The organism is Actinoplanes couchii (genome assembly GCF_016862075.1).
GTDB lineage: Bacteria > Actinomycetota > Actinomycetes > Mycobacteriales > Micromonosporaceae > Actinoplanes > Actinoplanes couchii.
In genome coordinates this window covers 1-49486 of the sequence record NZ_BOMG01000124.1, presented here as the reverse complement: position 1 = coordinate 49486, position 49486 = coordinate 1, and the positions used below count along the sequence as shown (strand labels likewise).

The 49486-nt window shown below is 70.9% G+C and carries 37 protein-coding genes and 1 pseudogene; 32 read left to right on the top strand and 6 right to left on the bottom strand.

Going from position 1 to position 49486, the window contains the following annotated elements:
• Positions 1–182: 182 nt before the first annotated feature.
• Positions 183–869 (top strand): hypothetical protein, encoded by a 687-nt coding sequence (locus Aco03nite_RS48420; RefSeq protein ID WP_203809213.1) that lies wholly within the window; start codon positions 183–185, stop codon positions 867–869.
• 152 nt (positions 870–1021) lie between these two features.
• Here Aco03nite_RS48420 and Aco03nite_RS48415 read toward each other — a convergent pair whose 3' ends face one another.
• Positions 1022–1705, bottom strand: coding sequence for a hypothetical protein (locus Aco03nite_RS48415; protein ID WP_203809211.1), 684 nt, complete (start codon positions 1703–1705; stop codon positions 1022–1024).
• Between the two features lie 128 nt (positions 1706–1833).
• Between Aco03nite_RS48415 and Aco03nite_RS48410 the strand changes: the two genes are divergently transcribed.
• Genes Aco03nite_RS48410 through Aco03nite_RS48400 form a run of 3 tightly spaced genes read left to right on the top strand, consistent with a single transcriptional unit; the run spans position 1834 to position 6145 of the window.
• Complete coding sequence (locus Aco03nite_RS48410; RefSeq protein ID WP_203809209.1) at positions 1834–4473, top strand: valine--tRNA ligase; 2640 nt, start codon at positions 1834–1836, stop codon at positions 4471–4473.
• Complete coding sequence (locus Aco03nite_RS48405) at positions 4470–5798, top strand: bifunctional folylpolyglutamate synthase/dihydrofolate synthase (protein ID WP_203809207.1); 1329 nt, start codon at positions 4470–4472, stop codon at positions 5796–5798. Before Aco03nite_RS48410 ends, Aco03nite_RS48405 begins: the two co-directional genes overlap by 4 nt.
• On the top strand, positions 5795–6145 hold the full coding sequence (locus tag Aco03nite_RS48400) for a DUF4233 domain-containing protein (RefSeq protein ID WP_203809205.1): 351 nt from the start codon (positions 5795–5797) through the stop codon (positions 6143–6145). The genes Aco03nite_RS48405 and Aco03nite_RS48400 overlap by 4 nt, the downstream gene beginning before the upstream one ends.
• A gap of 91 nt (positions 6146–6236) precedes the next feature.
• On the opposite strand, the gene Aco03nite_RS48395 is transcribed toward Aco03nite_RS48400, so the two are convergent.
• Positions 6237–6827 carry a VOC family protein gene (locus tag Aco03nite_RS48395; RefSeq protein WP_203809203.1) on the bottom strand — a complete coding sequence of 197 codons (591 nt, stop codon included), beginning with the start codon at positions 6825–6827 and terminating at the stop codon, positions 6237–6239.
• A gap of 135 nt (positions 6828–6962) precedes the next feature.
• Here Aco03nite_RS48395 and Aco03nite_RS48390 point away from each other — a divergent pair, with 135 nt between their 5' ends.
• From Aco03nite_RS48390 to Aco03nite_RS48365, 6 genes are all read left to right on the top strand, one after another.
• The gene (locus Aco03nite_RS48390; RefSeq protein ID WP_203809201.1) at positions 6963–7241 is read left to right on the top strand and encodes a hypothetical protein; all 279 of its coding nucleotides are present in this window, start codon (positions 6963–6965) and stop codon (positions 7239–7241) included.
• A 3276-nt stretch (positions 7242–10517) separates the two neighbouring features.
• Positions 10518–10844, top strand: a complete 327-nt coding sequence (locus Aco03nite_RS48385; RefSeq protein ID WP_203809199.1) for a hypothetical protein — start codon at positions 10518–10520, stop codon at positions 10842–10844.
• Positions 10845–11016: 172 nt separating this feature from the next.
• Positions 11017–11364 carry a hypothetical protein gene (locus tag Aco03nite_RS48380; protein WP_203809197.1) on the top strand — a complete coding sequence of 116 codons (348 nt, stop codon included), beginning with the start codon at positions 11017–11019 and terminating at the stop codon, positions 11362–11364.
• 398 nt (positions 11365–11762) lie between these two features.
• Positions 11763–12179: a nucleoside-diphosphate kinase gene (gene ndk / locus Aco03nite_RS48375; RefSeq protein ID WP_203809195.1), complete on the top strand. Its 417-nt coding sequence runs from the start codon at positions 11763–11765 to the stop codon at positions 12177–12179.
• A 360-nt stretch (positions 12180–12539) separates the two neighbouring features.
• Entirely contained in the window at positions 12540–15656 is a 3117-nt protein-coding gene (ileS, locus tag Aco03nite_RS48370) for an isoleucine--tRNA ligase (RefSeq protein WP_203809193.1), read from the top strand.
• A 126-nt stretch (positions 15657–15782) separates the two neighbouring features.
• Positions 15783–16457, top strand: a complete 675-nt coding sequence (locus Aco03nite_RS48365) for a lysophospholipid acyltransferase family protein (protein ID WP_203809191.1) — start codon at positions 15783–15785, stop codon at positions 16455–16457.
• A gap of 108 nt (positions 16458–16565) precedes the next feature.
• On the opposite strand, the gene Aco03nite_RS48360 is transcribed toward Aco03nite_RS48365, so the two are convergent.
• Entirely contained in the window at positions 16566–18116 is a 1551-nt protein-coding gene (locus tag Aco03nite_RS48360) for a hypothetical protein (RefSeq protein ID WP_203809189.1), read from the bottom strand.
• 316 nt (positions 18117–18432) lie between these two features.
• Here Aco03nite_RS48360 and Aco03nite_RS48355 point away from each other — a divergent pair, with 316 nt between their 5' ends.
• From Aco03nite_RS48355 to Aco03nite_RS48305, 11 genes are all read left to right on the top strand, one after another.
• On the top strand, positions 18433–19206 hold the full coding sequence (locus tag Aco03nite_RS48355) for an alpha/beta fold hydrolase (RefSeq protein WP_307837688.1): 774 nt from the start codon (positions 18433–18435) through the stop codon (positions 19204–19206).
• A gap of 29 nt (positions 19207–19235) precedes the next feature.
• Positions 19236–21743, top strand: a complete 2508-nt coding sequence (locus Aco03nite_RS48350; RefSeq protein WP_239146046.1) for a SpoIIE family protein phosphatase — start codon at positions 19236–19238, stop codon at positions 21741–21743.
• Positions 21736–22080, top strand: a complete 345-nt coding sequence (locus Aco03nite_RS48345) for an STAS domain-containing protein (protein ID WP_203809185.1) — start codon at positions 21736–21738, stop codon at positions 22078–22080. Before Aco03nite_RS48350 ends, Aco03nite_RS48345 begins: the two co-directional genes overlap by 8 nt.
• A gap of 31 nt (positions 22081–22111) precedes the next feature.
• Positions 22112–24055 carry a TIGR03960 family B12-binding radical SAM protein gene (locus Aco03nite_RS48340; protein ID WP_203809183.1) on the top strand — a complete coding sequence of 648 codons (1944 nt, stop codon included), beginning with the start codon at positions 22112–22114 and terminating at the stop codon, positions 24053–24055.
• Between the two features lie 66 nt (positions 24056–24121).
• Positions 24122–24856: a TIGR03936 family radical SAM-associated protein gene (locus Aco03nite_RS48335; protein ID WP_203809217.1), complete on the top strand. Its 735-nt coding sequence runs from the start codon at positions 24122–24124 to the stop codon at positions 24854–24856.
• 208 nt (positions 24857–25064) lie between these two features.
• On the top strand, positions 25065–28601 hold the full coding sequence (locus Aco03nite_RS48330) for an Rne/Rng family ribonuclease (RefSeq protein WP_203809181.1): 3537 nt from the start codon (positions 25065–25067) through the stop codon (positions 28599–28601).
• A gap of 108 nt (positions 28602–28709) precedes the next feature.
• Complete coding sequence (locus tag Aco03nite_RS48325; RefSeq protein ID WP_203809179.1) at positions 28710–29240, top strand: hypothetical protein; 531 nt, start codon at positions 28710–28712, stop codon at positions 29238–29240.
• A gap of 160 nt (positions 29241–29400) precedes the next feature.
• On the top strand, positions 29401–29715 hold the full coding sequence (gene rplU / locus Aco03nite_RS48320; RefSeq protein WP_092547387.1) for a 50S ribosomal protein L21: 315 nt from the start codon (positions 29401–29403) through the stop codon (positions 29713–29715).
• A 7-nt stretch (positions 29716–29722) separates the two neighbouring features.
• Positions 29723–29977: a 50S ribosomal protein L27 gene (gene rpmA, locus Aco03nite_RS48315; RefSeq protein WP_203809177.1), complete on the top strand. Its 255-nt coding sequence runs from the start codon at positions 29723–29725 to the stop codon at positions 29975–29977.
• 126 nt (positions 29978–30103) lie between these two features.
• On the top strand, positions 30104–31600 hold the full coding sequence (gene obgE / locus Aco03nite_RS48310) for a GTPase ObgE (protein ID WP_203809175.1): 1497 nt from the start codon (positions 30104–30106) through the stop codon (positions 31598–31600).
• Positions 31601–31657: 57 nt separating this feature from the next.
• Positions 31658–32092, top strand: a complete 435-nt coding sequence (locus tag Aco03nite_RS48305) for a GNAT family N-acetyltransferase (RefSeq protein ID WP_203809173.1) — start codon at positions 31658–31660, stop codon at positions 32090–32092.
• On the opposite strand, the gene trpS is transcribed toward Aco03nite_RS48305, so the two are convergent.
• Positions 32081–33046, bottom strand: a complete 966-nt coding sequence (gene trpS / locus Aco03nite_RS48300) for a tryptophan--tRNA ligase (RefSeq protein WP_203809171.1) — start codon at positions 33044–33046, stop codon at positions 32081–32083. The two genes, Aco03nite_RS48305 and trpS, sit on opposite strands and share 12 nt — an antisense overlap.
• 220 nt (positions 33047–33266) lie before the next feature.
• On the opposite strand from trpS, the gene pepN reads away from it, so the two are divergent.
• Genes pepN through Aco03nite_RS48265 form a run of 7 tightly spaced genes read left to right on the top strand, consistent with a single transcriptional unit; the run spans position 33267 to position 40264 of the window.
• Positions 33267–35762, top strand: a complete 2496-nt coding sequence (gene pepN / locus Aco03nite_RS48295; protein ID WP_203809169.1) for an aminopeptidase N — start codon at positions 33267–33269, stop codon at positions 35760–35762.
• 59 nt (positions 35763–35821) lie between these two features.
• Positions 35822–37324 carry a hybrid sensor histidine kinase/response regulator gene (locus Aco03nite_RS48290; RefSeq protein WP_203809167.1) on the top strand — a complete coding sequence of 501 codons (1503 nt, stop codon included), beginning with the start codon at positions 35822–35824 and terminating at the stop codon, positions 37322–37324.
• Positions 37325–37338: 14 nt separating this feature from the next.
• Positions 37339–37944, top strand: a complete 606-nt coding sequence (gene nadD, locus Aco03nite_RS48285; RefSeq protein ID WP_275415993.1) for a nicotinate-nucleotide adenylyltransferase — start codon at positions 37339–37341, stop codon at positions 37942–37944.
• A 40-nt stretch (positions 37945–37984) separates the two neighbouring features.
• On the top strand, positions 37985–38380 hold the full coding sequence (gene rsfS / locus Aco03nite_RS48280) for a ribosome silencing factor (RefSeq protein ID WP_203809165.1): 396 nt from the start codon (positions 37985–37987) through the stop codon (positions 38378–38380).
• Positions 38377–38976: a histidine phosphatase family protein gene (locus Aco03nite_RS48275; RefSeq protein ID WP_203809163.1), complete on the top strand. Its 600-nt coding sequence runs from the start codon at positions 38377–38379 to the stop codon at positions 38974–38976. Before rsfS ends, Aco03nite_RS48275 begins: the two co-directional genes overlap by 4 nt.
• Before the next feature lie 35 nt (positions 38977–39011).
• Complete coding sequence (locus Aco03nite_RS48270; RefSeq protein ID WP_203809161.1) at positions 39012–39398, top strand: hypothetical protein; 387 nt, start codon at positions 39012–39014, stop codon at positions 39396–39398.
• 17 nt (positions 39399–39415) lie between these two features.
• Positions 39416–40264: a DegV family protein gene (locus Aco03nite_RS48265; protein WP_203809159.1), complete on the top strand. Its 849-nt coding sequence runs from the start codon at positions 39416–39418 to the stop codon at positions 40262–40264.
• On the opposite strand, the gene Aco03nite_RS48260 is transcribed toward Aco03nite_RS48265, so the two are convergent.
• Entirely contained in the window at positions 40249–41256 is a 1008-nt protein-coding gene (locus tag Aco03nite_RS48260; RefSeq protein ID WP_203809157.1) for a hypothetical protein, read from the bottom strand. The two genes, Aco03nite_RS48265 and Aco03nite_RS48260, sit on opposite strands and share 16 nt — an antisense overlap.
• Before the next feature lie 12 nt (positions 41257–41268).
• Complete coding sequence (locus Aco03nite_RS48255) at positions 41269–42033, bottom strand: putative protein N(5)-glutamine methyltransferase (protein WP_203809155.1); 765 nt, start codon at positions 42031–42033, stop codon at positions 41269–41271.
• Positions 42034–42662: 629 nt separating this feature from the next.
• Between Aco03nite_RS48255 and Aco03nite_RS48250 the strand changes: the two genes are divergently transcribed.
• The 4 genes and pseudogenes from Aco03nite_RS48250 to Aco03nite_RS48235 form a co-directional block, all read left to right on the top strand.
• Complete coding sequence (locus Aco03nite_RS48250) at positions 42663–43544, top strand: ComEA family DNA-binding protein (RefSeq protein ID WP_239146045.1); 882 nt, start codon at positions 42663–42665, stop codon at positions 43542–43544.
• A gap of 563 nt (positions 43545–44107) precedes the next feature.
• Positions 44108–46132, top strand: coding sequence for a ComEC/Rec2 family competence protein (locus Aco03nite_RS48245; protein WP_239146047.1), 2025 nt, complete (start codon positions 44108–44110; stop codon positions 46130–46132).
• A gap of 260 nt (positions 46133–46392) precedes the next feature.
• On the top strand, positions 46393–47376 hold the full coding sequence (gene holA, locus Aco03nite_RS48240) for a DNA polymerase III subunit delta (protein ID WP_203809149.1): 984 nt from the start codon (positions 46393–46395) through the stop codon (positions 47374–47376).
• A pseudogene (locus Aco03nite_RS48235) lies at positions 47373–47588 on the top strand (hypothetical protein); the annotation flags it as partial. The gene holA and the pseudogene Aco03nite_RS48235, both read left to right, overlap by 4 nt.
• Positions 47589–49486: the final 1898 nt, after the last annotated feature.

Below are 49486 nucleotides of genomic sequence, written 5' to 3'. Positions count from 1 at the left end.
ACCGGGTGGGCCTTTCTGCATTTCCGGGATATGTGCCGGCCGTCTGGCTGCATGAACTGGCGGTGGATGCAAGGTTAATCGCAGTGTCGTTACTTTTCCGTTATTCATGGTCGCGAACCGAGGGCCGTGGGGACGCATCGCACCTTGTGACAGGGACGAAGCGTGGAGCGGGGGAGATCGGAATGCGACGCAAGATGGCGCTGGTGGCGGGGATCGTCGGGCTGATGGTGGCCGGCGGTTGCAGCAGCGGGCCGGAACGGGTGAATGGAGCGGCCAAACCGGCCGGAGCAGTCGAGAGCACGACCGCGGCGCCGAGTCCCACGCCCTCGGTGGTAACAACTTCGCCGTCGGCTCGGGCGGGACTGGGGGAGTCGGCTGAGCCGTCGACGTCCGAGTCCAGCACGCCCAAGGCCTCGAAGTCGTCGGGTTCGGGTGGCGGGAAGCTGGTTCTCGGGCCGAACGGGCTCGGGGCGCTCAAGCTCGGCATGTCGATGAGTGCGGCCCTGAAGACGGGACTGCTCGTCGGGGACGGGGAGCCCACCACCCAGGGATGCAACACCGACTACCAGCCGAAGGCCGCCGGTAGTGCACGGGCGCCGGTGTTCTTCAACCAGGGGGACGGGCTGGGCCTGGTCTCGTTCACCGCCTATCCGGGGGTGGCCACGCCGGAGGGGATCAAGCTGGGCAGTTCGGCGGCCGCGGTGGGGCGGGCCTACCCGTCCGCCAAGAACATGACCGGGCCGGAGGCCGACGGGCGCTGGTATGCGCCGGTGCCGGGTAACAGTGAGGCCCGGTACAACATCACGCTCACCGGTGGCAAGGTCACCCACTTCAACCTGCAGTTGAATCGTCAGGGCTGCTACGAGTAGATCGTGCTGAACACTGTGAAGGCCACGGAATCCGGACGGGAACCGTGGCCTTCTTGCGTTTGCGGGATTACTCCGCCTCAGGAATCGAGGGCCGCCAGCGGCGAAGCCGGGGACATGGTGGTGCGGTTGTGGGAGGAGTAGGCATACCGAAATCAGGATCTGGTTTGAATTGCACTTCGTAGTTCGCGCATCAACGGGGCCGCTTCGGTTTCCGGGCGGTCGGCGAACATCGCCAGAGCCAGACTTCCGTGGTCGGCCCAGCCGCAGACCGAGAGGTCGCCGTCGGCGGATTTCACCACGCCGCATTTCATCGTGCCGCCGAAATCGCCGGCCTCGACCTCCTTGAGATCGGCCACCTTGCTCTGATCGTCGTTGACCAGGGTGAACGCCGAATCCAGGTCGCTCTCGGGAGACCACAAGAGCGTGGTGCCGCCGAAGAAGAGGACCGATTTGCCGTCGGTCGCCTTGTAGACCGCGCCGACCGCCTTGTCCATGGTGATCTCGGCGGACAGAGCGGTCTGCAGGTAGTCGGCGGTGGCGGTGGCCTCCTCGCTGTCGTCGAGGGTGAGCGCGCCGATCGCCGAGGGCGTGGACAGGGTGGTGTGGCGCTGCGAATTAACCTTCCACCCGAACCAACCGACCGTGCCGGCACCGGCCAGAGCCACCGCGAGCAGGGAACTCAGGACGATGGTGCGGGCCTTGCGGCTCTGCGGCGACGCGGCCGGAGCGGGATCGGAGTCGTCGGTGAGCCGGAACGCGGAGTTGCCGTCATCCGCGGTGATCTCGAACGGGACGTCACCGGTGGAAGAGGGTGTCTGCTGGCCGTGGTCCGACATCAGGTGAGCCTATCTCGCGGCGTTCGCGGGCATGGGGAGCGCTGTGGACAACGATCCGCGGGGTGAGTTATCCACAGGGAAGGAGGTGCGATTTTTGTGCGGCCACCGACGCTTCGTATTCTTGTCGAGTGACCGATGAGACCAAACCCCGTACCCCCGACAGCCGGCCCACCGGTGGCCTCTCCGCGCAGTACCAGCCGGGCGAGGTAGAGCAGCGGCGGTACGAGCGGTGGGTATCGGAGGGTTACTTCACCCCGGACCCGAAGAGTGACAAGCCGCCGTTCACGATCGTGATCCCGCCGCCGAACGTGACCGGCTCGCTGCACGTGGGGCACGCCCTCGACCACACCATCCAGGACGTCCTGGTCCGGCTCAAGCGGCTGCAGGGCTTCGAGGTGCTGTGGCTGCCGGGCATGGACCACGCCGGCATCGCCACCCAGAATGTGGTGGAGCGGCAGCTCGCCGTCCAGCAGCTGTCCCGGCACGACCTGGGCCGGGAGAAGTTCGTCGAGAAGGTCTGGGAGTGGAAGGCCGAGTCCGGCGGCGCGATCCTGGCGCAGATGAAGCGGCTCGGTGACTCCGTCGACTGGACGCGCGAGCGTTTCACCATGGACGAGGGCCTGTCCCGCGCGGTGCAGACGATCTTCAAGCGGCTGTACGACGACGGCCTGATCTACCGCGCGAACCGGATCATCAACTGGTGCCCGCGCTGCCTCACCGCGCTCAGCGACATCGAGGTCGAGCACACCGACGACGAGGGTGAGCTGGTCTCGATCCGGTACGGCGAGGGCGCGAACGCGATCGTCGTCGCCACCACGCGTGCCGAGACGATGCTCGGTGACACCGCGGTGGCCGTGCACCCCGACGACGAGCGCTATAAGCACCTGGTCGGCACCGAGGTGGAGCTGCCGCTGACCGGGCGGCGCATCCCGATCGTGGCGGACGAGCACGTCGACCCGTCGTTCGGCACCGGCGCGGTCAAGGTGACCCCGGCGCACGACCCGAACGACTTCGAGATCGGCCAGCGGCACAACCTGCCCAGTCTGGCCGTCATGGACGAGCGCGCGGTCATCACGGTGCCCGGCCCGTTCGAGGGCCTGGACCGTTACGAGGCCCGCCCGGCGATCGTCGCCGCCCTGCGTGAGGAGGGCCGGATCGTCGCCGAGAAGCGGCCTTACCTGCACTCGGTCGGCCACTGCTCGCGGTGCAAGACGACGGTGGAGCCGCGGCTGTCGCTGCAGTGGTTCGTCAACACCACGCCGCTCGCCAAGGCGGCCGGTGACGCGGTCCGTGACGGCCGGGTGAAGATCGAGCCGGCCGAGCTGTCGAAGCGGTATTTCGCCTGGGTCGACAACATGCACGACTGGTGCATCTCGCGGCAGCTGTGGTGGGGCCACCGGATCCCGGTCTGGTACGGGCCCGAGGGGCAGATCGTCTGTGTCGGCCCCGACGAGCAGCCGCCGACCGGTGAGGGCTGGCACCAGGACGAGGACGTCCTCGACACCTGGTTCTCCTCCGGGCTGTGGCCGTTCTCGACGCTGGGCTGGCCGGAGCAGACCGCCGAGCTGGAGAAGTTCTACCCGACCAGTGTGCTGGTGACCGGCTACGACATCCTGTTCTTCTGGGTCGCCCGGATGATGATGTTCGGGTTGTACGCGATGGACGGCAAGCAGCCGTTCGACGTGATCAACCTGCACGGCATGGTGCGTGACCAGTTCGGCAAGAAGATGTCGAAGTCGTTCGGCAACGTCGTCGACCCCCTCGACTGGATCGAGCGGTACGGCGCGGACGCCACCCGGTTCACGCTGGCCCGCGGCGCCAACCCCGGCTCCGACGTGCCGATCAGCGAGGAGTGGTGCCAGGGGTCGCGCAACTTCTGCAACAAGTTGTGGAACGCCACACGGTTCGCGATGATGAACGGCGCCACCGTGACCGGCGAGTTGCCCGCCTCCGCGGACCTGTCCGCCATCGACAAGTGGATCCTGTCCCGCCTGCAGCACGTGACAGCCGAGGTCGACGGCTACTTCGCGACGTACGAGTACGCCAAGGTCTGTGACGCGCTCTACCACTTCGCGTGGGACGACGTGTGTGACTGGTACCTGGAGCTGAGCAAGCCGGTGCTGGCCGGCTCGGACAGCGCGGCCGAGAACAGCCGCCGGGTCCTCGGGCACGTGCTCGACCAGCTGCTGCGCCTGCTGCACCCGGTCATCCCGTTCGTCACCGAGGAGCTGTGGATCGCCCTCACCGGCGGCGAGACCGTGATGAAGTCGTCCTGGCCGGTGGTCGACCAGGCGCTCATCGACGACGCCGCCGAGGAGGAGCTGGCCGCCCTGCAGAAGGTGGTCACCGAGGTCCGCCGGTTCCGTTCCGACCAGGGCCTCAAGCCGGGCCAGCGGGTGACCGCCGCGCTCACCGGCCTGGGCAACGTCGGCATCAGCGTGCACGAGCCGCTGATCCGGTCGCTGGCCCGGCTCGTCACGCCCGGCGCCGACTTCACCACCACCGCCACCCTCGCGGTGACCGGTGGCATCACCGTCGACCTGGACACCCGCGGCACCATCGACGTCGCGGCCGAACGGGCCCGGCTGGAGAAGGACAAGGCCGCCGCCGAGAAGGAGGCCACCCAGTGCCGGGCCAAGCTCGGTAACGAGTCCTTCGTCGGCAAGGCCCCGGAACAGGTGGTTGCGAAGATCAAGGACCGGCTGGCCGCCGCGGAAGCGGATCTGGTCCGGATCGCCGCCGCTCTCGACGCACTGCCGACAGCATGAGCAGCGAATACGAAGAGGTCGAGGCCGCGCTGAACAAGCGCGGTTTCACCCGCATGGTCTTCGACATGCAGAAGATCCGGGATCTGATGGACGTGCTCGGCACCCCGCAGCGGGCCTACCCGGCCGTCCACCTGACCGGGACCAACGGCAAGACCAGCACGGCCCGGATGATCGACTCACTGCTGCGGGCACACGGGCTGCACACCGGGCGGTACACCAGCCCGCACCTGGAGACGGTTCGGGAACGGATCAGCCTCGACGGTGAGCCGGTGTCCGAGGAGCAGATGGTCAGCACGTACAACGAGATCGCTCCGCTGGCCGATCTGATCGACGCGCGCAACGCCGAGCCGCTGACCTACTTCGACATGACGACGGCCATGGCGTACGCGGCATTCGCCGACGCGCCGGTGGACATCGCCGTCGTCGAGGTCGGGCTCGGCGGTGAGGAGGACGCCACCAACGTCATCGACGCCGGCGTCTGCGTGCTCACCCCGATCGGCCTCGACCACACCGAGTGGCTCGGCGACACCATCGAGGACATCGCCTGGCACAAGGTCGGCATCATCCACCAGGGCGCCACCGTGATCACCGCGCTGCAGGACGAGGACGCCATGCGGCCGATCCTGGAACGCTGCGCCGACATGGGCGCCACCCTGGCTCGTGAGGGCCGGGAGTTCGGGGTGGTCGAGCGGGTCCAGGCGGTCGGTGGGCAGGTGCTCACCCTGCAAGGCCTGGGCGGGGTGTACGACGAGGTCTTCCTGCCGCTGTTCGGTGCCCACCAGGCGCAGAACGCCGTACTCGCGCTCGCCGCCGTCGAGGCGTTCCTCGGCGCCGGGCCCGAGCGGAAACTGGAGATCGACCTGATCCGGGAAGGGTTCGCCGCGTCCGATTCGCCGGGCCGGCTGGAACGGGTCCGCAGCGCCCCGGCCATCCTGCTCGACGGCGCGCACAACCCGCACGGCATGGCCGCCACCGTCACCGCGCTGGAGGAGGAGTTCAGCTTCCGGCACCTGGTGGCCGTCATCTCGGTCCTCGGCGACAAGGACGTCACCGGGCTGCTCGACCTGCTCGAACCGGCCGTCGCCCGGATCGTCGTCACCCAGAACAGCTCGCCGCGGTCGATGCCCGCCGACGAGCTGGGCCAGCTTGCGATCGCGGTCTTCGGCGAGGACCGGGTCACCGTCAAGAACACCATGCCCGACGCCATCGCCGAGGCGGTCTACCTCGCCGAAGACGACGCGTCCGGTGAGCTGAGCGGGGTCGGGGTGCTGATCACCGGGTCGGTGGTGACCGTCGCCGACGCACGGAAGCTGCTCAAGCGATGACCGAGCAGAAACCTTCCGGGCTCAAGAACCCCGTTGCTGCGGTACGGGGTCTGGGCGCGGCCACTCTCGGGTTCGAAGTGATCGTGCTGCTGTTGATGATCGCGCCGTTGAAGATGCTCGCCGGGGCGGACAGCGGCACGCCGATCATCGCGGTTCTGGTGCTGGCCGTGGTGGCGGCGCTGCTCACCGGGATGATGAAGCGGGACTGGGCCTGGCATGCCGGCAGCGGTGTTCAGGTGTTGCTGCTCGCCGGTGGGTTTCTGCACTGGACGCTTGCCGCGGTCGGGGTGATCTTCGGGCTGGCGTGGGTTTATGCACTGCACGTTCGGCGGAGCATTCTCGGCTGAACTTTTGGCGGGGCTCTTCGGGGCTCCCGGAGCTTTTAGGTTTTCGGGGCTTCGGGGCTTTGGGGGCGGCTTTTACGGCCGCCCCCTTCTGCTATTGAATGGCCCGCCACTGGGTGATGGCGATGTTGTGGTTGTCCGGGTCTCGGAACGTCGCCGACCATAGTTCCAGGCGGTCGCCGCGGTTCACCGGGCGTGGGGAGTGGACGAACTTGACGCCCTTGTCGCGTAGCTCGGCGTGTACCGCCTCGATGTCGCCCACCTCCAGGTTCAGGTAGATCAGGCGGCCCGCTTCGGCTGTCAGGTTGTGCACCGTCCGCAACACCAGGCGGGTGTCGCCGGACGCCAGCACCGCACTGCCGTCGCCGTTGTCGATCTCGTGGAAACCGAGGATGTCACGGTAGAAGCGGGTCGACCGGTCCAGTTCGGTGACCAGGACGGTGATCCCTACGCCGTGGATCGCGCCGGCCGGGCCCGGGCGTGCGCTCGGGTAGGCGGTGATCACGTCGCCGGCGTGTTCGTCGGGCTCTCGGCGGCTGAAATCGCCCCACGGGCCGCTGCTCTGGGCTGGTTGCGGCTCGTCGACGTCTTCCAGGTGGGTGGTTGCGAAGGCCTCGGGGGAGACGGCGGCGCGGCCTACCGCTATGCCGAGGATGCCGTCGCGCAGTGCTGACGGCTGCGGCATTCTCGGGAGTTGCTCGGAGGCGGCCGGCTTTTCGGGCGCGGGGTCGTTCCGATCGCGGTCTTGGTCACGGTCCGGGGTTCGTGCCGGGGAGCTGATCGACTCGCTGGGGATCCGGCCCTGAGGCTGAGCCTCGGCTTGCTGCTGGTCTTGATGCCGGTCCTGGCTCTGGTACCGGTCTTCGTCCTGGCTCTGGTACCGGTCTTCGTCCTGGCTCTGGTACCGGTCTTCGTCCCGGTTCCGGTCCCGGTCTTTGTCCTGGTTCCGGTCCCGGTCTTTGTCCTGGTTCCGGACCTCGTCCCGGTTCCGGTCTTCGCCCGCGTCCTGGTTTTGGGGCTGGTCCTGGGCTTGGCCTTGGTTCTGGGCTTGGCCTTCCGCTGGGGCGGGGGCCGGCTGCCGGACGCTTACGAAAGGTAGATCGCCGCCGATCGGGAAGTCTCGGTCGAGCGGGATGTCGATCTGGTCCGGGCCCGGCTTGTCATCTTCGTCGGTGATCCATACCTGGTCCTTGGCCCGGGGGCGGTCGGTGATTCCTGCTTGGTCCTCGGCCCTGGGGCGATCGGTGATTCCTGCCTGGTCCTTCGCTCGGGGGCGGTCGGTGGGCTCGGGCCAGGGCTGATCGGCTCGCGGTGCGGTGGGTGACGGGGCGCTCGGGAACGGCCTGTCCGGTACCGGCGCGGCCGGCGGCTGGCCGACCGGCGTCGGGGTCGCCGACGGGGTGCGATCGGGTTGGGGCTCGGGCCGAACCGATGCGGGAGTCGGTTCCGGACGGGTCGTGGTGAAGGCACCCGGCGGGGAGCCCTGCGGGAAGCCGGTTGATGGCCGGGGTTCGCTCTCCGGCCGTGTTGTGCTCTCCCGGCGACCTTGCTCGTGCTGGCGCGGTTCGTTGTCCTGGAAGGCCGTGCCGCGCGGGGCCGTCCCACTGTCCTGGTAGGCCGTGCTGTGCTGGTCCGTCTCGCCGTCCTGGTAGGCCCTGCTGTGCTGGTCCGTCTCGCTGTTCCGGTCGGTTGTGCCGCGCGGGGCCGCCCCGCTGTCCCGGTGCGGCTCGCCACCCTGGTAGGTCGTGCTGTTCGGGTGGGTTCCCCCAAGCAGGCGCGACTCGCTTTCCTGGTGTGACTCGGTTTCCTGCTGTAGCTCGTCGCCCGGCTGCATGAAGAAGCGGGTGCGGCTGCCCAGCGGGCGGGCGTCCACGTTCGGCGGGACCGGAGCTGAGCCGTGGGCTGTGGGCGTGGTCCGCGCGGTGGGCGGAGACCAAGGGGACTCGGCGTGGGTTGCCGTAGGCCCGGTGGGTGATGGGACCGGGCCGCGGGTTGACGGTGACTCCGGCTGGGCGGTCGCCGAGGGCGGAACCGAACGCGTCGGCTCTGGCTGGGCGGCCTCCGAGGGCGGAACCGAACGCATCGGCTCAGCCTGGGCGGCCGCCGAGGGCGAGGGCTTGTGTCCGGGCTCGGCCCGCGAGGTTTCCGAGGGCGAGACCGAACGCATCGGCTCCGACTGGGAGGTCTCCGACTGGGGGGCGTCTGGGGGCGGGGGCTGGTGTGCTGGCTCGGCTTGCGTGGTTCCTGCGGCTGAGGCTCGGGTTGTTGGCTCCGGCTGGGTGGTGGCCTCTGCCGGTGGGGTCTGGGGGGACTGCTCCGGCTGCGTTGTGTCCCAGGGGGCGGACTGGCGCGTTGGGGTGGGGTCTGTGGTGTCCCGGGGCTGGGGCTGGCGTGGGGGCCGGGGAGCCAGACGTTCGGGGACCGGTGGGGCCCAGCGTTCGTCCTCTCGGGCCGGGCGTGGAGACGGGGCCGGGCGAGGGGACGGAGGTGAGGGCGGGGCGCTTCGAGCTGGGCGGGACCACGCCTGCTGGTCCCGAGTGTCTCGGGGATCCCGGGTGTCTTGGGAATTCCGGGTGTCTTGGGAATTCCGGGGGTCTCGGGGATCCCGGGCGTCCTGAGAACTCCGCGGGTCCTGGGGATCCCGGGGGTCTTGGGGATCCCGGGCGTCCTGAGAACTCCGGGGGTCTTGGGGATCCCGGGGGTCTTGAGGACCCCAGGGGCCTTGGGGGTTCCGGGCGTCCTGGGAATCCCGGAAGTCGCGGGACTGGGAGGACTGCAGGCGGGTGGAGCGGGTCGGCGGTGGGGGCGGCGGGGCCGCGTGGCTTGGCCTTGCCGTCGGTGGTGGGGGCGGGGTGGGCAAACTGGCCGGGCGGGCTACCGGGGCAGGGGGCGGGATCTCGCCGAACGGTCGGGGGGAACGGGCCGCGGGAGAAACCGGATCGGTCGGGCCGGTGGATCGGGGGCGGCGGAAGCCCTCGGACTGGGTGGTTTCTGCATCCTGGGTTCGGCGCGACGGATCGGCGTCGGTGGTCCGACGCGAAGTCGCTGCGGGGGACACCGGCCTGACGGACTCGGCGCGCGCACCGGAATCCGTGGCGCGGGTCTCCGGACGGTCCCGGCCTTCTCGGCCTTCCCTGGACTCTCGGCCTTCCCTGGACTCTCGGCCTTCCCTGGACTCCCGGAGTTCCCGGCCTTCCCTGCCCTCCCAGGACTCTCGGCCTTCCCTGCCATGCCGTTCTTCACGGTCTTCTCGGGTTTGCGAGGTGGAGGGGGCGGAACCCATCGGGATCACGATGTCTGGACCGATGGGCCTGGCGGGTTGCGTCTGGTCGCTGTGCTCACCGGGCCGCGAGGGTCCATTGGTTTCCGTGTGCTGCGCCGGGCCGTTGGTCTCTGTGTGCTGCGCCGGGCCGTCGGTCTCCAGGCGCTGCGCCGGGCCGTTGGTCTCTAGGCGCTGCGGCCGGGCGCTTGGCTCGGTGGGCTGGGACGGGTCGCTGGATTCGGTGCGCTGGGACTCGTCGGCGGTGGCGGACTGCCAGGACGTGTCGGTGAAATGGGCGCGGTGGGGGCCGGCTTTCGACTCGGTTCGCTGAGCCGGAGCCGGAGCCGGAGCGGATTGGGTGGATGTTGTGGACGTCGTTGCTGGTGGGTCGTCCAAGTCCAAGTCGATGGCTGTGTCGGCTTCGGACGGGGGGCGCTGGGTGGGTGGGGTTGTTGTCTGGGGCTTGGCCGTTGGCTCGGAGGTGGTCACCGTGCCGGCGCTGGCGGGGGAATGAGCTGTGGTGGGTTCGGAGGGGATACCGGCGGTGGCTGGGGAATGGGCTGTGGTGGGCTCGGGGGGCGTACCGGCGGAAGGGGTTTGGGTTGGGGTTGGGGCCGGCCTTTTTCGTGGGCTCGGGCGGGTGCCTGTCGGGCGGGGTTGGGGGCCGGACCAGGTTGCGCGCGCTGTTGCCTGGCCGGAAGGTGGGGAACCTGCGGACGAGGGTGGGGAATCGCTTGTTGTCGATGTGAACGGGGATTCTGACGGGACCGCGCTCCAGGCGTCCGGCGTGGCGGGGGGTGCGGAGCGGGTCGGGGTGATGCGTGGTTCGTCCGCTACCGGGCGGGAGCTGGCCACCGGATGGGGGTCGGCCACCGGATGGGGGTCGGCCACCGGGCGGGGGTCGGCCACCGGGTGGGGGTCTGCGAACGGGTGATCGTCCGGGTCTCGGGACGGCCTGGTGGAAGGTCCGGTGGCTCGGGACGGAGCTGACCAGGGCGGTTCGTCTTCGCCGGGTCGTTCGGGGAACAGGTCGTCGTCCGGATTTGACGTGCGTGTGGATCGGGCGGCGTGTGGTTCCTCGTTCAGGTTCGGCGTGGGGGTCGGCCGTGGCGGGTGCGGGGTGTCGTCCGGGTCCGGGATTCCGGCTGTCCGGGCGTGGTGGCGGTCGTCGTCCCGGGAGGAATCGGCGGCGAACAGGTCGTCTGCCAGGTCCGGGGTGCGCGTGGAGTCGGCTGCGTCCGGGTCGCGGCGGGTGAGGAGGTCGTCCTCGAAATCGCGGTCGGTGCGCCGGTCGTCCCGGGTGCCGGCCGGCCGCGCGGTGCGCGGGTCGTCGAGGTCGACTGCCGTGTGTGCTGTGTGCAGGTCCTCGTCGAGGCTGCCGGGCCTGCGAGTGGTGTGCAGGTCGTCGTCCAGGTCACGGGGCGGGTGGGGGGTGCGTAGGTCGTCGTCCAGGGGAGTGGGGGGCGGGTCGAAGCGGTGTGCGCTTCCGGCCCGGCGGGGGAGTGGGGGTGGCTCCTCCTCGGTGTCCACCACCTGGCCTTCGACTATGGTCCCGGCGGGGGTGTCCCGGACCACCACCGGCGTGGCCGTGCGGCGGGCGTAAGTGGTGGCGGTGCCGCCGCCTCTCGACGGGGACACGCCGTCGCCGTCGGCGTCCCAGTCGTGGCGGCCCTCCCACGGGGCCGGGTCGACCCGGCCCAGCAGCTCGTCGTCCAGGTCGCCGGCGTCGGAGCGGGTGGTGGGCTGCGGCGGCGGGGGCGGGTCCTCGCCCAGACGCCTCGCCGGAGCGTCCTTCCAACTGACCCGCACCCGGCGGGTGTCGTCGACGTCCACGGTGATCGGCACGGTGGTGCCGGGCAGCGGCCACTTCTCCACCGGCACCCGGGACTCGCGGACCATCGTCTCGAAGGCGCCCAGCCCGGGAGCGACCACCACCAGCTCGATGGTGGCACGGCCGTAGGCGCCGGCGGCCGGCGGTGGCGTGATCGAGTTGACCTCGGCGGTGCCGGCCACGGTGGCGCGGCCGCCGCGGCGTGACACGTTCATGAAGGCGACGCCCACGGACAGGCCGAGCACGGCCAAACCGAATATGGCGACCGGAAAACTCGCCATACCCAGTCCGAAAACGATCACGAAGCACGCCAGCGTAGCCATGATCGCCGACACCAGTTTGCGTGCCGGAGCGATGGGCCGGCCGGTCTGGTTCGCCACTGTGGACCTCCCGGTAGTCCCCGTCAGGTTATGGCCACGCGGTGTGTCCGCGAAAGTGCGCCGGTCCCGACATCGCTGCTCGCGCCGTTCGCGGTACCGATAGGCTGAACTCCGCGTGTCGACCTGACCTTGCAACGGAGGAACCACGTGTCCAGCACCACCGAGCGTTCGCTCGTCCTCATCAAGCCTGACGCGGTCCGCCGCGGACTGCTCGGCGAGATCCTGTCCCGTTTCGAGCGTAAAGGCCTGATCGTCGAGGCGCTGGAGTTGCGCACGATGGACGGCGCCCTGGCCGACGCGCACTACGCCGAGCACGTCGAGCGGGATTTCTACCCGCCCTTGAAGGATTTCATGACGAGCGGCCCGCTCGCGGCGCTGGTGCTGTCCGGTGACTCGGTCATCGAGGTGGTCCGGGCCATGATCGGCTCCACCGACGGCCGCAAGGCGGCGGCCGGCACGATCCGGGGTGACCTGGCTCTCTCCAACCGGGAGAACCTGGTGCACGCCTCCGACTCGCCGGAGAGCGCCGAGCGCGAGCTGGCCCTCTGGTTCCCCAAGATCTGACACTCGAAAAGGCGCCCGGTCACCTGAGAAAAGGTGACCGGGCGCCTTTTTGCAGCGTGTCGGGGCTCGCCCGGAGCGGGGCACGCCGACGCCGTCTCCGCGCGGGCGTAATGCGGATGAGGGAATGGGAGGGCGGCCGGTATCGTTGTGGGCACGCAGGCTTTGAACCGGCCATCACCGGGGAGCCTCCGGAAGAACGAGCGAGAGCTCCAGTAGAACCGGGCGGACACCGGACCGCGCAGATCATCCGGCGAATGAGCGGGCGGGTCGCCACGAACCGTCAAGCGAGGTGGTACCGCGGGCCGAGACCGGCTCGTCCTCGCAGTCACGTCATGTGAACTGCTCGAGGGGACTACCAGAATGGCCTATCCGAAACACTCCGACGCCACCGGCGTACCGGCAAGCCCTGATCTTCCCGGGGTTGAACGTGCGGTCCTGGAGCACTGGGCCGCGGACAAGACCTTCGAGGCGTCCGTCGATCAGCGCCCGGCCGGGGAGAACGGCGCCAACGAGTACGTCTTCTACGACGGCCCGCCGTTCGCCAACGGTCTGCCGCACTACGGGCACCTTTTCACCGGGTACGTGAAGGACCTGGTCCCGCGCTACCAGGCGATGCGCGGCAAGCACGTGGAACGCCGGTTCGGCTGGGACACCCACGGCATGCCGGCCGAGGTGGAGACCGAGAAGCAGCTCGGCATCACCAGCAAGGCGCAGATCGTCGACCTGGGCATCGAGAAGTTCAACGAGGCCTGCCGGGCGTCGGTGCTCGCCTACACCAAGGACTGGGAGAAGTACGTCACCCGGCAGGCGCGGTGGGTGGACTTCGAGAACGACTACAAGACCCTCGACCCGGCGTACATGGAATCGGTCATGTGGGCCTTCAAGACCCTGCACGAGAAGGGTCTGGTCTACGAGGGCTTCCGGGTGCTCGCCTACTGCTGGCGTTGTGAGACGCCGCTGTCCAACACCGAGACCCGGATGGACGACGTCTACCGGGACCGCACCGACCCGGCGCTGACCGTGAAGTTCCGCCTGGAGACCGGTGAGGACATCGCGGTGTGGACGACCACGCCGTGGACGCTGCCGTCGAACCTGGCGCTGGCGGTCGGCCCTGACATCGATTATGCCGTTATGTCGGACAAGGATGGACAAAAGCTCCTTCTTGGCGCGAGCCGGCTCCCCGCGTACGCAAAGGAGCTGGAAGGTTTTGAGCAGGTCGGCACCGTGCAGGGGGCTGATCTGGTCGGGAAAAAATACACCCCGCTGTTCGACTTCCTCGTCGAGCCGGCCGGGGAGAACGCCTTCCAGGTCCTCGGCGCCGACTTCGTGACCACCGAGGACGGCACCGGTGTCGTCCACATGGCCCCGGCCTTCGGTGAGGACGACCAGAACGCCTGCAACGCGGCCGGCATCCCGACCGTGGTGACCGTCGACGAGCACACCCGCTTCACCTCGCTGGTCCCGGATTACCAGGGTCTGCAGGTCTTCGACGCGAACAAGCCGGTGATCGCCGCGCTCAAGGGCCGGGGCGTGGTGGTGCGCCACGACGCGTACGTCCACTCCTACCCGCACTGCTGGCGCTGCGACACCCCGCTCGTCTACAAGGCGGTGTCGTCCTGGTTCGTGGCGGTGAGCACGTTCCGGGACCGGATGGTCGAGCTGAACCAGGAGATCAACTGGACGCCCGGCCACATCAAGGACGGCTCGTTCGGCAAGTGGCTGGCCAATGCCCGCGACTGGTCGATCTCCCGTAACCGGTTCTGGGGTTCGCCGATCCCGGTGTGGAAGTCCGACGACCCGCAGTACCCGCGGGTCGACGTCTACGGCTCCTACGAGGACCTGGAGCGTGACTTCGGGGTCAAGGTCACCGACCTGCACCGGCCGTACGTGGACGAGCTGACCCGCCCGAACCCGGACGACCCGACCGGGCAGTCCACCATGCGCCGCGTCCCCGAGGTGCTGGACTGCTGGTTCGAGTCCGGGTCGATGCCGTTCGCCCAGGTGCACTACCCGTTCGAGAACAAGGACTGGTTCGAGGACCACTACCCGGGCGACTTCATCGTCGAGTACATCGGGCAGACCCGCGGCTGGTTCTACACGATGCACGTACTGGCCACCGCGCTGTTCGACCGGCCCGCGTTCCGCAACTGCCTGAGCCACGGCATCCTGCTGGGCGAGGACGGTCGCAAGATGTCCAAGTCGCTGCGGAACTACCCGGACGTCTACCGGGTGTTCGACACGTACGGCTCGGACGCCATGCGCTGGATGCTGATGTCCTCCCCGGTGCTCCGGGGTGGCGACATGCCGGTGACCGAGGTGGCGATCCGCGACTCGGTGCGCCAGGTGCTGCTGCCGCTCTGGAACGTCTGGTACTTCTTCAGCCTTTACGCCAACGCATCCGGCTATGAGGCGAAATTCCGGACAAATTCTACCCATCTGTTGGACCGCTACGTTCTCGCCAAGACCGGTGAGCTGGTGGCGGACGTTCAACGGCAGATGGACGAATACGACATCTCCGGTGCGGCCGCTTCAACAAGGAGCTACCTCGACGCCCTCACCAACTGGTATGTGCGTCGATCGAGGGACCGCTTCTGGGCCGGTGACGAGGACGCCTTCGACACCCTGGCCACCGTGTTGGAGACCCTCACCCGGGTGGTGGCGCCGCTCGCGCCGCTGACCGCCGAGGAGATCTGGCGCGGCCTGACCGGCGGCCGTTCGGTGCACCTGACCGACTGGCCGTCCGCGGAGACGTTCCCGGCCGACCACGACCTGGTCGCCTCGATGGACGCGATCCGGGACGTCGCCTCGGCGGCCCTGTCGCTGCGCAAGGCGAAGGGCCTGCGGGTCCGGCTGCCGCTGGCGAAGCTGACGGTCGCCGCCGAGGCCGGCGACACCGTGCAGAGCCTCGGCGACCTGCTCAAGGACGAGGTCAACGTCAAGGACGTGGTCTTCACCGACGACGTCGCCGCGTACTGCCGGCAGGTCCTGACCGTCGTGCCGCGGGCGCTCGGCCCCCGGGTCGGCAAGCAGGTCCAGCAGGTCATCAAGGCGGTCAAGTCCGGTGACTGGCAGCTCGTCGACGGCGCCCCGGTCGCGGCCGGCATCACCCTCGCCGAGGGGGAGTACGAGCTGAAGCTGGTCGCCTCGGACGTGGAGAACTCCGCGCCGCTGCCGGCCGGCGCCGGTGTCGTGGTCCTGGACACCGCGGTGACCGCCGAACTGGCCACCGAGGGTCTGGCCCGCGACGTGATCCGCGTGGTGCAGCAGGCCCGCCGGGACGCCGACCTGGACGTCAGCGACCGGATCACGCTGGTGCTGTCGGCGCCGGAGACGGTCCGGGCCGCGGTCGAGGCGTACCGGGAGTTCGTCGCGGGTGAGACGCTCGCCACGACAGTGGAGTTCGCCGATCTCGCCGAGGGCTTCACCGGTGAGGTCGGGGACGGCGACCAGGTGACGGTGACGGTCACGGCGGTCTGACGGTCGGCCGGCCCGGATGTCCACCAGGATGTCCGGGCCGGTCGGGCTGCACTAGAATCCTCGCCGCTACCGTCGGCTGACCTCACCGGCACACCGACCCCGCTCCACGCGTCCCGGAGGACGAAGTTGCCGCTGCTCTACTCGTTCGGCAAGCTCACGCTCGGCCCGATCCTGATGGCCGGTTGGCAGCCGCACGTCGAAGGCATCGAGCACGTCCCGGAGACCGGGGGCGCGATCTTTGCCAGCAACCACCTGTCCGTCTCCGACGAGCTCTTCCTCGCCGCTGTGGTCGACAGGCACCTGGCGTTCTGGGCCAAATCCGACTACTTCACCGGCACCGGCCTCAAGGGCGTCTTCTTCCGCCAGCTGATGGGCGCGGTCGGCGCCATCCGGGTCGAGCGGGCCGGCGGCCGAGCCGCCCTCACCGCCTTCGACGCCGCGATCCCCGCGTTGCGCGCCGGTGACGCGGTCGCCGTCTACCCCGAGGGCACCCGCTCACCCGACGGCCGGCTCTACCGCGGCCGCACCGGCGTGGCCCGCCTGGCCGTCGCTGCCGGCGTCCCGATCATCCCGGTCGGCGTCACCGGCACCGAGAAGGTCCAGCCCATCGGCCAGCTCTACCCGAGCCCGATGCGCGGCGTGATCAACATCAAGTTCGGCAAACCGATCGAGACCACCGGCCGCTCCGACGACCGGCACGCGCTGCGCGAGCTCACCGACCAGGTGATGACCGACATCCAGCGGCTCACCGGGCAGGAGTACATCCCGCGGTACGCCCCCAAACGCCCGGACCAGACCTGACCTTTTCCGGTACGCCTACACCTCCCGCCGAACCACACCTCCCGTGGTGGCGACGCGAGGTGGGCGGATGGTTCCGGCCACCCCGCGACCGCCGGGCGGATGCGGTGGTCAGACCAGCGGACTGGTCGTGGTCAGCACCCGGGTCCGGAGCTCGGCGACCAGCTCGGCGCTCTCGGCCACGTTGCGGCGGGTCAGCAGGACCGTGGCCAGACTGCCGTGGTCGGCCCAGGCGCAGGCGACCACCGACGTGCCGTCCAGCCGGCCGGTGCCGCACTGCTGGTGCACACCGAACACGCCGGTCTCGACGGGCCGCACGTCCGTCAGCTTCAGCGAGCCGGCCAGCCGGGCCAGCTGGGACTCGACGTCCGAGCCGGGGGTCAGCCGTAGCCCGGTCACCCCGAAGACGGTGACCCGCTTGCCCTTCCCGTCGCCGTAGATCCCGGCGAACGTGTCGGTGCCCGAACCGGCCTCCTGCAACTGCTCGGCCAGCTTCTGTGCCGCCTGCCGCCCGGCCGCGGTGTCCCGCAGCGTCAGGTCGGAGAAGTCGTCCGGCAGGATCGCGGTCACCGGGTACTGGTTCAGCACCGGGATGTGCGGCTGGACGTACGGGCCGACGGTGAACAGCGCGATCACCACCGCCACGACCAGGACCAGCCGGCGGAACCGGCGCCGCTTCCGCGGCGGCGGCGGAGTCCACGGCCGGGCGGCCGGTCGCGGCTGGACCGGGATCCGCGGCGGCGCGGCCGTCTCCGGCGCGGGCTTGCGCCGCCACGACCGCAGTTTCGCGGGCGTCTCGGCGACGGCCTGCCGGCTCTTCTCCGCGGCCTGCCGGCCCTTGTCGCCCGCCTGCTGCCCGAGGGTGCCGGCCTGCTGGCTCCAGGAGCGCAGCCGCTCCGGCGCCTCGGTCGCGGCCTGCCGGCCGGTCTCGGCGGCCCGCTGCCCCCACACCTGCCACTTCGGGCGGACCCGCGGCGGCAGGCCGGTGCCCCCGGCCGGCGGCGGGTAGGTCCCGGCCGGCGGGCCGACGGGCGGGGCCGGTGCCGGGGGTGCCGGCGGTGCCGGGGCCGGGTTGACCGGCTCACGCGCGGCGGCCGCGGCCTCCTTGCGCAGGCGCTCGGTCTCACGCTTGACCCGCTCGAGCAGGGACGGCCGCGCCGGCTCGGCAGCCGGCTCGGACGGAGCGGGCGTGGCGGCCGGGGCGGTCTCGAACAGCGTCCGGTCGGCGCCGGCCGGCTCGGTCTCGAACAGGGTCCGGTCGGCGGCACCGGCACCAGCGGCGGCGGCGCGCGACGGGGCCGGGGACGGGCTGGTCTCGAACAGGGTCCGCTCGGCCGGGCCGTCGAAGAGGGTGGGGTCGGCGGCCGGCGTGGTCCAGGCGGCCGGCCAGGCCGGAGTGTCCTGATCGGCCCACGGATCGACGGCGGGCACCGTGGTGCGGTCGTCGACGTCGGTGCCCTGCCCCTCCGTACCGGCAAACCGGTCTCTGACCCGGGACCATCGTGAGCGGCGCGGCCCACCCCGAGCCGGGACCGGCGCCGCCCCGCTCCACCGGCCGGGAAGAGCCGCGGTCGGTGGCTCCCCTTCGCCTGCTCCGGCGTTTCGGGTGGGGTCGGACATTCCGGCGGCCGTGGTGTTGTCGCCCGGCTGCTGGTCAGCCATGAATTCGATCTCCTCCCGCAATCCCGGACATGAGACTCCTTTCCCAGGTTAGGCCGGGTGCGCCACTGGGACGGGGTGGCCGGAGGGAGACAGCGGACACGAATGGCGGACAAGGAGGGCGTCGTGCGAAACGCTCCGGAGTCGTATGGTTACCCGGACCCGGCATCGATCGGCTCGAAAGCGCCGCTTCATGCTCCGGGTCACTATCCGGGTGTGCGACACATCATTCGCGTGCAGGAAGGGAGGGGCGCTCCCTCGGGCCGCAGCATGCCCGGGTGTGCGCCACGATCGCATGAGTACGAAGCAGAGAAACGCCGTGACGATCTCGGGCAACGCGGCCGGACGTCCGATGTTGTTCGCTCACGGGTACGGCTGCGACCAGAACATGTGGCGTTTCGTCACGCCCGCCTTCCAGGACACGCACCGGATCGTCCTCTTCGATCACATCGGTAACGGCAAGTCGGACCTGTCGGCCTACCGCGACTCCCGGCACGGTTCGCTGGCGGGTTACGCCGAGGACGTGCTGGACATCGTCCGCGAACACGACCTGCGCGACGTGATCTTCGTCGGCCACTCGGTCAGCTCGATGATCGGCGTGATCGCCGCGGTCAAGGAGCCGGACCGGTTCGGCGGGATCGTGATGGTCGGCCCCTCCCCGCGGTACATCGACGACGAAGCGGCCGGTTACGTCGGCGGCTTCAGCCGGGAGGACATCGACGGGCTGCTGGAGTCGCTGGACAGCAACTACCTGGGCTGGTCGAGCGCGATGGCCCCGGTGATCATGGGCAACCCGGACCGGCCCGAGCTGGGCGAGGAGCTGACGAACAGCTTCTGCGCCACCGACCCGGAGATCGCCAGGAAGTTCGCCAAGGTCACGTTCCTCTCCGACAACCGCTCCGACCTGCCGAGACTGCGCGTCCCCTCGCTCATCCTGCAGTGCTCGGACGACGTCATCGCACCCACCGTGGTCGGTGAGTACGTCCACAAGAACACTCCGGACAGCACGTTCACCACACTCAACGCGACCGGGCACTGCCCGAATCTGAGTGCCCCGCAGGAGACTGTTGACGCGATCAAGTCCTGGTTGTAGACAGCGGGCATGATCGGCGGAGCAGTGACGTGAGTGAATCTGGCGTGCCGGACGTGACACAAGAGTTGCGACTACCCTGGGACGACGATCCCGAAGACCTGTACGAGCATGCGCCGTGCGGGTACCTGACGACGCTCCCGGACGGCACCATCGTCCGGGTCAACGAGACCTTCCTGGCCTGGACCGGTTACGTCCGGGCCGACCTGATCGGTCACAAACGGTTCCGCGACCTGCTGACTCCGGGTGACCAGATCTACCACGAGACCCATTACGCGCCGTTACTGGCGATGCAGGGTGAGGTGCACGAGATCGCCCTCGAGGTGGTCCGGCCGGACAAGCGCCGGCTGCCCACCCTGGTCAACTCGGTGCTGGAGCGTGGCCCGACCGGGTCACCCCGGATCATCCGGACCATGGTCTTCAACGCCTCCGAGCGGCGCCGGTACGAGAAGGAGCTGCTGCACGCCCGGCGCGCCGCCGAGGCGTCCGAGCAGCGGGTCCAGGTGCTGCAGCAGATCGTGGCCGACCTGGCCGCCGCCCCGACGGTGGCCGAGGTCGCCGAGGCCGTGGTCCGTGCCCCGGAACCGGCGTTCCAGGCCACCAGCACCAGCATCTACCTGGTCGACGCCGAGCGGGACCAGATCGTCGCGGTCGCCTCCACCGACCCGACCACCGGCAACTGGGACGACATGCCCCGCTCGTCGACCCGGGCGGTGGCCGAGGTGGCCCGGCGCGGCGACCTGCACGTGGTCGGCACGGTGGCCGAGGCCGAGGAGCACTTCCCGGACCTGGCCGAGTCGATGCGCCGCTCCGAGCGCCGCAGCGTGGTGCTGCTGCCGCTGACCACCGGGCCGGCCGAGGGCGAGACCGGCATCACCGTGCTGGGCGTGCTCGCGTTCAGCTTCCGTGACGAGCGCGGCCTCACCGACGGCGAACTGCGGATGATCCGTCTGCTCGGCCAGCAGGCCGGCCAGGCGCTGGACCGGGCCCGGCTCTACGACGACGTCCGGCGGCGTGAGGAACGGGCCTCGTTCATGGCCCGGACCATGCGGTCGATGGAGGTCGAGCACCGGCTGCTGCAGCGGGCCCGCCGGCTGGTCGAGCGGATGGTCGCGGAGATCGCCGACTGGGCGCTGGTACGGCTCCAGGTGGGCCCGGCCGGTGTGGTCGAGTACCACGGCAGCCCGGCACCGGACCAGGCGAAACTCGACGTCCGGACGGCCGCGGCGATCAAGTCGGGCGAGCCGGTCTTCGCCACCGACGGCGACGGACTCGGCTGTACCGTCCTGCCGCTCACCGTCCGCGGCACCGTGCTGGGCACGCTCGCCGTCCGGATGGCCCCGGACCGCCGCGGTGTCGAGGCCGAGCGCAAGTTCCTGATCGATCTGGCCGACCGGTCCGCCCTGGCCCTGGAGAACGCCCGCCTCTACGAGCAGGAACGGGCCATCGCCCGGACCCTGCAGCGCAGCCTGCTCGCCGACTCGGTGCCCGGCTCCGACCCGCGGTTCGCGGTGGAGACCCACTACCAGGCCGCCGCACAGGACATGGAGGTCGGCGGCGACTGGTACGACGCCTTCCTGATCACCGCGAACAAGCTGGCCGTGGTGGTCGGCGACGTGGTCGGGCGCGGCATCGAGGCGGCCACCACGATGGGCCAGCTGCGCAGCGCGATCCGGGCGCTGGCCTCGGCGGAGAACGGGCCGGCCCGGCTCCTGGAAGGACTGGACCGGTTCTGCGACCGGGTCGACGCGGCCCGGATGGCGACCGTGGTCTACGCCGAGATCGACCTGCTCAGCAGCGAGGTGGCGTACGCCTGCGCCGGTCACCTGCCGCCGCTGCTGTACGAGCCGGCCGGCTCCCCGCAATACCTGCTGCAGGCCCGCTCGGCGCCGATCGGCTCCCGGGCCGGTGACCGCCGCCGGGTCGAGCACCGGATGCGCCTGGCCGCCGGCAGCCGCCTGCTGCTCTACACCGACGGCCTGATCGAGCGCCGCAACCGGGGCATCGACCAGGGCTTCGAGATCCTGGCCCGGGAGTACGCCCGGATGCGCGACGCCCCGCTCAAGGGCCTGGCCGCCGGGCTCGCCGACACCCTGGTCGGCAAGGACCACGGCGACGACGTGTGCATGCTCTGCCTCACCCTCGGCACCGAGGAACGGCTGGAACGCTCGATCGGCGCCGACCCGCTGCAGATCGCCCTGCTGCGCGCCGACATGCGCGGCTGGCTGGCCGGGCACGGGGTGGAGACCGAATGCCTGAACGCGGTGCTGCTGGCCTGCTCCGAGGCGGTGGCGAACTCGATCGAGCACGGCTACCGGGACGACCCGTTCGGGGTGGTCGACGTGTGCGCCACGATCAGCCCGGAGACGGTCGAGATCCGGGTCGCCGACCGGGGCGGCTGGCGCGGGCCGGGCAACGACTTCGCCCGGGGCCGCGGCCTGCAGCTGATCTACGAGTCGATGGACGAGGTGGCCTTCGACCGAGGCGACGACGGAACCAGAGTGACGATGCGCAGGCATCGGGGGGACAACCATGACTGATCAGTGGGTCAGCTTCTCCCGGCGCGGGGTGGCCGAACTCGTCCACCTCAAGGGTGAGATCGACCTGGCGAACGCCAACGACATCGGCCGGGCCATCGTGGCGCGCACCACCACGGCCGACGCGGTGGTGATCGACCTGACCGCGGTCTCGTTCCTGGACAGCGCCGGGGTGCGGCTGCTCGACTTCATCGTCGGCGACCTGGACGACCGGGGGAAACCGATCCGTCTGGTCGTCGGCGAACGGGGACCCGCCCGGATGACTCTGCAGCTCTGCGCCTTCCGCACTGACCTGCTGGCCACCGACCTGGAGAAGGCGGCGACGGAACTGGGCCGTTAGCCTCTACCGGTCTCGCGTACGCTGGGCACCCATGAGCGTCAGTTCCGTCTTCCCGCAGCTCGAGCAGCTCCTTCCCCGGGTCAGCAAACCGATCCAGTACGTGGGCGGCGAACTCGGTGCCGTCGTCAAGGACTGGGACGACACGACCGTCCGGTGGGCACTGATGTACCCGGACGCGTACGAGGTCGGTCTGCCCAACCAGGGCGTGCAGATTCTGTACGAGGTGCTGAACGAGCAGGAGGACGTGCTCGCCGAGCGCACCTACTCGGTCTGGCCGGACCTCGAGGCGCTCATGAAGGAGAACGGCGTCCCGCAGTTCACCGTCGACGCGCACCGGCCGGTGAAGGCGTTCGACGTCTTCGGGCTGTCGTTCGCCACCGAGCTGGGCTACACCAACATGCTCAGCGCGCTGGACCTGGCCGGCATCCCGATGGAGAGCGCCGACCGGGACGTGACACACCCGATCGTGCTCGCCGGCGGGCACGCCAGCTTCAACCCGGAGCCGATCGCCGACTTCATCGACGCCGCCGTTCTCGGTGACGGCGAGGAGGCGGTCCTGGAGATCACCGGGATCATCCGGGACTGGAAGGCCGAGGGCTGCCCGGGCGGGCGCGACGAGATCCTGCTGCGCCTGGCCCGGACCGAGAGCATCTACGTGCCCCGGTTCTACGACGTGGACTACCTGCCCGACGGCCGGATCCAGCGAGTCGTGCCGAACCGGCCGGACGTGCCGTTCCGGGTCGCCAAGCGGACCACGATGGACCTGGACGCGTGGCCGTACCCGAAGAAGCCGCTGGTCCCGCTGGCCGAGACGGTGCACGAGCGGTACGCCGTGGAGATCTTCCGCGGTTGTACCCGGGGCTGCCGGTTCTGCCAGGCCGGCATGATCACCCGCCCGGTGCGGGAGCGGTCGATCACCACGGTCGGCCAGATGGTCAAGGAGGGCCTGGAGTTCTCCGGTTACAGCGAGGTCGGTCTGCTCTCGCTCTCCAGCGCCGACCACTCCGAGATCGGTGACATGTGCTCCGGCCTGGCCGAGCAGTACGCCGACACCAACGTGTCGCTGTCGCTGCCGTCCACCCGGGTCGACGCGTTCAACATCGACCTGGCCCAGGAGCTGTCCCGCAACGGGCGGCGCACCGGTCTCACCTTCGCCCCCGAGGGCGGCTCGGAACGGATCCGCAAAGTCATCAACAAGATGGTGACCAAGGAGGACCTGATCCGGACCGTCGTCACGGCGTACACGAACGGCTGGCGGCAGGTGAAGTTGTACTTCATGTGCGGTCTGCCCAGCGAGACCGACGAGGACGTCCTGGAGATCGCCGAGATGGCGCACGAGGTGATCCGGGCCGGCCGCGCGGCCGCCGGCACCAAGGACATCCGCTGCACGGTGTCGATCGGCGGGTTCGTGCCCAAGCCGCACACCCCGTTCCAGTGGGCGCCGATGGAGCGTCCCGAGGTCATCGACGCCCGGCTCAAGATGCTCAAGAACGCGATCAACAGCGACCGTTCGCTCGGCCGCGCGATCGGGTACCGCTACCACGACGGCGAGCCGTCACTCATCGAAGGCCTGCTGTCCCGCGGCGACCGTCGCGTCGGCAAGGTCATCCGCCGGGTCTGGGAGAAGGGCGGCCGTTTCGACGGCTGGTCCGAGCACTTCTCCTACTCCCGCTGGGTCGAGGCCAGCACCGAGGTGCTCCCCGAGTTCGGGGTGGACCTGGACTGGTTCACCACCCGCGAGCGCGAGGAGCTGGAGGTCCTGCCCTGGGACCACCTGGACTCCGGCCTGGACAAGGACTGGCTCTGGCAGGACTGGCAGGACTCGATGAGCGAGTACGAGCAGGACGACTGCCGCTGGACCCCGTGTTTCGACTGTGGCGTCTGCCCGTCGATGGACACCGAGATCCAGATCGGCCCGACCGGCAAGAAACTGCTTCCCCTGACCCCCGTGACGAACCTGCGGGTCCCTGCTTAGGAGAACGAGATTCCCCCGAAGAACCAGCCCGTCGGCGGACAGGCCCCGGTCGTCCAGCGGATCCGGATCCGGTACGCGAAACGTGGCCCACTGCGTTTCACCTCACACCGGGACTTCGCCCGCGCGTTCGAGCGGGCTCTGCTCCGTGCCGCCGTGCCGATCGCCTTCTCCCAGGGCTTCAGCCCGCACCCGAAGATCTCGTACGCCAGCGCCGCCCCGACCGGGGTCGGCAGTGAGGCCGAGTACCTGGAGATCGGCCTGCAGCGGGAGGTGGACCCGGCCGAGCTGAAGGTCGCCCTGGACGCCGCGCTCTCCCCGGGCCTGGACGTGCTGGAGGCGGTGCTCGCGGAGCCGGGCGGCGGCAGTCTCGCCGACCGGATCGACGCCTCGCACTGGCGCCTGGAGCTGCCCGGTGTGGAACCGGCAGTGGCGGCGGAGGCCGTGGCCGCGTTCCTGGCGGCGCCGGAGGTGCTGGTCGAGCGCATGACCAAGCAGGGCCGCCGCAGTTTCGACGCCCGCGCCGCGGTCTTCCGGTGCGCGATGACAGATGAGCCGGACCTACCTTCCGGGGCCGTTGCGGTACCGTGTGCGATAATCGACCTTGTCGTACGGCAGGTGATTCCCGCCGTTCGGCCCGATGACGTCCTCTCCGGTCTGCGTGTGGTGGCCGGCCTGGAGCCGCCGGTGCCCCCACGGGTGACCCGGCTGGCCCAGGGCACACTCACCGCGCAGGGGGAGATCGTCGATCCGTTGGACGCGGATCACGTAGGGGCGTCAGCATCGGAGAGCGCCAGCCGGTAATGCCCGGCCGGTGTTCGTTCGGACTTGTTTCAACCCGGCATCGCGCCGAAGACCAAAGGTCCGTTGACCGGCGCCGGGTTGAAAATGGTTCACCTGGCAGACTTCGGTAAGCCCGGCCCAACTTCGGCCGGGCCCGAAAAACTTTGCAGCGACCCTGCGTGGCAGCGCTCACCCGCGCCCGGGGTCGCCGAGAACTGGAGAGCGCCCCATGCTCGATAACGAGCCCCCAGCCAACTCGGGAGAACAGGGCGGAGCTGTGACGCCGCCCGCGGACGCCACCGGCACCACCCCGGTCCGCCGGACCCGGGCACCGCGCCGTAAAGCGGCTGCTCCCGCGCCGGAGAGTGCGGTCGTCGACGCGACCGCCGCTGCCGCCGATTCTCCCGCCGCGCCCGAGCCGGTCGCGGAGACCGCCGAGGCGCCGGCCGCGCCTGTGAAGAAGGCCACCCGGGCCCGCCGGAAGAAGGTCGAGCCCGAGGCGGTGGCTTCCGCCGACGCCGGTCCGGCCGCTGAGGTCGCTGACGCCGGTCCGGCCGCTGAGGTCGCTGACACCCCGGTCGCGCCGGTGAAGAAGGCCACCCGGGCCCGCCGGAAGAAGGTCGAGCCGCAGCCCTCGCTGCTGGACGCCCCGGCTGAGGACCCGACCCCCGCCGACGTGCCGGTCGAGGTCGCCGTGGCCCCGGCCGTCGCGGCTCCGACTGCCGGGTCCTCGGCCGCTGCGACTCCGACCGCCGTGTCCTCGGCCGCCGTGGCCGACAAGGCTGTGGCCGAGGAGACCGTCGAGGAGGAGGACGAGGCCGCCCTCATCGAGGACGCCGCTGTGGAGGCCGCCTCCGCGGCCCGCGCCGCCGGTGTCCCGGTGGTCGGTGTCCTGCCGCTCGACGACGACTTCGTGGAGGAGCAGCCGGCCCGCCCGTCCCGGGCCCGCCGGGCCGCCCTGCCGCCCGCCGTGCTGTTCATGCCGCCGGAGGCCACCGAGGCCGCGGCCACGACGGCTCCGGCCCGCCGCCGCCGGGGTGTCGCCGAGACCCCGGAGACCGTGGAGGCCGAGGCCACCGCGCCGGCTACGCGTCGCCGCCGGGGTGCCGCCGCCGAGACCCCGGAGACCGCCGAGACCGAGGTCACCGCACCCGCGTCGCGTCGTCGTCGTGGTGTCGTGGCCGAGACGACGCCGGCCGCCGTCGCCGAGACCCCGGTGGATGCCGGGACACCGGAGACCGAGGCCGTCGCCGAGCAGCCCGCCGCCGAGGAACCGGCCGAGGGCACCCGCCGCAGCCGCCGCCGTCGCCGGGGCGCCGCCGAGGAGCCGGCCGAGGCCGTGGTCACCGAGACCGAGCCGGTCCTGGAGGAGCCCGACGAGAGCGCCGACGACGTCGAGGACGGCGAAGGCGACGAGAACGACGACGACGAGGACGGTGCCGCCGGGCGCCGTCGCCGCCGCCGTGGCCGCCGGGGCCGGGGCCGGGGCAAGGGCCCGTCCGACGAGGCCGAGGACGGCGACTCCGACGAGAACGAGTCCGAGGACGGCGCCGAGGCGTCCGCCGAGGACGGCGACGACGAGGAGGAGTCCGAGGACGGCGAGGGCGACGGTGTCACCCGCCGTCGTCGCCGGCGCCGCCGCAAGGGCTCCAGTGGTGACGGCGAGACCGGTGGCATCGAGGACGGCGTGCACACGGTGGTCCGGGTGCGCGAGCCCCGTCGTACCTCCGACGAGGTGCAGGGTGTCTCCGGTTCGACCCGGCTCGAGGCCAAGCGCCAGCGCCGCCGGGACGGCCGGGAGCAGCGCCGGACCCGCCCGCCGATCCTGAGCGAGTCGGAGTTCCTGGCCCGCCGCGAGGCGGTGGACCGGGTGATGGTCGTGCGGCAGAAGGCCGACCGGACCCAGATCGCGGTTCTCGAGGACGGCATCCTGGTCGAGCACTACGTGTCCCGGACGACGTCCGGCACCATGGTCGGCAACGTCTACCTCGGCAAGGTGCAGAACGTGCTGCCGAGCATGGAGGCCGCGTTCGTCGACGTCGGCCGGGGCCGCAACGCCGTGCTGTACGCCGGTGAGGTCAACTGGGACGCCACCGGGCTGGAGGGCCGGGCCCGCTCGATCGAGCAGGCGCTGCGCTCCGGCGACTCGGTGCTGGTCCAGGTCACCAAGGACCCGATCGGTCACAAGGGCGCCCGGCTGACCAGCCACATCGCGCTCTCCGGCCGGCACCTGGTCTACGTGCCGAACGGCAACGCCTCCGGGATCAGCCGCAAGCTGCCGGACAACGAGCGCAAGCGGCTCCGCGACATCCTGAAGAAGCTGGTCCCGGACGGTGCGGGCGTGATCGTCCGGACCGCGGCCGAGGGCGCCAGCGAGGACGAGCTGGCCCGTGACGTCAAGCGGCTGCAGGCGCAGTGGGAGGACATCCAGGCCCGGGCGACCGAGGGCAACGCCCCGCGGGCCCTGTCCGAGGAGCCCGACCTGGTCATCCGGGTGGTCCGGGACCTCTTCAACGAGGACTTCCGGGACCTGGTGGTCCAGGGCGAGCAGGCGTACGCCGAGATCGAGAACTACCTGGAGTCGGTCTCCCCGGACCTGGTGGAGCGGCTGCGGCGGCACACCGGTACCCAGGACGCCTTCGCCGAGTGGCGGATCGACGAGCAGATCATGAAGGGGCTGGACCGCAAGGTCTTCCTCCCGTCCGGTGGCCACCTGGTGATCGACCGTACCGAGGCGATGACCGTGGTCGACGTCAACACCGGTAAGTACACCGGCGCGGGCGGCAACCTGGAGGAGACGGTCACCCGCAACAACCTGGAGGCGGCCGAGGAGATCGTGCGCCAGCTGCGGCTGCGCGACCTCGGTGGCATCGTGGTGATCGACTTCATCGACATGGTGCTGGAGAGCAACCGCGAGCTGGTGCTGCGGCGGCTCACCGAGTGCCTGGGCCGGGACCGGACGAAACACCAGGTCACCGAGATCACCTCGCTCGGCCTGGTGCAGATGACCCGGAAACGGATCGGCGCCGGCCTGCTCGAGGTGTTCAGCGAGAACTGCGACCACTGCAAGGGCCGCGGGCTGATCGTCCACCCGGAGCCGGTGCCGGAGAAGCGGTCGAACGGCAGCGGCAACAGCAACGGCAGCGGTGGCGGCGCCGGAACCCAGGTGAAGGCGGTCGCCGCGGCGGTGCGCACCGAGGCTCCGGTCCAGCAGCAGCCGCAGACGCAGACGTCGTCGCGGTCGCGGCGTCGTCGCGGTGGTGCCGAGAACACGCCGGTGGCCGTGGAGGCCGTCGAGGTCGCCGAGCCCACGGTGGTGGAGGAGGCCGGACCGGTCGCCGAGATCGCCGCGGTGCCGCCGGTGGCCGAGGCCCCGGTGGCCGAGACACCCGTGGTGGCGCCGCCTGTGGTGGTGCCACCGGTGGTGGACGTGCAGGTGGTGGAGGTGCCGGTGACCCCGGCGGCTCCGGTCGCGGGTTCCGGGATCGTGCGGCGTGTGCAGCCGGCGGTGACCACCTCGGACGACGACGAGTACGACATGAGCGGCTACGACCTGTCGCGGTACGACACCCCGGCCTACGACCCGCCGGCCGCCGAGACGAACGGTGTGAACGGGGCGGAGGCCGAGCCGATGCGGCTGGTCAGCGCCGACGACCCGGACGCGGCCGACGATGACGAGGACGAGGACGACGACGTGGTGGGCGCCGGAACGGGCACCCGCCGCCGGTCGCGCCGGGGCGGCGCGAGGCGGCGTACCCGGCCCTGAGCAGTGTGAATCCGGCCCGGCAGTTAACTGTGAAGAAAGTTAACTGCCGGGCCGTTTTTTCGGTTACCCTCGGCGGCATCGATCCCCGTGCCCCCGAGGAGACCGGCCATGCGCACGCCCGCCCTTGTCACGGTGGCGATCGTCACCACGTTCCTGACCGGCTGCACCAGCGGTCCGGCCGCCGGAGGAGACGTGCCGGCCGCGGGTGAGAGCCGTGGGGGAGTGGTGAACGCGACGCCCGCGGTGGGGCCGGGCACGTCGGCCGCCGCGGCCGCGGAAGAACGGACCGAGGCGCCCACCGATGCCGGGCTCTCCGCGGACACCGAGGCCATCTGTGCTCAGGCCGGCCGTAGTGCGGACGGCTTCGAGAAGACCCTCGCCGAGGACCGGGAACTGTTGGCCCAGGTGGCCGGCGAGAGTGCCGAGGCGAAGGCCCGGGCCAAGGAGAAGGCGGCTCGCGACGTGGCGAACTTCTCCTACGCCCTGCTCGACATGTCGGAGTTGGCGGGTGATCCCGGTCTGAAGAAGGCGCTCGCCGCGATGGGGGCCGAGGTCAAAGGGCTCGACATCGCCGGGCTCGGCGGCAAGCGGCTGCAGAGCCTCCGGAGTACCCTGGACAAGGCCTGCGGGCGCGGGTGACGGCCCTGGTTTGGGCCTCGGGCCTGCCATGAAGTAGTCTTTCCGACGGCGCCTTTTCGGCGTGAGTCCGTGCGCGCTTCAGCAACACGACAAGCGGCGCCGGATCAGCAACATCCGCCAGCAGCCATGCGGCTGCGTAAGTCTCAGGGAGTCCGCGTCGATGTACGCGATCGTCAAGACCGGCGGCAAGCAGTACAAGGTTGCCGAGGGCGACGTGATCGAGGTTGAGAAGCTCGTGGGGCAGCCCGGCGACGCTCTGACCCTCGCCGCGATCCTCCTCGTCGACGGTGACAACCTGGTGACCGAAGCGGCCAAGCTTGCCAACGTTACGGTGTCCGGCGAGATCGCCGAGCACACCAAGGGTCCGAAGATCCGGATCCACAAGTTCAAGAACAAGACCGGTTACCACAAGCGCCAGGGGCACCGTCAGCCGCTGACCCGCGTCAAGGTCACCGGCATCAAGACCGGGAAGTAGGCGCGCCATGGCTCATAAAAAGGGTGCATCAAGCTCGCGTAACGGCCGTGATTCCGCCGCCCAGCGACTCGGTGTCAAGCGATTCGGTGGCCAGCTGGTCAACGCCGGCGAGATCCTGATCCGCCAGCGTGGCACGAAGTTCCACCCCGGCGACCTGGTCGGCCGTGGCGGCGACGACACGCTGTTCGCGCTCGCCACCGGCAACGTCCTGTTCGGCACCTCGCGCGGTCGCAAGACCGTCAGCATCGTGCCGGTCGCGTAGTAGTTTTTCTACAGCGGGCTGTGGACCCTCGGGTCCGCGGCCCGTTGTCGTTTTTCCGGGCCCGACGGGCGGTGAGTCGCGGTGCGGTTCGCGCCGAACTCACCCCGCATCAAGTAGGAGTCGTCAGTGACCACGTTCGTCGACCGGGTAGTGCTTCACCTCCAGGCGGGTGACGGCGGCCACGGGTGTTCCTCGGTGCACCGGGAGAAGTTCAAGCCGCTCGGCGGCCCGGACGGCGGCAACGGCGGGCACGGCGGCAGCATCACGCTCGTCGTGGACGCGCAGCAGCACACGCTGCTGGACTTCCACTTCCACCCGCACATCAAGGCCACCAACGGCGGCGGTGGCGCGGGCGCGAACCGGGACGGCGCGACCGGCCGTGACCTGGTGCTGAAGGTGCCGGACGGCACTGTCGTGCAGACCCAGGACGGCGAGGTGCTGGCCGACATGGTCGGCGCCGGCACCGAGTTCACCGTGGCCCGGGGTGGCCGGGGTGGCCGGGGCAACGCCTCGCTGGCCAACGCCCGCCGCAAGGTGCCGGGCTTTGCCGAGCTGGGCGAGCCGGGCGACGCGCTGGACGTGGTGCTGGAGCTGAAGAGCGTCGCCGACGTGGGCCTGGTCGGTTTCCCCTCGGCCGGCAAGTCGTCGCTGATCTCGGTGATGTCCGCGGCCAAGCCGAAGATCGCCGACTACCCGTTCACCACCCTGGTGCCGAACCTGGGTGTGGTGCAGGCCGGTGAGGTGATCTACACGATCGCCGACGTGCCGGGGCTGATCCCGGGGGCGGCCACCGGCAAGGGCCTGGGCATGCAGTTCCTGCGGCACATCGAGCGGACCTCGGTGCTGGTGCACGTGCTGGACGCGGCGGCGCCGGAGATCGAGCGTGACCCGCTGGCCGACCTGGACGCGATCGAGGCGGAGCTGTCCGCGTACGGCGGGCTGGAGGACCGGCCCCGGATCGTGGTGCTCAACAAGATCGACATCCCGGACGGGCGCGACCTGGCCGACATCGTCCGCCCCGACCTGGAGGCCCGTGGCTACCAGGTGTTCGAGGTCAGCGCGATGACCCGGGAGGGCCTGCGCGAGTTCGGGTTCGCCCTGGCCAAGGCGGTCGCCGACTTCCGCGCGGCCAAGCCGGTCGAGGAGGCCACCCGGGTCGTGATCCGCCCGCGCGCGGTCGACGACACCGGCTTCACGATCGAGCAGGACGAGGACGGCGTCTTCGTGGTCAAGGGCACCCAGGTCGAGCGCTGGGTGCGGCAGACCAACTTCGACAACGACGAGGCCATCGGCTTCCTCGGTGACCGGCTGGACCGGCTCGGTGTCGAGGCCGCGCTGGGCAAGGCGGGCGCCGTCTCGGGCAGCCCGGTCCGGATCGGTCAGCGGGAGTTCGACTGGGCGCCCAACGCCGGGGAGTACGTCTCCGGCCCGCGTGGCACCGACTCCCGCCTGGAGGAGCTGGACACCCGGCCGTCGGCGGCGCAGCGTCTCGCGGCTCGCAAGGCCCGCCGGATCCGCAACGAGGACGAGATGGTCCACATGGCGGCCGACGGTTCTATTACCACAGTGACCAACTCGCAGCTCCCCGTGCTGGTCAGTGATGAGGACGACACCGACGAATAGTCGGTCGGTCAGATCAGCGCAACCCGCCGGAAAGGGACGTCACCTAGAGTCACCTCCGTGCTGATCGAAATCCGTACCGCCCTGGACCCGGAGCTGGCCGCCCTGGTGACCGCTCAACAGCGAGAACTGGCCGATTCCGGTCGTCCGGCGGGACGAGTGTTCGAGCCGCACGATGACGTCCAGTATCTGGTCGGTGTGGTGAACGGCCGGGGTGTCGCGGTCGCCGCCTGGCAGGAGGCCGGGCCGGGCGGGGCCGAGATGCGCCGGATCTTCGTGCGCCCGGCGTTCCGCGGCCGCGGCCTGGCCCGCCAGCTGATCGTGGCGGTCGAGGAGGAGGCGCTCGCCGCGGGCCGCCCGTGGATCCGGCTGGAGCTGGAGTCCCGACAGATCGAGGCGATCGCCCTCTACCAGTCCTCCGGCTACCACCAGGTGCCCTCGGACGACCCGGCCCGGCTGCGGTTCGAGAAGAGGCTGCCCGCCTTAGTCCAGTAGGCCCAAGGCATCGCGGGTCCGCCGTACGACGGCAATCGCTCGTGGCCGGACGGCCGCGACCCCCGCCGCCAGGATCGAGCGGACGTGCCCGGGGTCGGCGGCCAGCTCGGCGTGCCGCGCCCGGATCGGCGTGAGTACCGCCTCCACCGCGTCGGTCGTCTCCCGCTTGAGCCTGCCGTAGGAGTGCGGATCGGACGGCGCCTGCCCGGAGCAGGCGGCCAGGATGTCGATCAGGTTGCTGACACCCGGCTGTTTTTCCTGGTCCCGCCGGACCTCGCCGATCTCGTCGGTGACCGCGCGGGCGATCACCTTACGCACCACCTCGGGCGGGTCGAGCAGCGCGATCCGCCCGGTTCCACCGCTCTTGCCCATCTTGGTGGTCGGCTCGGCCAGGTCCATCACCCGGGCCGCAGCCTCCGGGCGGACCCCCTCGGGCACCGTGAACGTCTCCCCGTAACGGGTGTTGAACCTGGTCGCGAGGGTGCGGGCGAGTTCCAGGTGCTGATTCTGGTCCTCGCCGACCGGCACCTGGAGGATGTCGTGGAGCAGGATGTCGGCGGCCATCAGCACCGGGTACGTCAGCAGGCTGAGCCGCACGTGACCGCCGCCCGCCGACTTCTCCTTGAACTGGATCATGCGGGCCGCTTCGCCGTACCCGGCCACACACTCCAGCAGGTAGTGCAGCTCGGTGTGCTCCGGGACCTGCGACTGCACGATGATCGGCGTGCGTTCCGGGTCGACACCGGCGGCCAGCAGGACGGTGGCCTGTTCGAGGGTGAGGGCGCGTACCCGCGCGGGGTCGTGGTCGACGGTCAGCGCGTGCAGATCGGCGATCATCGCGATCGACTCGGTGTGCCCCTGCGCCGCGATCAGCGGGCGCAGAGCGCCCAGCAGATTACCGAGATGCAGGTGGCCGGTGGGCTTGAAGCCGGTCAGGCGGCGGGTGGTCGTCATGGCGGGTCTCCCTTGTTCGCCGTACGAATGACCGACCGCACCGGGAGACACGAGTAATCAAAAACGGCCGCCCGATGTCGGACGGCCGCGGAAGTAATTCGCGCGTGTGAATGAGCCGCCCCGTCAGGGCAGCCACCACTTGCTGTTGTGCACGCGCATGAACCCAGCCTAACAGTGCCCGGCACCCGGGCGGCGCGCTCAAACCGGCATGATGGTCGGCATGCCCACCCTCACCCGTGCCGAAGCCGTCGAGCGAGCATCTCTCGTCGACGTCGAGGAGTACCATGTCGACCTGGATCTGACCGGTTCCGGAGACACCTTCCGATCACGTGCGGTGGTGCGTTTCCGCGCCCGCGCCGGTGCCGCCACCTTCCTGGAGTTCGAGCCCGTCGAGGTCGCCTCGATGACGCTCAACGGGGTGCCGGTCCCACCGGAGGCCTCGACGGGCACCCGCCTCGCGCTGACCGGTCTGGCCGACGTCAACGAGCTGGTCGTCGACGCCACGATGCGGTATCGCAACGACGGCGAGGGTCTGCACCGCTACGTCGATCCGGCCGACGGCAACACCTATCTCTACCAGCACATGTTCATCAACAACGCGGGCCGGGTGCTGCCCGCCTTCGACCAGCCCGACCTGAAGGCGGTCTTCCGGGTCAGCGTGACCGCGCCGGAGAGCTGGCTGGTCGCCACGAACGGCGCCCTGGTCTCCTCGGACGCCGGCCGCTGGGAGTTCGCCCCCACCAAGCGGATCTCCACCTACCTGGCCACGCTGATCGCCGGGCCGTACCACGCGGTCACCGCCGAGCACGACGGCATCCCGCTCGCGCTGTACGCGCGGGCCGCCCTCGCCGAGCACCTGGACGCGCAGGCGCCGGAGATCTTTGAGCTGACCCGGCAGTCGCTGGACCGGTTCCACGAGATGTTCGAGATCCGCTACCCGTTCGGGCACTACCAGCAGGCGTTCGCGCCGGAGTTCAACTTCGGCGCCATGGAGTACCCGGGCCTGGTCGTCTTCCGGGACGAGCTGATCCCCCGCTCGGCGGTCACCGAGACCGAGCGGGAGCGCCGGGCCAACATCATCGCCCACGAGATGGCCCACCAGTGGTTCGGCGACCTGGTCACCATGGCCTGGTGGGACGACCTGTGGCTGAACGAGTCGTTCGCCGAGTACCTGGGCTCCCGGGTCACCGCCGAGGCCACCCGGTTCACCGACGCGTGGACCACGTTCGCGATGCAGCGCAAGGCGTGGGGGCTGCGCGCCGACCAGCGCCCGTCCACCCACCCGGTCGCCCCGTCCGACGTGCGGGACACCGAGGAAGCGCTGCTCAACTTCGACGGCATCTCGTACGCCAAGGGCGCCGCCACCCTCAAGCAGCTGGTCGCGTGGCTGGGCGACGAGGCGTTCCTGGCCGGTCTCAACGACCACTTCAAGACGCACGCGTACGGCAACGCCACGCTCGCCGACCTGCTCGGGGCCCTCTCCAAGTCCAGTGGCCGGGACCTGTCCGGCTGGGCCGAGGTGTGGCTGCGCCGCGCCCAGGTCAACACCCTGCGCGCCGAGGTGACCCGGGACGGGGCGGACTACGCCGAGGTGGCAGTCGTGCAGACCGCCCCCGAGGGCTTCCCGACGCTGCGCCCGCACCTGATCGGGGTCGGGCTCTACGACCGGGCCGCCGACGGCCGGGTGGTCCTGCGGGCCCGCCACGAGGTCGAGCTGGACACCTCCGGGCGTACCGTGCTCGCCGATCTGGCCGGGCAACCCGCCGCCGACCTGCTGCTGCTCAACGACGGTGACCTGGCGTACGCGAAGATCCGTCTCGACGAGGACTCCGCGGCCGCCGTGCCGGCGCTGATGCCGCACCTGGACGACGCGCTGGCCCGCGCGGTGATCTGGGCGTCGGTCCTGGACTCGGTGGTGGACGGCGAGCGCCCGGTCGCCGAACTGGTCACCCTGGTGCTGACCGCGCTGCCGGTGGAGTCCGAGCCGTCCGTCGTCGAGGACATGCTGCGCACCACCCGGGGCCTGGTGGACAGGTACGCGACCGCGGAGGCCCGGCCGGCCGCCCTGGAACTGCTCGCGCAGGCCGCCGACCGGCTGCTCGCGGTCGTCCCGGCCGGTGACTCCCGGCAGCTCGTCGCCGCCCGCGGGCTGATCGGCGCCACCGTCGACACCGGCCGGCTGCGGAGCTGGCTGGCCGGTCAGGACGTGCCGGACGGGCTGACCGTCGACGCCGACCTGCGCTGGCTGATCCACTACCGGCTGGCGGTGCTCGGTGCGATCGGCGCCGACGTCATCGAGGCCGAGCGGGAGCGGGACCGCAGCGCCTCCGGCGAGCAGTGGGCCGTCCGCTGCCGGGCCGCCCTCCCGGACGCGAGCGCCAAGGAGGCCGCCTGGACCGCGATCGTCGCCGACGGCTCGCTCTCCAACCGGCTCGCCGACCTGACCGCCGCCGGTTTCTGGCAGCCGGAACAGGCCGAGCTGCTGGCGCCGTACGCCGAGCGCTACTTCACCGACATGCCGGGGATGATGCGGATCCGGAGCGGGATGAGCGCCGAGCGCATCGCGGTCACGGCGTACCCGGCGGTGATCGTCTCGGACCGGACCCGGCAGCTCGCCGCCGGGCTGCTGGCCGAGCCCGGCCTGCACCCGATCCTGCACCGGGTGGTGCTGGACGCCGACGACGACATGCGGCACGCCCTGACCGCCCGCGGCTGACCGGAATCGCCGTCCCGCCCCGCTTCACCCCCGTAGCCTGAGGCCACGGGGGTGAAGCCGTGGAGTGGTCCGAGGAGCTGTCCGGTGGCCTGCTGCAGGCCGCGCCGGACGCTATCCTGGTCCTGGACGGCGGTCGGATCGTGCTGGCCAACGACCGTGCCGAGCAGATGTTCGGCTGGCCCCGCGCCGAGCTGGTCGGGCAGCGTGTCGAGGTGCTGCTGACCCCGGACTCGGAAATGCACTTCCCGGAACGGCAGCGGCAGATCCTGGACGGTGAACCGGGCGCGCTGGCTCGGCTGGTCACCACGGTCCGCCGCCGGGACGGCACCGAGCTGCCGGTCGAGTCGTCCACCACCGTCGTCGAGACCGCGCGCGGCCGGGTCGCCGTCTCGGTGGTGCGGGACATCACCGAGCGCCTGCGGGCCGAGGAGGAGAAGGAGCGGCTGCGGGCCGAGGCGCACGCCCACCGCAGTCAGCGCCTGGAGAGCCTGGGCCAGCTGGCCGGCGGCATCGCCCACGACTTCAACAACATGCTCGGCGTGATCCTGAACTACGCCCACTTCGTGATCGAGGAGGCGCAGTCCACCGATCCGGACGTCGCGATGATCGCCGCCGACGCCGCCCAGGTGGTCCGGGCCGGCACCCGCGGCACCGACCTCACCCACCAGCTGCTCTCCTTCGCCCGGCGCGAGGTGGTCCGGCCGCGGGCGCTCGACCTGAACCGGCGGATCGCGGAGACCCGGGAGATGCTGCGCCGCACCCTCGGCGACCAGATCGAGCTGGTGATCCGGCCCGGGGCGGACCTGCCGTCGGTCACCGGCGACCCCGGCCAGTTCGAGCAGATGCTGGTCCACCTGGCGCACAACGCGCGGGACGCGATGCCCGGCGGCGGCCGCCTGGAGATCGAGACCGCGCTGATCGGCGGGCACGTGGTGCTGCGGGTCGGCGACACCGGCCGGGGCATGGCCCCCGACGTGGCCGAACGCGCCTTCGAGCCGTTCTACACGACCAAGGGCAGCGGCGAGGGGACCGGGCTCGGGCTGGCCACCGTCTACGGCATCGTCACCCAGGCCGGCGGGGAGGTGTCGCTGACCAGCGAGGTCGACCTGGGCACCACGATCACCGTGCTGCTGCCCGCCGGGGAGCCGATCGTGGCCGGAGACGAGCCCGAGGAGACCGGTGGGGTCGGGGCTCGCGGGGAGACGCTGCTGGTCGTCGAGGACGAGGACGCGCTGCGGGACGTGGCCGGGCGGATCCTCACCGGCGCCGGGTACCGGGTGCTGTCGGCCGAGGGCGGGGCGCAGGCCCTCGAGTTGGCGGCGCGGCACGACGGCGAGATCGATCTGCTGGTCAGTGACGTGGTGATGCCCGGGATGCTGGGCAAGGAGCTGGCTGAACGGCTGGTCGTGATCCGGCCGACGACCAGGGTTCTCTACATGTCCGGCTACGCCCAGCCCATCCTGGCGTCCCAGGGCACCCTCGATCCGGGCGTGGCTCTACTGGAAAAGCCCTTTACCGCCAACGACCTGCTCACAGCCGTACGCAAGCGGCTGGATGGTTGATCTATTGTTTTTGAATGCCAGGTAAGCGTGTGGGAATCATGGGCGGAACATTCGACCCCATCCACCACGGTCACCTGGTGGCCGCGAGCGAGGTCCAGGCCCGATTCGACCTGGACGAGGTGATGTTCGTCCCGACCGGCCAGCCGTACGAGAAGGGCCGGGTCTCGCCCGCCGAGGACCGCTACCTGATGACGGTCGTCGCCACCGCGTCGAACCCGCGCTTCCACGTCAGCCGCGCCGACATCGACCGGGACGGCCCCACCTACACCGTCGACACGCTCCGTGACATGCGCGCCGTCTACGGGCAGTCCGCCGAGCTGTACTTCATCACCGGCGCCGACGCCCTGGCCCGCATCATGTCCTGGAAGGACGCGCTGACCATGCTCGGCCTGGCGCACTTCATCGGGGTGACCCGGCCGGGCTTCGAGCTGTCGAACGACCATCTGCCGGCCGACAGTGTGACCCTCGTCGAAGTCCCGGCGATGGCCATCTCGTCCAGCGCCTGCCGAAACCGGGTGGCGGCCGGCCTGCCGGTCTGGTACCTGGTACCGGACGGTGTCGTGCAGTACATCAACAAGCGGGGCCTGTATCGGGACTCGGGTATTGCCGGACCGGTGTGAGACGCTTGACGTCCTGACTGACCGACCGAGGAGACCCCTTTTGCCCGTCACCGAACGCGCACTCGAACTGGCCATGGCAGCCGCCCAGGCGGCCGCGGACAAGAAGGCGCACGACATCTCCGTCATCGACGTCGGCGAGCAGCTCTACATCACCGACGCGTTCGTGATCGCCTCGGCGTCCAACGAGCGCCAGGTCATGGCGGTTGTCGACGCCATCGAGGAAGCACTGCTCAAGCTTCCGGAGAAGGCCAAGCCGGAGCGTCGCGAGGGTCACCAGCAGGGCCGTTGGGTGCTGCTCGACTTCGTCGACATCGTGGTCCACGTCCAGCACGAGGAGGAGCGCGAGTTCTACGCCCTCGACAAGCTCTGGAAGGACTGCCCGGTCATCCCGTTCGTCGACCGTGACCTGGCCGAAGCCGGCGCCGAGGCCCCGTGACCCGCCTCATCGTCTGGCGGCACGGCAACACCGATTGGAACGCCGGCTCCCGTTTCCAGGGCCAGGCCGACATCCCGCTCAACGACCTGGGCCGCCGGCAGGCCGCCGAGGCCGCCGAGGCGCTGGCCCGGCTGGCCCCGGACGCGATCGTGTCCAGTGACCTGAGCCGGGCCTTCGCGACCGGCACCGCCCTCGCCGGCCACCTCGGGCTCACCATCCGGTCCGACCAGCGGCTGCGGGAGCGGTTCTTCGGCGACTGGCAGGGCCTGACCACGGCCGAGATCCGGGCGGCGCACCCCACCGAGCACGCGCTCTGGACCTCCGGCGCCGACGTCGTCGGCTGTGGTGTGGAAACCCTCGACGACCTCGGCAAGCGGGTCAGCGAAGGCCTCCAGGAAGCGGTCCGGCCCGGCGGCACCGTCGTGGTCGCCACCCACGGCGGGGCGGCCCGGCAGGGCATCGGTCACCTGCTCGGCTGGCCGGCCGGGCAGATTCGCACCCTGCGGGGCATGAGCAACTGCCACTGGGCGGATCTGCGGCACGACGAGTCCCGGGGCTGGCAGTTGGCGGCGTACAACGTCGGGATCCTCCCCTGAGGGAACCGGAGCGGCTCCGGTAACGTCTCACCACCATGCTGATCCGGAAGACCGTCGCCCCCGCGGCCCTGTTCCTGGCGCTCACCGCCGGTTGCGCGAACAACGCCCCCGTCGAGACCGGCGGTGCCCCCGAGCCCGCCGTCTCGGCCTCGAGCGCCGCGATCGAGCCGTCCACCGCCCCCGCTTCCCCGGAACCGGGTTCGGTGACCCTCACCGGCACCGTGAGCGCCGGGGTCGAGCCGAACTGCCTGCTCCTCAAGGACGGCACCGGCGACCACCTGCTGATCGTCAAGGACGAGACGCTGCTCGCCTCGATCAAGGAGGGGGCGAAGGTGACGGTCGTCGGCAAGTCCCAGTCCGGCGTGATGACCACCTGCATGCAGGGGCAGCCGTTCGAGGTGTCCTCGGTAACCGTGAACTGACGGGGTACCTTGCCTGCATGACCATCGCGGTTGTGACCGACTCCACCGCGTACCTGCCGGCCGAGTTGAACGGCACGTATGACCTGACCATCGTGCCGCTCACCGTCGTGATCAACGGCTGGGACGGTCTGGAGGGCATCGAGGTCTCGCCGGCCGAGGTGGCCCGCGCGCTCACCGCGCGCCGGGCCGCCGTCAGCACCTCCCGGCCGGCGCCCGCCCAGTTCGCCGCCGAGTACCGCCGCCTGCTCGACGCCGGCGCCGACGGTGTCGTCTCGGTGCACCTGTCGGCCAAGCTCTCCGGCACCTACGAGGCCGCCCGGATCGCCGCCGGCGAGGTCGGCCCCCGGGTGCGGGTGGTGGACAGCGGCACCGCCGCGATGGGCCTCGGCTTCCCCGCGCTGGCTGCCGCCGCGGCCGCCCGCGACGGGCACGACCTGGCGGCCGTCAGCCGGGCCGCGTCCGCGGTGGCCGGGCGGGTGACCACCCTCTTCTACGTCGACACGCTGGAGTTCCTGCGCCGCGGCGGCCGGATCGGGGCCGCGTCCGCGCTGCTCGGCACGGCCCTGTCGGTCAAACCGATCCTGCACGTGGAGAACGGCGCGATCACCGTCCGGGACCGGGTCCGCACCGCCGGCCGGGCCCTCGGCCGCCTCGTCGACCTGGCCGTCGAAGCGGCCGGCGACGGCGAGGCCGACGTCGCCGTCCATCACCTGGGCACCCCGGACCGGGCGTCAGCGCTGGCCGGCGCCCTCGGCGAACGGCTCGGCGACCGGCTGCGGGACTGCTACCTCACCGAGGTGGGTGCGGTGGTCGCCGCGCACACCGGCCCCGGGTTGGCCGGGGTCGTCGTTCATTCCAGGACCTGATCTCCCGATACGGGCCACCCGCTCGCGGTCCACCGCGGCGGCTGCTCGTCGGTGCGGGTCAGGTGCGGCACCAGCTCCGCCCACGGGACGACGGTCTCGCCGACCAGCACCTCGTCGGCCTCCGGCAGCACGACCGGCTCGTCCCTCGGCCACGCCGCCCGGGTCCGCCAGCCGTCCACCAGCGTCAACAGGAGACCCTGGGCGGCGTACTCACGCATGGCGAGCAGGCTCTCCGCCCGCCGGACCGTGCGCTGCAGCTTCTCGTTGCGGTAGGGGACCGTGCAGCCGTTCTCGTCACTGACGTACGCCATCGGGCTCAACGCGTGCGGCGACCGCAGGAACAGCGCCTCCGCCTCGGCGAACAGCGCCGCCAGGTGCGGGCCGCCGTCCGCCGTCACCAGCAGCGTGCCCCGCTCCGGCGCGAACGCCACCGGAACCCCGCCGACCTGCTCCGACAGGCGCTGCAACCAGCCCGGCAGCAGCAGGTGCGAGGTCCAGTAGGCGTTGCCGTCGTCGACGAAGCGGACCGTCGTCGCCGAACCGTGCAGCACCGCGCCGGACAGGTTGGCGCGTGCGGTGGCGAAGATCCGGTCCGGGGTGGAGCGCCAGGTCGCGGACTGGGCCGGGGTGACGTACGTCATCGTGTCGGGCTGATCGACCACCACGAACTCGGACAGGAACGGCAACGCCGGGCGGCTCAGCGGCGCGCCCGGCGCCGCCCCGCGCAACACCGGCCGCAGCATCGGCGCCGCGTCCCCCCACACCGGCGGCACCCGCAGCAGCTCGCCGATCAGATCGTCCAGCGACCGCTGCCCGGCCAGGAACGGGGCCAGCGGCAGGATCGTCGGCTCGCTGTCGCCCGGCGCGGTGAACCGCACCTCGAACGGCCGGGACAGGTAGCGGGCGTCCGTCACGCCGGCCCGGCGCAGGCGGCGCAGCATCCGGCCGGCCAGCCGGGCGCGGGCGATCCTCCGCAGCAGGCCCACCGCCATTGACCTCTTTCTTTACAGAAAACGCGCCAGGATCGCGCGGGCGTCGAGATCATCGTCGGTCACCACGGTGGGCGTCAATCCGTGCCGTGTGGTGATCTCGATCGCCGGTGTGGTCTGCGCCTCGGTAATCTCGGAAATCAGCAGGCCCCGGGGGGACAGCCAGTGTTTTGCCTCCTTCGCCACCCGGCGGAAGATCTGCAGGCCGTCGTCGCCGCCGTCCAGCGCCGTGTGGGGTTCGTGCACCCGGGCCTCGGCGGGCAGGAACGGGATGTGGGCGGTCGCCACGTAGGGGACGTTCGCCAGCAGCAGGTCGATCCGGCCCCGCAACTCCGGTGGCAGTGCCTCGAACAGGTCGCCCCGGTGGACGTTGCCGCCCAGGTTCCGCCGGGCGCAGGCCACCGCCCGGGGGTCCAGGTCGGCCGCGTGCAGGGTGATCTCCGGGCGGCGGTGGCGAAGGGCCAGGCCCAGGGCGCCGGAGCCGCAGCACAGGTCCACCACTGTGGTGGCCGGCTGGGCGGCCGCTGTTTCCACGAGTAGTTCGCTGCGGACTCTGGGGACGAAGACACCGGGGGCGAGGTGTACGCGTACCCCGCAGAAATTCGCCCAGCCGACCACCTGTTCCACGGGCTCGCCGGTCGCTCTGCGGTCCACCAGGGCGGCCAGGGCCAGGTCGTCGACGGCCGCCTCCTGCAAGGCCTGCGCCTCGTCCTCGGCGAAGACACAACCCGCTTTCCGGAGCTTTCGTACGGCTTCGGCTGTTGCTTCGGGGGAGATCACTGGGCGTTCCTCGGTTCTCGGTTATCCACAGTGCCGGGTTGTCCACAGGGGCTCGGGCGGGTTCGCCGGGAAGTTCCTACGGTCGGGCCGTGCGAGAGGCGAAGGATAGCGGGGACGTCGTGGGAGCGCGGCTGCGGGCGGTGCTCGACTCCGGTGCGCGCCGACGGGTGGGGGTGCCGGAGTCCGGGCCGCTGGAGTGGGCGGACATCGTGCCGGCCTGGGGGTCGGAGGAGGAGGATCTCAGCCCTTTCGGGGAGGGGTCGCGGGGTGGGTTCCCTCCATCGGGAGCGTCATCCGAGGGGTCTGCGGGTTTCGGGGCTTCCGGGGTCTCCGGCGCCTCTTCCACTGAGCCGTTCGGGGTGATCCCGGTGTCCGTGCCGTCCTATCCATGGGACGCACCCGGCGCGATTCGGGCTGTTTCCCCTGGACCGTTGGACGAATCCATCCATCCCTCGGACGGTGTCGTTCCTCCGGGGCCCGTCGGTGGCTCTCCCCTTCCCGGCCGTCCTTTGCCCGGGACCGGGGGCTTTCCGGTTGTCTCCTCCGGGGCGGCTTCTCCTCATCCTTCTTCGCTCTACTCCTCCTCGCAGCCGTCTTCTTCTTCCTCGTCGTCGTCTTCCTCTTCGGTGGTGGGTTCCGGGGGGCTTCCCGGTTTCTCCGGGCGGTGGGAAGCGGCTGACCCGGTCGAGTCCGGTGGGCCGGGGCTCAGCTCGGCGGGAGCGTTCGAGAGCACTCGGCGGCAGTGGCTGGACGCCTTCGATCCCGGGAGGCCCGGTGTGCGGGCGCTGACCGCGGTGGCCGTGGTCGTCGTGCTGGTCGCGGCCTTCCTGGCGTGGCGCTCGCGGCCCCGCCTCGACGAGGTGACGAATGATCCGGGCGGATCCGTCGCGGTCGGCACGGGCGCCGGCGGAGCGAACGGCGCTGCCGACCCGAACGGCGCCGCCGGCTTGAACGGCGCTGCCGGCGTGAACGGTGGTGCCAACGGTGCGGCCGGTGCGAACGGTGTGTCCGGTGCGGCCGGTGTCAACGGTGCTGTCGGCGGGAACGGTGGGCCTGGTGCGTCGGCCGCCGAGGTGGTGGTCGCGGTCGGTGGGAAGGTGCGCAAGCCGGGTCTGGTGCGCCTCAGTCCCGGCGCCCGGGTCGCCGACGCGCTGGAGGCCGCCGGTGGTGCCCTACCCGGGGTCGACGTGGCCGTGCTCAACCTTGCCCGCCGGGTCACCGACGGCGAACTGATCATGGTCGGAGTCACCCTGCCACCCGGCACGACGACCGCCCCGCCCGCCCCGGCTCCGGGCAACGGCGCGACGGGAGCGGCCGGCTCGCTGGTCAACCTCAACACCGCAACCCTGGCCGACCTGGACACCCTGCCCGGCGTGGGCCCGGTGCTGGCCCAGCGAATCCTCGACGCCCGCGACGCCCAGGGCGGTTTCAAGGCAGTGAGCGACCTACGAAAGGTGGACGGAATCGGATACGCCCGCTACGAACAACTCAAAGACCTGGTGACGGTCTGATGCCCCACGAATCCCCTGAGCACCGACAGCCTCCGGGCCCGCGCTCTTCCGACCCGGGCCCGAGCCCGCGATCCTCGGCTTCGCGGTCGCCGGCTCCGGATTCGCAGGCCCGGATTCCGGATCTCCGGCTTGCCGGATTCACGGTGGGGCTCTGGATGGCGGCGTTGGCCGCGCTTCACCTGTCTGCCGGTTGGGGCCTGGCCATCGGAGTCACCGGTTTGACCGCCGCGCCGTTGCTGATCCTGTTTCCGCTGCTCAGTGGTCAAAACGCACCACACTCCTCCGGCCCACTGGCATCCTCGCCGGACGCGTCCGCGGTTTCGCCGGGTGCTCCCGCGGTCGGGAGTGGCGGCCGGGGCCGGGCCGGCGCCGTCGGAGGCGCTGGGCGTGGGCGGGGCGAGCGGGAGGCGGGTGGGTGGTGGCGTAAGGGGGCTCGGTGGATCGGGGTGGCGGTGGCGCTCGGGGCCGGGTGCGGGGCTGTGGCCACGGCGGGGCGGGTTTCGGTTCGGGAGGCTCCGGTGCTGGCCGGGCTGGTCGGGAGTGGGGCGACCGTACAGGCGGAAATGGTGGTGCGTGATGATCCGCGGGCCCTGGCGTCGACGTCGGGGCCGCCCACCTATCTTGTCGCCGTTGATCTGGTGAGTGTTGACGCGGAGGGCTCGGCGGCTGTCCGGCTGGATGCGCGTGGGCTGGTGCTGGGGTCGGATCCGGGGTGGCGTGGGCTGCTTCCGGGGCAGCGGGTCGTCGCCACGGGGCGGCTGATGCCACCGCGGCCCGGTGACCTGCGGGCCGCCGTCCTCTCGGTGCGGAAGGCGCCCGAGCCGATCGGCCGCCCGTCGTGGGCGCAGCGGGCGGCGGGAGTGCTGCGGGCCGGGCTCCAACGAGCCTGCGAGCCGCTGCCGGACGACTCCGGGGGACTGCTGCCGGGCCTGGTGGTCGGTGACACCAGTCGGCTCGACCCAGGGCTGGAAGAGGATTTCCGTACGACCGGAATGACGCATTTGACTGCTGTGTCCGGAACCAACGTCGCGATCGTCGTAGGGGTCGTCCTCTTCGTGGTCCGGCGTGCCGGGGCCGGGCCGGTGCTCTGCGCGGTCCTGTGCGCGGTTGCGCTGGCCGGGTTCGTGATCCTGGCCCGCCCGTCGCCGAGTGTGATCCGGGCCGCCGCGATGGGTGCGATCGGGCTGCTGGGGCTGGCCACCGGGCGGCCACGGGCGGCGGTTCCGGCGCTGGCGGCCGGGGCCGCGGTGTTGCTGATCGCCGATCCGGAGCTGGCGTCCGATCCGGGGTTCGCGCTGTCGGTGCTGGCCACGGCCGGTCTGCTGCTGATCGCCCCGGTCTGGCGGGACGGTTTGCGGCGCCGGGGCTGTCCGGCCGGGGTGGCGGAGGCGCTGGCGGTACCGGCCGCGGCCCAGATCGCCTGTGGCCCGGTGGTCGCGGCGATCTCCGGCACCGTCAGTCTGGTCGCGATGCCGGCCAACCTGGTCGCGGTACCGGCGATCGCACCGGCCACGCTGTTCGGGGTGACCGCCGCGGTGCTGTCCCCGGTCTGGCCGGCGGCCGCCGAGTTCGCCGCCTGGATCGGCCACTGGCCCACCGAGTGGCTGGTTCTGATCGCTCATCTCGGCGCCCGGGTGCCGGCCGGGGCGCTGCCGTGGCCGGGCGGCGCGTTCGGCGGGGTGCTGCTCGCGCTGCTGACGGTGGCGTTCCTGTGCGCGGCGCGGCGGGCGATCGTCCGGCGGCTGGCGACCGTGGTGGCCCTCGGCGCGATCCTCGGCGCCCTGCCGGTGCGGCTGCTGGCCTCCGGCTGGCCGCCGCCGGGCTGGCTGGTGGTCGCGTGCGCGGTCGGTCAGGGTGACGCCGTGGTGCTGCCGGCCGGCTCCGGGCGGGCGGTGGTCGTCGACGCCGGTCCGGAACCGAACGCGATCGACCACTGCCTGCGCCGCCTCGGCATCCGGCACGTGGCGATCCTGGTCGTCAGCCATTTCCACGCCGACCACATCGGCGGGGTGGCCGGGGTCTTCCGGGACCGTGCGGTGGGCGCGGTGATCGGCCCGGACTGGCCGGAACCCGCCGGTGGCCGCGCCGCTGTCGAGACGGCCGCGGGCGGCGCCGGGATCGCGCTGCGGACGGTCGGCCCGGGATGGGTCTGGACGGTCGGTGACCTGCGGCTGGAGGTTCTCGGCCCGATCACGCCGATGCGCGGCACCAATTCCGACCCCAACAACAATTCCCTGATCGTACGGGCGACGCTCGGTGGTCGTTCGGTCCTGCTCCTCGGGGATGCCGAGACCGAGGAGCAGGAGGAGTTGGTGACCGCCTTCGGGGCGGGGCTGCGTTCGGACGTGCTGAAGGTGGCCCACCACGGCAGCGCGCTGCAGGCGCCGGAACTGTTCGACGCGGTGGATCCGGCGGTGGCGCTGGTGTCGGTCGGACGGGACAACGACTACGGGCATCCGAACCCGGTGCTGCTCGCGCGGATCGCCCGGGGCGGCGCCCGGGTGCTGCGCACCGACGAGGCGGGGGACGTCGCGGCGATCGTGGTCGACGACGGCCTGGCCGTGGCCGGTCGCGGTGACCCCCCGTAATCGCTTCGTCGCTGCACACCTGCCGCAGTGACGGAGGCGACACGCCCGGAAGGGGGACTCCGGTGGGCAGACTTTATGCCTGATAGGTCTCTATAGAGAGGCAAACAGCCAAAATGTCTACCGGGTGTGTTAGGCCTGAGCAGGCGACTGTACGGGCGTGAAGACATGCCCGGCCGGCGATATGTCTGGTTTCGCGTTCGGTGATCAGCGGCCTGCGCTAACGAGTGAGGCTCGTGGAACTGTCGGTGCCCCGTGCGACGATGTTGCACGTGAATGCCGCGCTGCCCCCCTCGCTGCTGCTCGTCCAAGGAGACGAGGAGTTGCTCGCCGCTCGTGCCGTCGCCGAGACGGTCGAAGCGGCGCGGGCCGCCGAGCCCGGTGCCGACGTCCGGGAGTACGAGGCTGGTTCACTGGTCCCCGGCGAGGTCGCCGAGATGCTGAGCCCGTCACTGTTCGGTGGTCGGCGTGTCCTCACCATCCGTAACGGGCAGGACGTGCGCAAGGATCTCAGCGCCACCCTGCTGGCCTATGCGAAGAATCCCGACCCCGACGTCACCCTGATCGTCACGCACGCCGGCGGGGCCAAGGGCAAGGCGTTCGCCGACGGGCTCCGGGCGGCCGGCGCCACTGTCGTGCCGGTGATGAAGCTGAAGAAGGACGCCGAGCGCACCGCCTTCGTCCGCAACGAGTTCCGCCGGCACGGTGCCCGGTGTGACGAGTCCGCCGCGTCCGCGCTGCTCCAGGCGGTCGGCAACGACCTGCGGGAGATCGCCGCGGCCTGTTCCCAGCTCCTCGCCGACACCGACGGCAAGATCACTGAGGCCGTGGTGGCGCGCTACTACAAAGGGCGTGCCGAGGTGACCGGCTTCGCGGTGGCCGACGCCGCGATGGTCGGTGACCTGCCCGGTGCCCTGGAAGCGCTGCGCTGGGCCCTGCACGTCGGCGTCGACCCGGTGCCGATCGCCGATGCCCTGGCCGACGGCGTCCGGACCGTCGCGAGAGTCGCCTCCGCCGGCCGCGGCAACCCCTACCAGCTGGCCAGCACCCTGGGCATGCCGGCCTGGAAGATCGAGAAGGCGCAGGCCCGCAGCCGGGGCTGGACCCCCGAGGGTCTGGTCGACGCCATGCGGGCCGCCGCCGACTGCAACGCCGCGGTCAAGGGCGGCGCCGAGGACCGCGGCTACGCCCTGGAGCAGACGATCTTCGCCATCGCCACAGCCCGCCGCGACGGAGGCACCCGATGACCCGTCCCCGCCCGGCCGGCCAGCCGCTCTACGCGCGGGTCCTGTGCCTGCGGCACCTGGCGCCCAGCGGCCTGCTCTGTTTCGTCTTCCTCGAGGGCGCGGTGGTCCTCGGGGTCCTGCTGGCCCTGGCCGAGCTGGTCAGCTGGTGGGGCGTGCTGGTCCTGCCGTTCACGGTCGCCCTGATGGTCAAGTTCAACGACGTGGTCGCCGGGGCTTCCACCGCACACCCGGTCGCCCGCGAATCGGCCTCACCCGGGGCGTCGATGCTGCGCCCCGCCTCGATGGCCGCGTCTTCGTCCGCCGCGCACCCGGCGGTTCCCTTCGACGCTTCCGCTTCCACCGCTTTGACCGCTTCCACCGCTTCGACCGTTTCCACCGCTGCGCCGGTCACGGCCGGTGACTCGCCGATGGTTCGCCCAGTCGGCGGCTCACCGATGGTGCATCCGGTCAGTGGCGCGATGGCGGCGCATCCGGTCAGCGGGGCGATGACGATGCATCCGGTCAGCGGGGCGATGGCGGCGCACCCGGCCAGCGGTTCGCCGATGGGCTGGTCATCCGGCTCGTCCGGCGATACGAACCTCTGGTTCGGAGACGAGGATCAGCCGGGTCGCGGAGCTTCTCATGTCGCGCCGCTCTCCGCCTCGCCGTCCGAGCGCCGGGGAAATAGCTATTCCTTCAGTACGCCGGGTTCCTCCGGCTCCTTCACCGCACCGGGTACTTCCAGCGAGTCGGGTTCCTTCACCGCACCGGGTTCCTTCAGCGAGCCGGGTGCCTTCACTGCGCCGGGTTTCCGGGCGCCGGATGAGTCATTGAGGTCCGGCTCGGCCTTCTCCGCGGATGACGCCGGTTTCTCGGCCTTTCCCGCGGACGATACGGGGCGATTCGAGCCATACGTCTCGGCTGCCGAGTCTGGCCGGCACGACGCTCCGGCTGTGCCTGGCGATTTCGGCTACCGCAGGCCCACGGAGTTCGGGCGACACGGCGGTTTCGCCCCGATCGTCTCCCGCGACCCATCGGCGGTCGGGTATGGCCCGGCGGTCTCACCCCAGTTCCTGGTCGACGGGCACCAGCATGACGGCCTGACCGAGATGCCCACGGTCGGTTATCCGGGCTCTTCCGCCACCGGCACGCCCAGAGGCAACCATCCGCTCCCTGGTCACGACCACCCGCTCCCTGGTCACGACCACCCGCTCCCCGGTCACGACCACCCGCTCCACCCGCTCCCCGGTCACGACCACCCGCTTCCTGATCATGACCACCCGCACTCCGGGAACGATTACTCGCTCTCTGGGACCGATCACCCGCTTTCCGGGACCGACCACCCGCCCCTTGGGCACGACTACCCGCTGCCAGCTCAGGGCCACTCGTCATCGGCTCACGGTCGTCTGGAACCAGCGAGCGGCCAAGCGCTGCCCGCGAGCGATCATCCTTTGCCGGTAAGCGATCATCCATATGGCTCCGCCGCTGGTCAGTCTTATGCCGCGGGTGGGAACAACTACTCGGCTGCGGGTGGCCAGTCCTATCCGGTGACGAGCGGAAATCCTCACACGACCGCAAGCCGGCACCCTTATGAGAACCAGGGCCAGGTCGGCGCCCCGATGGTCGGCGTCAACGAGGATTTCCGGCCATCGGTCAGCAACGCAACGACGCGTCGCCCCTGGACAGAACAGCTGGACGTGCGCCAGCAGATGGCCCGCCAGGCCGCGGCACGCCGCTACGAGTGATCCAGTAGCGCCGCCCGTTGCCCGCCGGCTGTCGCTGGATGTCCGTCGCCCGCCGCTGGTTGCCCGCTGCCCGCCGCTGGTTGCCCCTCGCTGTGCCCGTCGCCCGCTGCTGGTTGCCCGCTGTCCGTTGCCCTGAGGTGGTTGCCCGCCGTTGGCTGTCCTCCGCCCGCCTCTCGGAGGTGGCTGCCCACCACCGGCTGCCCGCTGCCCGGAGTTGGTTTTCCCGTGCCGCAGCCCCGGATGGTCACGTCGGTCGGCTAACCGGTGTCGCTGCTGCTCGCTGACTTTTACTTTCGGACCTGGGCCCGTCGGCCGGACCTGGGCCCGTCGGCCGGACCTGGGCCCGTCGGCCGGACCTGGGCCCGTCGGCCGGACCTGGGCCCGTC

Excerpts from the sequence above, each read along its gene's own strand:
- Aco03nite_RS48260 (WP_203809157.1), bottom strand. The coding sequence starts at position 41,256 with ATGGCGGTGGGCCTGCTGCGGAGGATCGCCCGCGCCCGGCTGGCCGGC.
- Aco03nite_RS48345 (WP_203809185.1), top strand. The coding sequence starts at position 21,736 with ATGACTGATCAGTGGGTCAGCTTCTCCCGGCGCGGGGTGGCCGAACTC.
- rplU (WP_092547387.1), top strand. The coding sequence starts at position 29,401 with ATGTACGCGATCGTCAAGACCGGCGGCAAGCAGTACAAGGTTGCCGAG.
- Aco03nite_RS48395 (WP_203809203.1), bottom strand. The coding sequence starts at position 6,827 with ATGCCGCAGCCGTCAGCACTGCGCGACGGCATCCTCGGCATAGCGGTA.
- rpmA (WP_203809177.1), top strand. The coding sequence starts at position 29,723 with ATGGCTCATAAAAAGGGTGCATCAAGCTCGCGTAACGGCCGTGATTCC.
- ileS (WP_203809193.1), top strand. The coding sequence starts at position 12,540 with ATGGCCTATCCGAAACACTCCGACGCCACCGGCGTACCGGCAAGCCCT.
- Aco03nite_RS48325 (WP_203809179.1), top strand. The coding sequence starts at position 28,710 with ATGCGCACGCCCGCCCTTGTCACGGTGGCGATCGTCACCACGTTCCTG.
- Aco03nite_RS48420 (WP_203809213.1), top strand. The coding sequence starts at position 183 with ATGCGACGCAAGATGGCGCTGGTGGCGGGGATCGTCGGGCTGATGGTG.
- Aco03nite_RS48360 (WP_203809189.1), bottom strand. The coding sequence starts at position 18,116 with ATGGCTGACCAGCAGCCGGGCGACAACACCACGGCCGCCGGAATGTCC.
- Aco03nite_RS48265 (WP_203809159.1), top strand. The coding sequence starts at position 39,416 with ATGACCATCGCGGTTGTGACCGACTCCACCGCGTACCTGCCGGCCGAG.
- holA (WP_203809149.1), top strand. The coding sequence starts at position 46,393 with ATGTTGCACGTGAATGCCGCGCTGCCCCCCTCGCTGCTGCTCGTCCAA.
- Aco03nite_RS48405 (WP_203809207.1), top strand. The coding sequence starts at position 4,470 with ATGAGCAGCGAATACGAAGAGGTCGAGGCCGCGCTGAACAAGCGCGGT.
- trpS (WP_203809171.1), bottom strand. The coding sequence starts at position 33,046 with ATGACGACCACCCGCCGCCTGACCGGCTTCAAGCCCACCGGCCACCTG.
- Aco03nite_RS48400 (WP_203809205.1), top strand. The coding sequence starts at position 5,795 with ATGACCGAGCAGAAACCTTCCGGGCTCAAGAACCCCGTTGCTGCGGTA.
- Aco03nite_RS48415 (WP_203809211.1), bottom strand. The coding sequence starts at position 1,705 with ATGTCGGACCACGGCCAGCAGACACCCTCTTCCACCGGTGACGTCCCG.
- nadD (WP_275415993.1), top strand. The coding sequence starts at position 37,339 with ATGCCAGGTAAGCGTGTGGGAATCATGGGCGGAACATTCGACCCCATC.
- Aco03nite_RS48245 (WP_239146047.1), top strand. The coding sequence starts at position 44,108 with ATGGTGGTGCGTGATGATCCGCGGGCCCTGGCGTCGACGTCGGGGCCG.
- Aco03nite_RS48330 (WP_203809181.1), top strand. The coding sequence starts at position 25,065 with ATGCTCGATAACGAGCCCCCAGCCAACTCGGGAGAACAGGGCGGAGCT.
- pepN (WP_203809169.1), top strand. The coding sequence starts at position 33,267 with ATGCCCACCCTCACCCGTGCCGAAGCCGTCGAGCGAGCATCTCTCGTC.
- Aco03nite_RS48270 (WP_203809161.1), top strand. The coding sequence starts at position 39,012 with ATGCTGATCCGGAAGACCGTCGCCCCCGCGGCCCTGTTCCTGGCGCTC.
- Aco03nite_RS48340 (WP_203809183.1), top strand. The coding sequence starts at position 22,112 with ATGAGCGTCAGTTCCGTCTTCCCGCAGCTCGAGCAGCTCCTTCCCCGG.